This window comes from Burkholderia sp. WTPI3, from assembly GCF_021483755.1.
In the GTDB taxonomy this organism is placed as follows: domain Bacteria; phylum Pseudomonadota; class Gammaproteobacteria; order Burkholderiales; family Burkholderiaceae; genus Burkholderia.
This window is the reverse complement of the sequence record NZ_JAGIXF010000020.1, coordinates 1-54715: the sequence shown is the minus strand read 5'-3', so window position 1 is coordinate 54715 and position 54715 is coordinate 1. Positions and strand designations below refer to the sequence as shown.

The 54715-nt window shown below is 67.8% G+C and carries 57 protein-coding genes, 1 tRNA gene, 1 other RNA gene, 1 pseudogene and 1 riboswitch (1 of these 61 cut by a window edge); of the genes and pseudogenes, 32 read left to right on the top strand and 28 right to left on the bottom strand.

Features of this window, described 5'->3' with window-relative positions; all coding sequences use genetic code 11:
* The 4 genes from J7024_RS13695 to J7024_RS13680 form a co-directional block, all read left to right on the top strand.
* Nucleotides 1-1132, top strand: the 3' portion of a protein-coding gene (locus tag J7024_RS13695) for an ABC transporter permease subunit (protein WP_124827343.1). 38 nt of this gene lie to the left of the window's left edge; the window shows 1132 of its 1170 coding nt (coding positions 39-1170); the start codon falls outside the window, past its left edge; its stop codon occupies nucleotides 1130-1132.
* A gap of 23 nt (nucleotides 1133-1155) precedes the next feature.
* On the top strand, nucleotides 1156-1932 hold the full coding sequence (locus J7024_RS13690) for an ABC transporter ATP-binding protein (protein ID WP_059233415.1): 777 nt from the start codon (nucleotides 1156-1158) through the stop codon (nucleotides 1930-1932).
* Nucleotides 1932-2648 (top strand): ABC transporter ATP-binding protein, encoded by a 717-nt coding sequence (locus tag J7024_RS13685; RefSeq protein WP_124827341.1) that lies wholly within the window; start codon nucleotides 1932-1934, stop codon nucleotides 2646-2648. The genes J7024_RS13690 and J7024_RS13685 overlap by 1 nt, the downstream gene beginning before the upstream one ends.
* A 272-nt stretch (nucleotides 2649-2920) precedes the next feature.
* Complete coding sequence (locus tag J7024_RS13680; RefSeq protein ID WP_124827340.1) at nucleotides 2921-3592, top strand: DUF2278 family protein; 672 nt, start codon at nucleotides 2921-2923, stop codon at nucleotides 3590-3592.
* A 19-nt stretch (nucleotides 3593-3611) separates the two neighbouring features.
* On the opposite strand, the gene J7024_RS13675 is transcribed toward J7024_RS13680, so the two are convergent.
* The 3 genes from J7024_RS13675 to J7024_RS13665 form a co-directional block, all read right to left on the bottom strand.
* Nucleotides 3612-4067 (bottom strand): GNAT family acetyltransferase, encoded by a 456-nt coding sequence (locus tag J7024_RS13675; protein ID WP_124827338.1) that lies wholly within the window; start codon nucleotides 4065-4067, stop codon nucleotides 3612-3614.
* 13 nt (nucleotides 4068-4080) lie between these two features.
* A complete protein-coding gene (locus J7024_RS13670) occupies nucleotides 4081-5265 on the bottom strand; it encodes an acetylornithine transaminase (protein ID WP_124827336.1) in 1185 nt (394 codons plus the stop codon).
* A gap of 291 nt (nucleotides 5266-5556) precedes the next feature.
* Entirely contained in the window at nucleotides 5557-6588 is a 1032-nt protein-coding gene (locus J7024_RS13665) for a CDP-6-deoxy-delta-3,4-glucoseen reductase (protein ID WP_124827334.1), read from the bottom strand.
* Nucleotides 6589-6694: 106 nt separating this feature from the next.
* On the opposite strand from J7024_RS13665, the gene J7024_RS13660 reads away from it, so the two are divergent.
* Nucleotides 6695-7732 carry an SDR family NAD(P)-dependent oxidoreductase gene (locus J7024_RS13660; RefSeq protein ID WP_124827332.1) on the top strand — a complete coding sequence of 346 codons (1038 nt, stop codon included), beginning with the start codon at nucleotides 6695-6697 and terminating at the stop codon, nucleotides 7730-7732.
* Here the strand turns inward: J7024_RS13660 and J7024_RS13655 are convergent.
* Both J7024_RS13655 and J7024_RS13650 read right to left on the bottom strand, forming a co-directional pair.
* The gene (locus J7024_RS13655) at nucleotides 7715-7903 is read right to left on the bottom strand and encodes a hypothetical protein (RefSeq protein ID WP_059527680.1); all 189 of its coding nucleotides are present in this window, start codon (nucleotides 7901-7903) and stop codon (nucleotides 7715-7717) included. The two genes, J7024_RS13660 and J7024_RS13655, sit on opposite strands and share 18 nt — an antisense overlap.
* A 104-nt stretch (nucleotides 7904-8007) precedes the next feature.
* Nucleotides 8008-8724 (bottom strand): pseudouridine synthase, encoded by a 717-nt coding sequence (locus J7024_RS13650; RefSeq protein WP_124827331.1) that lies wholly within the window; start codon nucleotides 8722-8724, stop codon nucleotides 8008-8010.
* Nucleotides 8725-8838: 114 nt separating this feature from the next.
* Here J7024_RS13650 and copC point away from each other — a divergent pair, with 114 nt between their 5' ends.
* The 4 genes from copC (at nucleotide 8839) to J7024_RS13630 (ending at nucleotide 11857) form a co-directional block, all read left to right on the top strand.
* Entirely contained in the window at nucleotides 8839-9213 is a 375-nt protein-coding gene (gene copC, locus J7024_RS13645) for a copper homeostasis periplasmic binding protein CopC (RefSeq protein WP_124827329.1), read from the top strand.
* Between the two features lie 73 nt (nucleotides 9214-9286).
* On the top strand, nucleotides 9287-9787 hold the full coding sequence (locus J7024_RS13640) for a DinB family protein (RefSeq protein ID WP_124827327.1): 501 nt from the start codon (nucleotides 9287-9289) through the stop codon (nucleotides 9785-9787).
* 182 nt (nucleotides 9788-9969) lie between these two features.
* Nucleotides 9970-10743 carry an SDR family oxidoreductase gene (locus J7024_RS13635; protein WP_124827326.1) on the top strand — a complete coding sequence of 258 codons (774 nt, stop codon included), beginning with the start codon at nucleotides 9970-9972 and terminating at the stop codon, nucleotides 10741-10743.
* Nucleotides 10744-10927: 184 nt separating this feature from the next.
* Entirely contained in the window at nucleotides 10928-11857 is a 930-nt protein-coding gene (locus J7024_RS13630) for a LysR family transcriptional regulator (protein ID WP_124827324.1), read from the top strand.
* Nucleotides 11858-11908: 51 nt separating this feature from the next.
* On the opposite strand, the gene J7024_RS13625 is transcribed toward J7024_RS13630, so the two are convergent.
* Nucleotides 11909-12805, bottom strand: coding sequence for a LysR family transcriptional regulator (locus J7024_RS13625; protein ID WP_124827322.1), 897 nt, complete (start codon nucleotides 12803-12805; stop codon nucleotides 11909-11911).
* Between the two features lie 105 nt (nucleotides 12806-12910).
* Between J7024_RS13625 and J7024_RS13620 the strand changes: the two genes are divergently transcribed.
* Nucleotides 12911-13801, top strand: a complete 891-nt coding sequence (locus J7024_RS13620; protein WP_124827321.1) for an alpha/beta fold hydrolase — start codon at nucleotides 12911-12913, stop codon at nucleotides 13799-13801.
* Between the two features lie 152 nt (nucleotides 13802-13953).
* Here J7024_RS13620 and J7024_RS13615 read toward each other — a convergent pair whose 3' ends face one another.
* From J7024_RS13615 to J7024_RS13600, 4 genes are all read right to left on the bottom strand, one after another.
* Nucleotides 13954-14643 (bottom strand): SDR family oxidoreductase, encoded by a 690-nt coding sequence (locus J7024_RS13615; RefSeq protein ID WP_234745121.1) that lies wholly within the window; start codon nucleotides 14641-14643, stop codon nucleotides 13954-13956.
* A gap of 65 nt (nucleotides 14644-14708) precedes the next feature.
* Nucleotides 14709-14793, bottom strand: a tRNA-Leu gene (locus J7024_RS13610).
* Between the two features lie 92 nt (nucleotides 14794-14885).
* Nucleotides 14886-16043 carry an ABC transporter substrate-binding protein gene (locus J7024_RS13605; protein ID WP_124827317.1) on the bottom strand — a complete coding sequence of 386 codons (1158 nt, stop codon included), beginning with the start codon at nucleotides 16041-16043 and terminating at the stop codon, nucleotides 14886-14888.
* A gap of 64 nt (nucleotides 16044-16107) precedes the next feature.
* Complete coding sequence (locus J7024_RS13600; RefSeq protein ID WP_124827311.1) at nucleotides 16108-17049, bottom strand: CysB family HTH-type transcriptional regulator; 942 nt, start codon at nucleotides 17047-17049, stop codon at nucleotides 16108-16110.
* Between the two features lie 216 nt (nucleotides 17050-17265).
* On the opposite strand from J7024_RS13600, the gene J7024_RS13595 reads away from it, so the two are divergent.
* The 6 genes from J7024_RS13595 to cobA all read left to right on the top strand — a co-directional run bounded on the left by J7024_RS13595 (nucleotide 17266) and on the right by cobA (nucleotide 23463).
* Nucleotides 17266-18945, top strand: a complete 1680-nt coding sequence (locus J7024_RS13595) for a nitrite/sulfite reductase (protein WP_175751022.1) — start codon at nucleotides 17266-17268, stop codon at nucleotides 18943-18945.
* A gap of 25 nt (nucleotides 18946-18970) precedes the next feature.
* Nucleotides 18971-19513: a DUF934 domain-containing protein gene (locus J7024_RS13590; RefSeq protein ID WP_124827307.1), complete on the top strand. Its 543-nt coding sequence runs from the start codon at nucleotides 18971-18973 to the stop codon at nucleotides 19511-19513.
* Nucleotides 19510-20259 (top strand): phosphoadenylyl-sulfate reductase, encoded by a 750-nt coding sequence (locus tag J7024_RS13585; RefSeq protein WP_124827305.1) that lies wholly within the window; start codon nucleotides 19510-19512, stop codon nucleotides 20257-20259. The genes J7024_RS13590 and J7024_RS13585 overlap by 4 nt, the downstream gene beginning before the upstream one ends.
* Nucleotides 20260-20335: 76 nt before the next feature.
* Nucleotides 20336-21298, top strand: coding sequence for a sulfate adenylyltransferase subunit CysD (gene cysD, locus J7024_RS13580; protein ID WP_124827303.1), 963 nt, complete (start codon nucleotides 20336-20338; stop codon nucleotides 21296-21298).
* A gap of 22 nt (nucleotides 21299-21320) precedes the next feature.
* Nucleotides 21321-22637 carry a sulfate adenylyltransferase subunit 1 gene (locus J7024_RS13575; protein WP_124827301.1) on the top strand — a complete coding sequence of 439 codons (1317 nt, stop codon included), beginning with the start codon at nucleotides 21321-21323 and terminating at the stop codon, nucleotides 22635-22637.
* A gap of 76 nt (nucleotides 22638-22713) precedes the next feature.
* Nucleotides 22714-23463 carry a uroporphyrinogen-III C-methyltransferase gene (gene cobA, locus J7024_RS13570; protein WP_124827299.1) on the top strand — a complete coding sequence of 250 codons (750 nt, stop codon included), beginning with the start codon at nucleotides 22714-22716 and terminating at the stop codon, nucleotides 23461-23463.
* Between the two features lie 116 nt (nucleotides 23464-23579).
* Here cobA and J7024_RS13565 read toward each other — a convergent pair whose 3' ends face one another.
* The 3 genes from J7024_RS13565 to lptF are packed head-to-tail and all read right to left on the bottom strand — an operon-like array spanning nucleotide 23580 to nucleotide 26232.
* Entirely contained in the window at nucleotides 23580-23963 is a 384-nt protein-coding gene (locus tag J7024_RS13565) for a sirohydrochlorin chelatase (RefSeq protein WP_124827298.1), read from the bottom strand.
* A gap of 25 nt (nucleotides 23964-23988) precedes the next feature.
* Nucleotides 23989-25137, bottom strand: coding sequence for an LPS export ABC transporter permease LptG (lptG, locus tag J7024_RS13560; RefSeq protein WP_096502259.1), 1149 nt, complete (start codon nucleotides 25135-25137; stop codon nucleotides 23989-23991).
* 3 nt (nucleotides 25138-25140) lie between these two features.
* Nucleotides 25141-26232, bottom strand: a complete 1092-nt coding sequence (gene lptF, locus J7024_RS13555) for an LPS export ABC transporter permease LptF (protein WP_098550886.1) — start codon at nucleotides 26230-26232, stop codon at nucleotides 25141-25143.
* Between the two features lie 122 nt (nucleotides 26233-26354).
* Here lptF and J7024_RS13550 point away from each other — a divergent pair, with 122 nt between their 5' ends.
* Genes J7024_RS13550 through J7024_RS13540 form a run of 3 tightly spaced genes read left to right on the top strand, consistent with a single transcriptional unit; the run spans nucleotide 26355 to nucleotide 29095 of the window.
* Nucleotides 26355-27866 (top strand): leucyl aminopeptidase, encoded by a 1512-nt coding sequence (locus J7024_RS13550; protein WP_234745120.1) that lies wholly within the window; start codon nucleotides 26355-26357, stop codon nucleotides 27864-27866.
* Nucleotides 27867-27900: 34 nt separating this feature from the next.
* Nucleotides 27901-28317 carry a DNA polymerase III subunit chi gene (locus J7024_RS13545; RefSeq protein ID WP_059527631.1) on the top strand — a complete coding sequence of 139 codons (417 nt, stop codon included), beginning with the start codon at nucleotides 27901-27903 and terminating at the stop codon, nucleotides 28315-28317.
* Nucleotides 28318-28342: 25 nt separating this feature from the next.
* A complete protein-coding gene (locus J7024_RS13540) occupies nucleotides 28343-29095 on the top strand; it encodes a DUF2486 family protein (RefSeq protein ID WP_124827296.1) in 753 nt (250 codons plus the stop codon).
* Nucleotides 29096-29186: 91 nt separating this feature from the next.
* Here the strand turns inward: J7024_RS13540 and J7024_RS13535 are convergent, their stop codons facing one another.
* Both J7024_RS13535 and ilvD read right to left on the bottom strand, forming a co-directional pair.
* Nucleotides 29187-29516 (bottom strand): c-type cytochrome, encoded by a 330-nt coding sequence (locus J7024_RS13535; protein ID WP_124827295.1) that lies wholly within the window; start codon nucleotides 29514-29516, stop codon nucleotides 29187-29189.
* 127 nt (nucleotides 29517-29643) lie between these two features.
* Entirely contained in the window at nucleotides 29644-31317 is a 1674-nt protein-coding gene (ilvD, locus tag J7024_RS13530; protein ID WP_124827294.1) for a dihydroxy-acid dehydratase, read from the bottom strand.
* A 135-nt stretch (nucleotides 31318-31452) separates the two neighbouring features.
* On the opposite strand from ilvD, the gene J7024_RS13525 reads away from it, so the two are divergent.
* Complete coding sequence (locus J7024_RS13525) at nucleotides 31453-32370, top strand: LysR substrate-binding domain-containing protein (protein WP_124827293.1); 918 nt, start codon at nucleotides 31453-31455, stop codon at nucleotides 32368-32370.
* Nucleotides 32371-32450: 80 nt separating this feature from the next.
* A complete protein-coding gene (gene lgt / locus J7024_RS13520; protein WP_124827292.1) occupies nucleotides 32451-33341 on the top strand; it encodes a prolipoprotein diacylglyceryl transferase in 891 nt (296 codons plus the stop codon).
* Nucleotides 33342-33471: 130 nt separating this feature from the next.
* Here lgt and J7024_RS13515 read toward each other — a convergent pair whose 3' ends face one another.
* From J7024_RS13515 to J7024_RS13495, 5 genes are all read right to left on the bottom strand, one after another.
* Nucleotides 33472-34212 (bottom strand): SIMPL domain-containing protein, encoded by a 741-nt coding sequence (locus tag J7024_RS13515; RefSeq protein WP_124827291.1) that lies wholly within the window; start codon nucleotides 34210-34212, stop codon nucleotides 33472-33474.
* A gap of 180 nt (nucleotides 34213-34392) precedes the next feature.
* Complete coding sequence (locus tag J7024_RS13510) at nucleotides 34393-34854, bottom strand: EVE domain-containing protein (protein WP_124827290.1); 462 nt, start codon at nucleotides 34852-34854, stop codon at nucleotides 34393-34395.
* 69 nt (nucleotides 34855-34923) lie between these two features.
* A non-coding RNA gene (ssrS, locus tag J7024_RS13505) (6S RNA) lies at nucleotides 34924-35105 on the bottom strand.
* An 80-nt stretch (nucleotides 35106-35185) separates the two neighbouring features.
* On the bottom strand, nucleotides 35186-35500 hold the full coding sequence (locus tag J7024_RS13500; protein ID WP_011885730.1) for a cell division protein ZapA: 315 nt from the start codon (nucleotides 35498-35500) through the stop codon (nucleotides 35186-35188).
* Nucleotides 35497-35847: an ATPase gene (locus tag J7024_RS13495; protein ID WP_124827289.1), complete on the bottom strand. Its 351-nt coding sequence runs from the start codon at nucleotides 35845-35847 to the stop codon at nucleotides 35497-35499. The genes J7024_RS13500 and J7024_RS13495 overlap by 4 nt, the downstream gene beginning before the upstream one ends.
* Nucleotides 35848-36012: 165 nt before the next feature.
* Nucleotides 36013-36266: riboswitch (cobalamin riboswitch) on the top strand.
* Between the two features lie 634 nt (nucleotides 36267-36900).
* Here J7024_RS13495 and J7024_RS13490 point away from each other — a divergent pair.
* From J7024_RS13490 to cobC, 5 genes are read left to right on the top strand one after another with little or no spacing between them, the layout of a single operon-like run.
* Nucleotides 36901-37899 carry a FecCD family ABC transporter permease gene (locus tag J7024_RS13490; protein WP_124827540.1) on the top strand — a complete coding sequence of 333 codons (999 nt, stop codon included), beginning with the start codon at nucleotides 36901-36903 and terminating at the stop codon, nucleotides 37897-37899.
* Nucleotides 37896-38708 carry an ABC transporter ATP-binding protein gene (locus tag J7024_RS13485; RefSeq protein ID WP_124827288.1) on the top strand — a complete coding sequence of 271 codons (813 nt, stop codon included), beginning with the start codon at nucleotides 37896-37898 and terminating at the stop codon, nucleotides 38706-38708. The genes J7024_RS13490 and J7024_RS13485 overlap by 4 nt, the downstream gene beginning before the upstream one ends.
* Nucleotides 38709-38760: 52 nt before the next feature.
* Nucleotides 38761-39816, top strand: coding sequence for a nicotinate-nucleotide--dimethylbenzimidazole phosphoribosyltransferase (cobT, locus tag J7024_RS13480; RefSeq protein ID WP_124827287.1), 1056 nt, complete (start codon nucleotides 38761-38763; stop codon nucleotides 39814-39816).
* Complete coding sequence (locus J7024_RS13475; RefSeq protein WP_175858284.1) at nucleotides 39806-40582, top strand: adenosylcobinamide-GDP ribazoletransferase; 777 nt, start codon at nucleotides 39806-39808, stop codon at nucleotides 40580-40582. The genes cobT and J7024_RS13475 overlap by 11 nt, the downstream gene beginning before the upstream one ends.
* A complete protein-coding gene (gene cobC, locus J7024_RS13470) occupies nucleotides 40567-41151 on the top strand; it encodes an alpha-ribazole phosphatase (RefSeq protein ID WP_124827285.1) in 585 nt (194 codons plus the stop codon). The genes J7024_RS13475 and cobC overlap by 16 nt, the downstream gene beginning before the upstream one ends.
* Before the next feature lie 75 nt (nucleotides 41152-41226).
* Here cobC and J7024_RS13465 read toward each other — a convergent pair whose 3' ends face one another.
* From J7024_RS13465 to cobU, 4 genes are read right to left on the bottom strand one after another with little or no spacing between them, the layout of a single operon-like run.
* Nucleotides 41227-42144 carry a cobalamin-binding protein gene (locus J7024_RS13465; protein ID WP_234745119.1) on the bottom strand — a complete coding sequence of 306 codons (918 nt, stop codon included), beginning with the start codon at nucleotides 42142-42144 and terminating at the stop codon, nucleotides 41227-41229.
* Nucleotides 42141-43160 carry a threonine-phosphate decarboxylase CobD gene (gene cobD, locus J7024_RS13460; protein ID WP_234745118.1) on the bottom strand — a complete coding sequence of 340 codons (1020 nt, stop codon included), beginning with the start codon at nucleotides 43158-43160 and terminating at the stop codon, nucleotides 42141-42143. Before cobD ends, J7024_RS13465 begins: the two co-directional genes overlap by 4 nt.
* Nucleotides 43153-44097 (bottom strand): adenosylcobinamide-phosphate synthase CbiB, encoded by a 945-nt coding sequence (gene cbiB / locus J7024_RS13455; RefSeq protein WP_124827282.1) that lies wholly within the window; start codon nucleotides 44095-44097, stop codon nucleotides 43153-43155. The genes cobD and cbiB overlap by 8 nt, the downstream gene beginning before the upstream one ends.
* Complete coding sequence (gene cobU / locus J7024_RS13450; protein WP_124827281.1) at nucleotides 44091-44651, bottom strand: bifunctional adenosylcobinamide kinase/adenosylcobinamide-phosphate guanylyltransferase; 561 nt, start codon at nucleotides 44649-44651, stop codon at nucleotides 44091-44093. Before cobU ends, cbiB begins: the two co-directional genes overlap by 7 nt.
* Nucleotides 44652-44726: 75 nt before the next feature.
* Between cobU and J7024_RS13445 the strand changes: the two genes are divergently transcribed.
* The 4 genes from J7024_RS13445 (at nucleotide 44727) to J7024_RS13430 (ending at nucleotide 47815) form a co-directional block, all read left to right on the top strand.
* A complete protein-coding gene (locus tag J7024_RS13445; RefSeq protein WP_234745117.1) occupies nucleotides 44727-46229 on the top strand; it encodes a cobyric acid synthase in 1503 nt (500 codons plus the stop codon).
* Nucleotides 46230-46311: 82 nt separating this feature from the next.
* Nucleotides 46312-46452, top strand: coding sequence for a hypothetical protein (locus J7024_RS13440; RefSeq protein WP_175751026.1), 141 nt, complete (start codon nucleotides 46312-46314; stop codon nucleotides 46450-46452).
* Nucleotides 46453-46616: 164 nt separating this feature from the next.
* Complete coding sequence (locus tag J7024_RS13435) at nucleotides 46617-47030, top strand: DoxX family protein (RefSeq protein WP_124827279.1); 414 nt, start codon at nucleotides 46617-46619, stop codon at nucleotides 47028-47030.
* A 125-nt stretch (nucleotides 47031-47155) separates the two neighbouring features.
* Nucleotides 47156-47815, top strand: a complete 660-nt coding sequence (locus J7024_RS13430; protein ID WP_124827278.1) for a ParA family protein — start codon at nucleotides 47156-47158, stop codon at nucleotides 47813-47815.
* 120 nt (nucleotides 47816-47935) lie between these two features.
* Here the strand turns inward: J7024_RS13430 and panD are convergent, their stop codons facing one another.
* The 4 genes from panD to J7024_RS13410 all read right to left on the bottom strand — a co-directional run bounded on the left by panD (nucleotide 47936) and on the right by J7024_RS13410 (nucleotide 50508).
* Nucleotides 47936-48322, bottom strand: coding sequence for an aspartate 1-decarboxylase (gene panD / locus J7024_RS13425; protein WP_096502215.1), 387 nt, complete (start codon nucleotides 48320-48322; stop codon nucleotides 47936-47938).
* A 41-nt stretch (nucleotides 48323-48363) separates the two neighbouring features.
* Complete coding sequence (panC, locus tag J7024_RS13420) at nucleotides 48364-49203, bottom strand: pantoate--beta-alanine ligase (RefSeq protein ID WP_124827277.1); 840 nt, start codon at nucleotides 49201-49203, stop codon at nucleotides 48364-48366.
* Nucleotides 49204-49442: 239 nt separating this feature from the next.
* A complete protein-coding gene (locus tag J7024_RS13415; protein WP_096502211.1) occupies nucleotides 49443-50315 on the bottom strand; it encodes a segregation and condensation protein A in 873 nt (290 codons plus the stop codon).
* Nucleotides 50316-50319: 4 nt separating this feature from the next.
* Nucleotides 50320-50508 (bottom strand): DUF3460 family protein, encoded by a 189-nt coding sequence (locus J7024_RS13410; RefSeq protein WP_044849219.1) that lies wholly within the window; start codon nucleotides 50506-50508, stop codon nucleotides 50320-50322.
* 244 nt (nucleotides 50509-50752) lie between these two features.
* Here J7024_RS13410 and J7024_RS13405 point away from each other — a divergent pair, with 244 nt between their 5' ends.
* Together J7024_RS13405 and J7024_RS13400 are read left to right on the top strand one after the other, a co-directional pair.
* Nucleotides 50753-52570, top strand: a complete 1818-nt coding sequence (locus J7024_RS13405) for an autotransporter assembly complex protein TamA (protein WP_124827276.1) — start codon at nucleotides 50753-50755, stop codon at nucleotides 52568-52570.
* A 27-nt stretch (nucleotides 52571-52597) separates the two neighbouring features.
* A pseudogene (locus J7024_RS13400) lies at nucleotides 52598-54715 on the top strand (translocation/assembly module TamB domain-containing protein); the annotation flags it as partial.

The following is a 54715-nucleotide window of genomic DNA, read 5'->3' as shown; positions in this document are numbered from 1 at the left end:
CGTCGAACAGCGCAACACGGCCAAGACCGTCACCATCGGCATCCTGACCGCGGCCCTCGTGATCGCGGCACCGATCGTGATCGGCTCGGCCGGCGGCAACTACTGGGTCCGCGTGCTCGACTTCGCGATGCTGTACGTGATGCTTGCGCTGGGCCTGAACGTGGTGGTCGGCTTCGCCGGCCTGCTCGACCTGGGCTACATCGCGTTCTACGCGGTAGGCGCTTACACGGCGGCATTGCTGAGCTCGCCGCACCTGACCACGCAGTTCGAGTGGATCGCGGCGCTGGCGCCGAACGGATTGCACCTTCCGTTCTTCATCATCGTGCCGATCGCGATGGCGCTCGCGGCGACCTTCGGGATACTGCTCGGCGCGCCAACGTTGCGCCTGCGCGGCGACTACCTGGCGATCGTTACGCTCGGCTTCGGTGAAATCGTCCGGATCTTCATGAACAACCTCGACCGTCCGGTGAACATCACCAACGGCCCGAAGGGGATCACGGGCATCGATCCGGTGCACGTCGGCGGCTTCAGCCTCGCGCAGACGCATACGCTGTTCGGCTTCCAGCTGCCGTCGGTCTACCTGTACTACTACCTGTTCGTGCTGTGCTCGCTGCTGGTGATCTGGGTCTGTACGCGTCTGCAGCACTCGCGTATCGGCCGTGCCTGGGCGGCGATCCGCGAAGACGAAATCGCCGCGAAGGCGATGGGCATCAACACCCGTAACGTGAAGCTGCTCGCGTTCGCGATGGGCGCGTCGTTCGGCGGCCTGTCGGGCGCGATGTTCGGCGCGTTCCAGGGCTTCGTGTCGCCCGAGTCGTTCACGTTCTGGGAATCGATCGTCGTGCTGGCCTGCGTCGTGCTCGGCGGCATGGGGCACATCCCGGGCGTGATCCTCGGTGCGGTGCTGCTCGCGATCTTCCCGGAATTCCTGCGCTCGACGATGAGCCCGCTGCAGCACGCGCTGTTCGGTCACGACATCGTCGATACCGAAGTGATCCGTCAGGCGCTGTACGGCCTCGCGATGGTGGTCATCATGCTGTACCGCTCCGAAGGCCTGTGGCCCGCGCCTAAGCATGAGGACAAGATCGCGAAACTGGCGAAGCGCAACAGCAAGAAGCCGGTGCGCGCTTAACCAACGGACAAGGGGATATACACATGAGCGACAAGCAAATCCGACTGTCCGTGCAGGGCGTGAACAAGCGCTTCGGCGGGCTGCAGGCACTGTCCGACGTCGGCCTGCAGATCAAGGAAGGCGAGATCTACGGCCTGATCGGCCCGAACGGCGCCGGCAAGACCACGTTCTTCAACGTGATCACGGGTCTCTACACGCCGGACTCCGGCGACTTCAAGCTGGATGGCACGAACTACACGCCGACGGCCGTGCACCAGGTGGCCAAGGCGGGCATCGCGCGCACGTTCCAGAACATTCGCCTGTTCGGCGGGATGACGGCCCTCGAGAACGTGATGGTGGGCCGCCACGTACGCACCAAGCACGGGCTGCTCGGCGCGGTGTTCCAGACGCCGGCCGAACGCCAGGAAGAGCGCGAGATCAAGGAGCGTGCGATCGAACTGCTCGAGTACGTCGGCGTGCTGCAGTACGCCGACTATACGTCGCGCAACCTGTCGTACGGCCACCAGCGTCGTCTCGAAATCGCGCGGGCACTGGCCACCGACCCGAAGCTGCTCGCACTCGACGAACCGGCGGCCGGGATGAACGCGACCGAGAAGGTCGAACTCACGCGCCTGCTCGACAAGATCCGTTCGGACGGCCGCACGATTCTCCTGATCGAGCACGACGTGAAGCTCGTGATGGGGCTGTGCAACCGGATGACGGTGCTCGATTACGGCAAGGTGATCGCCGAGGGTCTGCCGCAGGACGTGCAGAAGAATCCGAAGGTGATTGAGGCATATCTCGGCGCAGGGGTGCACTGATGGCAGCGGCAATGTTGAAAATCAAGGGCTTGCAGGTCAACTACGGCGGCATCCAGGCCGTCAAGGGCGTTGACATGGAAGTCCGTCAGGGCGAGCTCGTGACGCTGATCGGCGCGAACGGTGCAGGCAAGACCACGACGATGAAGGCGATCACGGGTCTCAAGGCTTATTCGGCGGGCGACATCGAGTACGACGGCAAGTCGATCAAGGGCGTGCCGTCGCACGAGCTTCTGAAGCGCGGCCTCGCGATGGTGCCCGAAGGCCGCGGGATCTTCGCGCGGATGTCGATCATCGAGAACATGCAGATGGGTGCGTATCTGCGCAACGACAACGAGCAGATCAAGAAGGACGTCGACCGGATGTTCGGCTTCTTCCCGCGTCTGAAGGAGCGCGCGACGCAGCTCGCGGGCACGCTGTCGGGCGGCGAGCAGCAGATGCTGGCGATGTCGCGCGCGATCCTCTCCAAGCCGAAGCTGCTGCTGCTCGACGAGCCGTCGATGGGCCTGTCGCCGATCATGGTCGAGAAGATCTTCGAAGTGGTGCGCGAGATCTCGAAGGAGGGCATCACGGTGCTGCTGGTCGAGCAGAACGCACGCCTCGCGCTGCAGGCTGCCGACCGCGGCTACGTGATGGACTCTGGCACGGTCACGATGGAAGGCGACGCGAAGCAGATGCTCGACGATCCGAAGGTGCGGGCCGCGTATCTGGGTGAATGAGCGAGTGAACGAGCGGGCCCGGCGGCGCGCGACGGCGGATGCCGGGCGCGTCGCACAAGAGCTTTCGAAAAGCTGTCACGGGATGCCGTGACAGCTTTTTTTTCGTGCCGGGCGATTCGGGCCGAACTTGTGCGTGCGTGCGGGACTCCATTCGACTGTCGTGCCGCGCCCGCGGCGCGGGAACGATCGGGCGGCCGTCCGCGGCAGGTCGCCTGCAAACCGACACACGGGCCGTGTAGCATCGAGGTCCCACCGGGACACGGAGAGCACGCATGAGTCTGGACTACGGTTTCGTGAAGGCGAAGGTGACATCGGTGGCGAAGCTGAAGGGCTCGCCGCACGGCAGCGAGATCCAGTATCACATCCACCTGACGCTGGCGTTACCGGGCGGCAACTGGGACGTCGCGATCAACGTCGGCACCAGCGACGCGGACGACTTGCTGAACTACAAGCTCGTTTACGATTTCCATCATCCGGTCACCGCGACGCTCGCGGCCGCGCCCGAAGGCTATACGGATCTCACCGGGCAGGCCGCGCTGCCGGCGCTCGACTATCTGCGTAGCGACATCCTGAACGAGACGGGCGCGTGGCGCGCCAGCGCGGTGATGGACGGCACCGAGAATCCGGAGCCGATCCCGTCGCTGCTGCGGCTCGTCAATGCCGCGCAGTCGCAGGGGCTCGATGTCGTCGTGTTCGGCCGCACGTATTCGGAAGGCAACGGCATTCACGACACGCACATGAACCAGGGTTCGACGGGCTCGAACTACCTGCATCGCGCGGGTGACGACCACAACGATCACAACGACGTGTGGCAGGACGGCGCACTGATCGTGCGCGTGAGCGATACGCAGTGGGCCGCGTATTTCGCGGCGTTCGAGCAGCAGGCCGTGCCGACCGACGCGCTCGGCAATCCGTTGCCGGGCGCGGGGCCGATCACGCGCTGACGAGGGTGGCTGCCGGCCGTCAGGCGGCCGGCAGCGTCTTGCCGAACGAGATGCGTTCCTCGACGCGATAGCCGAGCGCCGCATAGAAACGGCACGCATCGTCGTTGCCGGGCAGTACCTGCAGATTGATCTTCAGGCAGCCGCGCGCGGCGAGCGCACTTTCCGCATGCGCGATCAGCGCGCGGCCGATGCCGAGCCGACGTGCATCGTTCGATACGCCGAACGAGTAGAGCCAGCCGCGATGTCCGTCAAAACCCGCCATCAGCGTGCCGACGACCCGCGCGCCGCAGGTCGCGACGAAGAACAGCTCCGGCTGTGTCGCGAGCTTCAGCTCGATCGATCGCAGCGGATCGCGGTGCGGCGGCGCGCCGGTTTCATCGTACTGCGGGAACGCGTCACGCCAGACCGTGAGCACGGCATCGGTGTCGGCACGTTCGAACGGGCGGATAGCGACAGCATCGGCGGCGGCATCCATCGCGGCGGTCTCCTTACAGCGTGTCGAGGATCGACCGCAGCATCGCCATCATCTGGTCGATCTCTTCGGTCGTGACGTTCAGTGCAGGCATGAAGCGCAGCAGGTTCGGGCGCGCCGCGTTGAGCAGCAGGCCGTCGGGCTGCATCTCGCGAGCCTTCTCGACGATCTGCGGGCCGATGTCCTTGCCGAGCAGCAGCGCGCGCAGCAGGCCTTCACCGCGTTCGCCTTCGAAGCCGCGCTCTTCCGACAGTTCGAGCAGCTTGCGCTTGAGATACTCGCCGCGGGCGCGCACGCCTTCGAGGAAGCCGGGTGCGACGAGCTGCGAGATCACCGAGTAGCCGGCCGCCGTCATCAGCGGGTTGCCGTTGTACGTGCCGCCCTGGTCGCCGGCCTCGAACACCGCGACGTCGGCCTTCGACAACAGCGCCGCGAGCGGCACGCCGCTGCCGATGCCCTTGCCGAGCGTCATGATGTCCGGCTCGATGTCGGACAGCTCGTACGCGAACAGCGTGCCCGCGCGGCCGCAGCCGCTTTGCACTTCGTCGACGATCAGCAGCAGGTTGTGCTGCTTCGTCAGCGCGCGCAACTCGCGCATGAATTCGCGCGTCGCCGGAATCACGCCGCCTTCGCCCTGGATCGGCTCGAGCATCACGGCGACGGTCTTGTCGGTGATCAGCTTCTCGACCGAATTGATGTTGTTCAGTTCGGCCTTCGGGAAGCCCGGCACCTGCGGTGCGTAGATCGTGTCCCAGCCCGGCTTGCCGCTGGCCGACATGGTCGCGAGCGTGCGGCCGTGGAAGCTGTGGTCGAAGGTGATGATTTCGTACGCACCGTTGCGGAACTTGCGGCCCCACTTGCGCGCGAGCTTGATAGCGCCTTCGTTCGCTTCGGCGCCGCTGTTCGTGAAGAACACCTTGTCGAACACGCTGTGCTGCGTGAGCAGCCCCGCGAGCTTCGCCATCGGCTCGTTGTAGAACGCCGGCGACGGGTTCAGCAGCGTTTCCGCCTGCTTCTTCAGCGCTTCGACCACGCCGTCGTTGCAGTGGCCGAGACTGTTGACGGCCCAGCCCTGAATGAAGTCCAGATATCGCTTGCCCGTTTGATCGTAGAGCCACGAACCCTTGCCGTGCGTAAACACGATGTCGGGGCGGTTCGTGATGTACATCAGCGAGTCGATCGGGTAATCGTTCAGGGGCATGGCAGCAGACTCCAGCGGACGTTGAAAGGGAAACGGGCAATAAAAAAGCCACGGAATGCCGTGGCTGGTGGATCGAACAGCTGGTGCGTAACCGGTGAAGCGGGGAAAGGTTACGCGCGAGTCCGTGACGAGCCGGCGGCATCCGGGCGGAGCGGCGAGCGGCGACGTCGGAGAGCGGACAGGAAGCGGTTCATGTGCGCAAGCATAAGGCATCCCGCGCCCCACTGTAAACCGCCGCGATGCCACGGATGTGACACGGCGGCGCGCAGCGGGGGCGCGGGCGCCCGGTACTCAGACCGGATGTGCGAGATCGGCGGCGCTCGTGAACGAGTCCGCGTAGAACTCGTCGGCCGGCAGCGCGTGGTGCTGCGTGAAGTCGCGCTGCGCGGATTCGACCATCACCGGCGCGCCGCATGCGTACACCTGGTGGCCCGACAGATCGGGCAGGTCCTCGATCACCGCGCGATGGACGAAGCCGGTGCGGCCGGTCCACTGGTCGGCGTCTTCCGGTTCGGACAGCACCGGCACGTACTTGAAGTTCGGGATCTCGCGCGCCCACTGCTCGGCGAGCTCGCCGAGGTAGATGTCCTTCTTGCGGCGTGCGCCCCAGTAGAGTGTCATCGGGCGCGTGATGCCCGAATGCCTGACGTGCTCGATGATCGCCTTGATCGGCGCGAAGCCCGTGCCCGAAGCAAGCAGCACGATCGGCTTGTCGGAATCCTCGCGCAGGAAGAACGTGCCGAGCGGGCCTTCGAAGCGCAGGATGTCGCGTTCCTTCATCGCGCCGAACACGTGATCGGTGAACTTGCCGCCCGGCATGTGGCGGATGTGCAGCTCGATCGGGCCTTCCTCGTGCGGCGCGTTCGCCATCGAGTAGCTGCGGCGCGAACCGTCCTTCAGGATGAACTCGACGTACTGGCCCGCGAGGTACTGCAGGCGTTCGTTGGCGGGCAGTTGCAGCTTCACGATCATCACGTCGTCGGCGCGGCGCTCGAGCGCCGCGATCCGGCACGGCAGCTTCTTCACTTGCACGCCGTCGACGCCGGCGATTTCACGTACGTCGATCTCGAGGTCGCACTGCGCCTTCGAGCAGCACAGCAGTGCAAGACCGCGCGTGCGTTCGTCGTTGGACAGTGCCGACGCGGCGTGCGGACCCTGTTCGATCTGGCCCGACACGATCTGGCCCTTGCAGGAGCCGCACGCGCCGTTCTTGCACCCGTACGGCAGATGGACGTTCTGGCGCAGCGCTGCCGCCAGCACGGTTTCGTCCGACTCGACCTGGAACTGCCGGCCGCTTTGCTTGAGAGTAACGTTGAATGCCATAGAACCAAATAGAACAAAATGTGGGGACCGTGCATATCGCGCACGGCAGCTACAATGCAAGCCCGTTGCGCGCCGCGCAACGGTGGCTACTGATTTCGCAACCAACATGATCGCGACTCGAATCCTGCGCCGGCCGCGTGTACTGATCGTCGGCTGCGGCGACGTCGGGCTGCGCTGCGTCGCGCAATGGCGCGACGCGCACCGCAACCTGCGCATCGTCGCGCTGACGAGCCATCCGGGCCGCTGCGACACATTGCGCGCGGCGGGCGCGACGCCGATCGTCGGCAACCTCGATCGCCGGGAGACGCTCGGTCGTCTCGCCGGGCTCGCCCGGACGATCCTGCATCTTGCGCCGCCGCAAGCCGACGGTCGCGACGACCTGCGCACGCGTGCGCTGATCGCCGCATTGTCCGTGCCCGCGCGGCGGCCGTCCGTACCGGCGGTATCGTCGGTCGGCCGGCTCCGCACGCTGCGCGCCGCTGCCCGACAGGCTGGCGCGCCGGTTCGGGCAGCGCGTATTGTACCCGACGCCCTTCGTGCGCCGACGCTCGTCTACGCCAGTACGACGGGCGTATACGGTGACTGTGGCGGCGCGCGAATCGACGAAACCCGGCCGCTGCGCCCTGCAAATTCGCGTGCGTTCCGGCGCGTGTCGGCCGAGCGTCAATTGCGGGCGGCGACGGTGCGCGGCGTGCTGTCCGCGCGCATCGTACGCATTCCCGGCATCTATGCGGCGAACCGGCTGCCGCTCGCGCGGCTCGAGCGCGGCACGCCGGCGCTCGACGCGGCCGACGACGTGTACACGAACCACATCCATGCGGACGACCTCGCGACGATCCTGCGCCGGGCAGCCGTGCGCGGCAGGCCGGCGCGCGCGGTGCATGCGTCGGACGACAGCGAACTGCGAATGGGAGAGTATTTCGACCGGGTCGCGCAGGCGTTCGGCCTGCCGCCGCCGCCGCGCATCAGCCGCGCGGACGCCGAGCGTCAACTCGAGCCGACGCTCCTGTCGTTCATGCGTGAATCGCGGCGCTTGTCCAATGCCCGGCTCAAGGCCGAATTGTGCGTGACGTTGCGCTATCCGACCGTAGACGAATTCCTTCAAACGGTCGCGCCGAGCGGTGCATCAGGTGAGCGCGGGTAACGCTTCGATCAGCAGGAAGCACAGCAGCGCACCGATCAGCGCGCCAATCAGGTTCGGATGATATTTGTGCTTCATGTGCATCGTGGCCAGCAGCCCGCCGATCACGATGGCGCCCACGACCGCGAACGCGATCGTCACGTACGAAAGTTCGAACGAATGGTTGATGTTCATGATGTCCCCCTGCGTCGCTGCTCGTACAGCTTGTGATTTCAGTATAGCGGGGGATGGCACGGCCGCGATGCGGCCGGACGTCGAACGATCGTGCGGATTTTCCCTTACAGGGTTTTGACGGAATTGCGCAGTGCTGAAAGGTCCGCTTCGCCGAGCCAGCGCCATGCGCCCGGTGCGAGGTCGTCCGGCAGCGTGAAGCCGCCGATGCTTTCGCGGTGCAGCGCCTCGACGCGATTGCTGGCCGCGGCGACCATTCGTTTCACCTGATGATATTTGCCTTCGAGCACCGTCAGCGCGAGCGCGTGCGTGTCACGCGCGTCGGCGGCGACCGCCGCGATCGGCTTCGGCTCGCCGTGCAGTTGCACCCCGGCGCGCAGCGCCGCGAGCTGCGCGTCGTCGAGCGGGTGGCGCACGGTGGCGACGTAGGTCTTCGGCACCTTGCGTTTGGGGGACGTGTACGCATGCACGAACTGGCCGTCGTCGGACAGCAGCAGCAGGCCCGTCGTGTCCTGGTCGAGGCGCCCGACGCACTGCACGCCGCGCGCGACGAGCGGCGCCGGCAGCAGGCTGAACACGCTCGCGTGGTGCTGCGGGTCGCGCGAACACTCGTAGCCGGCCGGCTTGTTGAGCGCGAGATACGCGTGCGCGTGAAACGGCCATGCCGCGTCGTCGACCGAGAACACCAGGCCGTCGGTGTCGAACGATGCGTCGGGGTCGGTCGCGCTCGCGCCCGCGACGGCGACGCGGCCCGATTCGATCAGGCCGCGGCACTGGCGGCGCGAGCCGAAGCCCTGTGTGTAGAGAATGCTTTCGAGATCCATAGCGCGCGCATTCTATCAAGCGGCGCGCAGGCATCGGCGCGAATCGGTGCGCGCTGGTAAGCTGCCGGGACGTCGCGCCGCGCGCGGCGTTCGTTCATTCTTCACGGAAAGTCCATGCAATTCGATCCGCTGCAGTTCGGCCGCAAGGCCGCCGTCGTCGTGCTGGCCGCAATGGTCTCTTCGGCGGCATTCGCGCACGCGCACATCGCGAACAGCAATCCGGCCGCGAGCGCTGCGCTGGCCGCCGCACCGGCCGCCGTCACGATCGATTTCACCGAGCCGCTGGAGCCGGCGTTCAGCTCGATCGTCGTCGTCGACGGCGAAGGCAAGACCGTTTCCAACGGCCGCGCGAACATCGATGCCGCGACCGCCAGGCGGATGACGGTGCCGCTCGCCGCGATCGGCACGGGCGCCTATACGGTGAAATGGGTGGCGGTTGCGACCGACGGGCATCGCACGCAAGGGGCATACGGCTTCAGCGTGAAGTAGCGCCATGACGGCGGCTGGCTCGTGCCGGGGTTGCCGCCGTCTTTCCGTCTTCATCCGGCACGGAGCCTGCCGCATGAATCAGACGACGCTCGACGCACTCGCCGATTTTCCCCGCCTGCTCGAAGCCCATTTCGCCGCCGTGCCGGACGGCTATGCGCGCTGGATGCCCGACGACTGGAGCGGGATCCCGAGCGAGCGCTTCTCGCCGCTCGGGCAGCTCTGCCATGTGCGCGACATCGAGATCGACGGCTATCACGTGCGGCTGCGGCGCATGCTCGGCGAGGATCGTCCGCTGCTGATGTCGATCGACGGCGATGCGCTCGCGACCGAGCGCCGCTACGACGCCGCCTACGCGTCCGACGTGCTCGCGGCGATTCGCGATGCGCGGCGCGACACGCTCGACGTGCTCGCACGCCTCACCCCGGAACAGTTCGCGCGCACCGGCGAGTTCGAAGGCTACGGCCCGCTGACCGTGCGTGGTCTCGTTCATTACCTCTGCAGCCACGACCAGCAGCATCTGGCCGGCATGCAATGGCTGCTCGGCAAGATCGATGCAACGCTGCATGCGCGCTGAATTGCGCGGCCGCCCGCAATCGTCTCGAGCGGATTTCGGGTCGGTTGTCGGTGGGGCATGACACCGTTCCCGTATTCCGATTGGGTCATTTTTCTGGATAATCCATCCAGCCGCGCCCGGCTGACCGGTGCGTCGCGCGTGCCTACACTCCTAGTTTCATTCAACGCAAAAAGGAGTCAACCGTGGCCACTCACACGCTCGCAGACAAGGTCGTCCTGATCGCAGGCGGCGCCAAGAATCTCGGCGGCCTGATCGCCCGGGACCTGGCGAGCCACGGCGCGAAGGCGGTGGCGATTCACTACAACAGCGCGGCGTCGCAGGCGCAGGCCGAGGAAACGGCTGCGGCCGTGCGCGCGGCCGGTGCGCAAGCCGCGACGTTCCAGGCCGACCTGACGACGGCTGCCGCGGTCGAGAAGCTGTTCGACGACGCGAAGCAGCGCTTCGGCAAGATCGACATCGCGATCAATACCGTCGGCAAGGTGCTGAAGAAGCCGTTCACCGAAATCACCGAGGCCGAATACGACGAGATGTTCGCGGTCAACAGCAAGTCGGCATTCTTCTTCATCAAGGAAGCGGGGCGGCACCTCGAGGATCACGGCAAGCTCGTCACGCTCGTGACGTCGTTGCTCGGTGCATTCACGCCGTTCTACGCGGCCTACGAGGGGTCGAAGGCGCCGGTCGAGCACTTCACGCGCGCGGCTTCGAAGGAGTACGGCGCGCGCGGGATCTCGGTGACGGCGGTCGGGCCGGGCCCGATGGACACGCCGTTCTTCTACCCGGCAGAAGGCGCCGACGCGGTCGCGTATCACAAGACCGCGGCCGCGCTGTCGCCGTTCAGCAAGACGGGCCTGACCGACATCGAGGACGTCGTGCCGTTCATCCGCCATCTGGTGACCGACGGCTGGTGGATCACCGGGCAGACGATCCTGATCAACGGCGGCTATACGACGAAGTAACCGGCGAAGTCACGCCCGGCTGCGGTCGTTGCGGGCGCGTGGCGTACCGCAATGGCGCGTTTGCATGGACAATGGACGGGCGCGCGGGCACGAGGCCGCGCGCCCGTTCCTTCTGTGCCGCCGGAGCCGGCCGCTGCGCGCGACGGCGGTCGGTGACGGTTGCCCGAACCCACGTTTTCCGCCGATGGACAAGCTGGACCAGGTCAGGATCTTCCTTCAGGTTGCCGAGATGGGCAGCTTCATCAAGGCCGCGCATGCGCTCGACGTGCCGCGCGCGACCGTGTCGGCGGCCGTCCAGCAGCTCGAGACGGCGCTCGGCACGCGCCTGCTGCATCGCACGACGCGGCAAGTCCAGCTGACCGCCGACGGTGTGCTGCTACTCGAGCGCGGCCGGCGTCTGCTCGCGGAAGCCGACGAGCTCGACCGGCTGTTCCGGCGGCGCGATCGCGACGTGGTCGGGCGGCTGAACGTCGATGCGCCGAGCCGGATCGCGCGCCGCGTGATCGCGCCCGCGCTGCCGTCGCTGTTTCGCCGCCACCCGAAGCTGCAACTGTCGCTCGGCTCGACGGACCGCTCGATCGATCTGGTACAGGAAGGCGTCGACTGCGCGATTCGGGTCGGGCGGCTCGCGGACAGCAGCCTCGTCGTGCGGCCGCTCGGGCAGTTCGCGCTGATCAACTGCGCGAGCCCAGACTACCTGCGCGAATGCGGCGTGCCCGAGCATCCGGACGCGCTTGCGCACGGGCACTGGGCGATCGGCTATGCGTCGCCGACGACCGGGCGCGAACTCGACTGGGAATACTGCGCGGACAGCGGGCGGCACACGCTGGCGCTGCCGAGCCGCGTGATCGTCAACAACGCCGAAACCTATATCGCGAGCTGCATCGCCGGGATGGGGCTGATCCAGATTCCGCGCTTCGACGTCGCCCATCTGCTCGACAGCGGCGCGCTCGTCGAGGTGATGCCCGGTCACCGGGCCGCGCCGATGGATGTGTCGGCGGTCTATCCGCATCGTCGCCACCGGTCGCGGCGGCTCAACGCGTTCATCGAGTGGTTCGGGGCGCTGATGGCGGATGCGTTGAACGAAACCGGCGCGGCTACGGGCGCCCACTGAAGGGTGTCGGGCGCGAGCCGCGCGGGATTTGCAGGGCAGGGTAGCGAGGGATCAGCCCGTCTGCACGGCGAACCGCCGGGTGCGCCCCGTGGCGCGTACCGCATCGATCAGCGCGGCACAGGTCCCGTCGGGCTTCGACGCGAATGCGTAAAAGCGCGCGGCCGGCAGTGCCGGCAGCCCGTCATCCGGCCCGCACGCGCGCAGGCCGTCGCGCAACTGGCTGCGCGCGAGCGCCGTGACCGCGAAGCCCGCGAGTGCGGCCGACACGCAGCCGGCCATGCTGCCGCTTTCGAACTGCACGCGAAACGGCCGCAGCGCGGCGGCGAGCGCGGATACCGCCGCTTCACGGTACACGCAGGGCTCCGGAAACAGCGCGAGCGGCACGTCGCCTTTGGCCTCGAGTGCGGTGTCCGACGCGAATGCCCACACTAGAGGCTCTTCCCACAGCAGTTCCCCGGCCGAGTCGACCTGCCGGCATTGCTTGCCGAACACGACGTCGAGCCGGCCCAGCGTCTGCTCGCGCAGCAGCGATGCGGTGACGCCGACCTTCAGCTCGATCGACGAGCGTGGATGGCTGTCGCGGAACGTGCGCAATACCTGCGGCAGCCACGTGCCCGCGAAATCCTCCGACGCGCCGACCCGCAGCGGGCCATGTGCCGGAGCGCCGCGCAGCCGGGCCCGCACTTCGCGCTCCATATCGACGATGTTGCGTGCGTACGCGTAGAGGGTGTCGCCGGCCGGCGTCAGAGCGACGCGGCGCGTCGTGCGTGCGAGCAGCACCGTGCCTGCTGCCTGCTCGAGCCGCTTGATGTGGCCGCTGACCGCGGACGGCGTCAGCGCGAGGCGCTCGGCGGCCGGCGCGAAACCGCGGTTGTCGACGACTTCGAGGAAGGTGCGCAGCAGCGCGATGTCGAGTGCGGTCGACGCGGGGTCGGTGAGCGGTTCCATCGATCGATTCAACGCAATATTCGAAGAATGAATCATGATACTCCGCGAATCGTGATGAGATACGGATCTACCATCGACCTTCGGGTTCACTTGCCGGAGTACACGATGACCGCTTATCGATTTGCGACGACCGCGTCGCTCGAAGTCGCCTATCTCGAATGGAACCCGCGCGGCCAACGCGTGGCCGTGCTGCTGCACGGCTGGCCGGACAGCCCGGCTGGCTGGGCTGCGGTCGCGCAAGCGCTCGCCACACGCGGCTATCGCGTGCTCGCGCCCGCGCTGCGCGGCTTCGCGCCGACCCGATTTCGCGATCCGGCGGTGCCGCGCAGCGGCCAACTGGCGGCGCTTGGTCGCGACCTGCTCGACTTCGTCGACGTGCTCGGCATCGAGCAGCCCGTGCTGGTCGGGCACGACTGGGGCGCCCGTGCGGTCGCGAACGCGTGCGGCTTGCGCGACGGAGCGGCGTCGCATCTCGTGATGCTGTCGGTCGGCTATGGCACCAACGATCCGCTCCAGCCGCTGTCACTGCAGCAGGCGCGCAACTACTGGTATCACTGGTTCATGGCGACGCCGCGCGGCGAGCAGGCATTGCGCGACGACCGTCGCGCGTTCGCGCGCCTGATGTGGGACACGTGGTCGCCGCCGGGCTGGTATGGCGATGCGGAATTCGACGCGGCAGCCGACGCGTTCGACGGACCGGACTGGATCGACGTTGTGCTGCATTCGTACCGGCAGCGATGGGGTTTCGCGCCCTGCACGCCGGCCTATGCGGACGACGACGCGCGGCTGAACCCGGCGCCGGTCCTGTCGGTGCCGACGCTCGTGCTGCATGGCGGCGCCGATACCTGCAATCATCCGGACAGCTCGGCCGGGCGCGAGCGCTTCTTCGCCGGGCGCTACGCGCGGCAGGTGCTGGACGGGGTGGGGCATTTCCCGCAGCGCGAGGCACCGTCGGCGGTCGCGGAGGCAATCCTCGGGTTCTGCGAACGGAGCTGAGACGCACCGACCGGCCCGGCGCGTTGCGGCCGGCGCTTTCGCACGTCGACGAGCAGACTACATGGCGCGGCGCGCGACAATGACTTCCTTCGTGATCGATCTCCCGCAGGCGGCCGGCCCCCGTATGCGTTGTGCGCGATTCCCGGCGTCGGTCAGCACATGCCGCCGTTTGCGCGCAGGATCTGGCCGTTGAGCCACGCGCCGTCGGGGCCCGCGAGGCAGGCGACGACGCGGGCGATGTCCTCGGGTTGGCCCAGCCGCTCGAGCGGGTTCGTCTTCGCCATCCGCTCGACGAGTTCGGGGCTCTTGCCCTGCAGGAACGGCTCGGGCTCGACGGCGTTCACGCTGATGCCGCGGCCGCGCAGCTCCTGCGCGAGTACCTGCGCGAGTACCTGCGTCATCCCTTCGACGGCCCCCTTGTTCGCGATGTACACGCCGTAGGTCGGCAGGCGCATGCCGATCACGCTCGACCTCAGGTTCACTATGCGGCCGCCGTCGCGCACACGTTTCGCTGCCTCGCGGCTGACGTTGAACGTGCCCTTCAGGTTGATCGCGACGGTCTGGTCGAAGGCCGCGTCGTCGAACTCGGCGAGCTTCATGACGCCCGCGCTGTTGACGACCACGTCGATGCGTCCGGACGCGTGCTCGGCCGCATCGAACAGCGCACCAACCGCTGCCGGGGCGGCGACGTTCGACTGTACCGCGATGGCTTCGCCGCCGTCGGCGACGATCGCATCGACCACGTGCCGGGCCGGCCACGCGACGCGATGCGGGATATCGTCCGGAAACGGACGGGCGCCGAGGGGCGCGCGTGTTGCGACTTGTGCGGAGAGATGGGGCAACAAAAAACCCGCGAAGCGATGTGCTTGCGCGGGTTTCGAGTGCAGCGCGTGACGCTGCGAAATGCTGGTGCCCAGGGCCGGAATCGAACCGGCACGCCTTGCGGCGGGGGATTTTGAGTCCCCTGCGTCTACCAATTTCACCACCTGGGCCTTGATCCTGGCCGCGCATGCGATTGTGCGCGGCGAAACGAGGATTATGGCGGAAAACGGGGCACCGGGCAAGCTGCCCGATACCGGCCGCGTTACTGGCTCAGATAGACGAATTGGCCGTGCCTCACGATCCCCATCACGCTCGCGCGCTGATCGAGCCCCACATGGTCCTTCTCGCTCGTATTGACCACGCCGTTCGGCACGACGAGTTCGTGCGCGCGTTCGAGCTCGCGCCGCAGCGCCGTGCGAAATGCCGGCGTGCCGGGCTGCGCGGTCTTCAGCGCGCGGCCGACCGCGTCCGCGAGACGCGGGTACACGCCCGCCGCGTCGCCCGCGAACTGCGTAACCGTGCCGGCGCCGTATTTCGCTTCATACGCGTCGACGAATGCCAGCGCGGCCTTGCGGGCCGGATGGTCGGCGGGCAGCGTGCGCGCGACGACCACCGGCTGGGTCGGGAACAGCGTCCCCTCGACATCCTTGCCGCCGAGCTTGATGAATTCCGGCGTCGCGATCCCGTGCGTCTGGTAGATCGCGCCCTTGTAGCCGCGCTCGATCAGCGTGCGCTGCGGCAGCACGGCCGGCGTGCCCGAGCCCGCGATCAGGATCGCGTCGGGCTTCGCAGCCATCAGCTTCAGCGCCTGGCCCGTGACGCTCGCGTCGGTACGGTTGAAGCGCTCCGTCGCGACGACGCGGATCTTGCGCACTTCGGCGAAGCGCGTGAATTCGTTGAGCCAGCTGTCGCCGTAGCTGTCCGCGAAGCCGATGAACCCGACCGTCTTCACGCCGTGGTTGGCCATGTAGCGTGTCATCACGTCGGCCATCGCGCTGTCGCTCTGCGCCATCTTGAACGCCCAGGTCCGCGCGCCTTCCTGCGGCTCGACGATCGCGCCGGAGCCGACCAGCGTGATCATCGGCGTCTGGGCGGCCGCCACCGCGTCGAGCGCCGCGAGCGCGGCGGGCGTGATGTTCGGCCCGACGACGACGTCGACATGATCCTCGTCCACCAGCTTGCGGATGTTGCGCACCGCGGCGCCCGGGTCGGACGCGTCGTCGAGCACCGTCACCTGCAGCGGCTGTCCGGCGATCGTCTTCGGCCACATCAGGATCGCGTTCTTGCTGGTGATGCCGATCGCGGCGGCCGGGCCGGTCGACGACAGGTCGACGCCGACCTTCAGGTCGGCATGCGCGGCCGCGCACGCGAGCACGAGGGTGGCACCGGCAGCGCGGCGCAACAGGGCGGGAAGCGTCATGCGGGAATCTCCGTCGGACAACGAAAAAGGGGCGCGATATGCGCCTCTCGTTTATACACGTCGGTCAAAGCTCGTACGATTCGGATTCGCCCTTGAGCGCCTGCTCGATCAGCTTGCGGTTCAGCGTCGGCGACAGCAGCTCGACGAGCGTATACACATAGCTGCGCAGGTAGGCGCCCTGCTTGAGCGCGACGCGCGTCACGTTGCTGCCGAACAGGTGGCCGACCGGGATCAGCCGCAGGCTGCGGTCGCGCTCGGGGTTGAACGCGATGTCGGCCATGATCCCGACGCCGAGGCCGAGCTCGACATAGGTCTTGATCACGTCGGCGTCGATCGCTTCGAGCACGATGTCCGGCGACAGCCCGCGCAGCGCGAATGCGTGGTTGATCTTCTTGCGGCCCGCGAACGCGTCGTCATACGTGATCAGCGGGTACTGGGCGAGATCGTCGAGCGTGACCGGCTTGCGTTCGAGCAACGGGTGGTCGGCCGGCACCACGGCCGCGTGGTGCCACTGGAAGCAGGGCAGCGACACGAGCTCCTTGTAGTCGGCGATCGCCTCGGTCGCGATCGCGAGATCGGCCTGGTCGTGGATCACCATCTCGGCGACCTGCGTCGGGCTGCCTTGCAGGATCGACAGATGCACTTTCGGGAAGCGCTTCTTGAACTCCGCGATCGCGGCCGGCAGCGAGTAGCGCGCCTGCGTGTGCGTCGCGGCGATCGTCAGGTTGCCCTGGTCCTGCGCTGCGTAATCTTTTCCGACCCTTTTAAGGCTTTCGACCTCCTGCAGGATCCGCTCGACCGACGCGAGGATGATCCGGCCCGGCTCGGTGAGCGAGCGCACACGCTTGCCGTGCCGCGTGAAGATCTCCACGCCGAGCTCGTCCTCGAGCTCGATGATCGCCTTCGATACCCCCGGTTGCGACGTATACAGTGCCTTGGCGGCCTCGGTGAGGTTGAAATTCTGCCGGACGGCCTCGCGCACGAAGCGAAATTGGTGCAGGTTCATTTATAACCCTTCCGCATATCAACAGAATTTTTTAGTCGTTTGAAATATAAGGCGAGTTTATTACGATTCACCGGAGTTTTTCAAATATGGATATCTGTTTTCGTCATTAGCAATCCAGCCGGGCAGCGGAAGGCCGGCGATGGCGGCGGAACGGAGATTCGGGCGCGACGTGGCTAGGACGTCGCGCGGTCACCACGAAAACCCTGGGGTCCCCGAATGTATCAGTACGACCAATACGACCAGACGATCGTCGACGAGCGAGTCGCACAGTACCGCGATCAGGTGCGCCGCCGCCTGTCGGGCGAGTTGAGCGAAGACGAGTTTCGTCCGCTGCGCCTGCAGAACGGCCTGTACATGCAGCGCCACGCGTACATGCACCGCATCGCGATTCCGTACGGCAACCTGCGCAGCGAGCAGCTCCGCATGCTGGCGCGCATCGCCCGCGAGCACGACCGCGGCTACGGCCACTTCTCGACCCGTTCGAACATCCAGTTCAACTGGGTCGAGCTGGAAGAAACACCCGAGATCCTCGCGAAGCTCGCATCGGTGCAGATGCACGCGATCCAGACGTCGGGCAACTGCATCCGCAACATCACGGCCGATCAGTTCGCCGGCGTGGCGCAAGACGAAGAGATCGATCCGCGTCCGTGGGCCGAGATCCTGCGCCAGTGGTCGACGTTCCATCCCGAATTCGCATGGCTGCCGCGCAAGTTCAAGATCGCGGTGTCCGGCTCGAAGGACGACCGTGCGGCCGTGCAGATCCACGATCTCGGCGTGTACCTGAAGAAGAACGCGCAGGGCGAAGTGGTCGCGAGCATCCTCGCGGGCGGCGGCCTCGGCCGTACGCCGATCATCGGCGCGGTGATCAAGGAAGACCTGCCGTGGCAGCACCTGATCACGTACTGCGAAGCCGTGCTGCGTGTATACAACCGCTACGGCCGCCGCGACAACCTGTACAAGGCGCGTATCAAGATCCTCGTGAAGGCGCTGTCGCCGGCGAAGTTCGCGCAGCAGGTCGAGGAAGAGTGGCAGCACCTGAAGGACGGTCCGTCGACGCTCACGCAGGCGGAAATCGACCGCGTGTCGCAGTACTTCAAGCCGCCCGTCTACGAGAAGCTGGCCGACACCGACGCGTCGTTCGAACAGCACCTGCTCGAGAACAAGGCATTCGCGCGCTGGGTCGAGCGCAACGTCGCGCCGCACAAGGTGCCGGGTTATGCGGCCGTCACGCTGTCGCTGAAGGATCACCGCGTGGCGCCGGGCGACGCGACGGCCGAGCAGATGGAGCAGGTGGCCGACTGGGCCGACGCGTACTCGCTCGGCGAACTGCGCGTGTCGCACGAGCAGAACCTGATTCTCGCGAACGTGAAGAAGCGCGACCTGTTCGCGCTGTGGGAAAAGGCCAAGGCGGCCGGCTTCGCGACGCCGAACGTCGGCCTCCTGACCGACATCATCGCGTGCCCGGGCGGCGACTTCTGCTCGCTCGCGAACGCGAAGTCGATCCCGATCGCGCTGGCGATCCAGCAGCGTTTCGACGATCTGGACTACGTGTACGACCTCGGCGACCTGTCGCTGAACATCTCCGGCTGCATGAACTCGTGCGGTCACCATCACGTCGGCAACATCGGCATCCTCGGCGTCGACAAGGACGGGGCCGAGTGGTACCAGGTGTCGCTCGGCGGCGAGCAGGGCACGGGCCGCAACGGCGCGCGCCTCGGCCGCGTGATCGGGCCGTCGTTCTCCGCTGAAGAGGTGCCGGACGTGATCGCGAAGCTGATCGAGACGTTCGTCGAAGCGCGCATCGACGGCGAGCGCTTCATCGACACGTACGACCGCATCGGCATCGCGCCGTTCAAGGAGCGCGTGTATGCGGCGCGCCAGGCAGTGAACGCGTAACCAACCGGGTAGAAGGAATTTGCAGATGGCTTCGATTATCAAGAACCGCGCAGTGATCGACGATGCATGGCAGGTCGTGCGCGCGGCACAAGACGGCGCGCTGCCCGCGGTCGACACGTTGCCGGCCGGCAAGGTGCTGGTGCCGTTCGCGCTGTGGCAGGCCGAGCGCGCGGCGCTCGTCGCCGCGAAGACGAAGGACGAACTCGGCGTATGGCTCGCGCCGGACAGCGAGCCGGCCGATCTCGTGGCCGACTTCGGCGCGATCTCGCTGATCGCCGTCGATTTCCCGCGCTTCGCGGACGGCCGCGGCTACAGCATCGCGCGCCTGTTGCGCGAGCGTCACGGCTGGACGGGCGAGCTGCGCGCGATCGGCGACGTGCTGCGCGACCAGCTGCTGTACATGTCGCGCTGCGGCTTCGACGCGTTCGCGGTGCGTGCCGACAAGGACATCCACGACGCGCTGAACGCGTTCGGCGAATTCACGCAGCGTTACCAGGGCGCATTCGACGAGCCGGCTCCGCTGTTCCGCCGTCGCGAGGCTGCGGCCGACACCGAGGTGAGCGCATGAGCACCGCGACCGCCATCGCGCTGACGCCGGAACTCGCCGCGAAGGTCGAGCGTCTCGATGCGCTGCTCGCGCAGATCGGCGCGCGCCACGACAAGGTGAAGTTCGCGAGCAGCCTTGCCGCGGAAGACATGCTGCTCACGCACGCGATCCTGTCGAAGGGCGCGTCGATCGGCATCTTCTCGCTGAACACGGGCCGCCTGCACGCGGAAACGCTCGGCATGATCGACCGCGTGCGCGAGCGCTACGGCTACGAGATCGAGCAGTTTCACCCGCAGCAGGACGCGGTCGACCGGTACGTCGCCGAGCACGGCCTGAACGCGTTCTACGAAAGCGTCGAGCTGCGCAAGTCGTGCTGCCACATCCGCAAGGTCGAGCCGCTGAATCGCGCGCTGGCCGACGTCGGCGCGTGGGTCACGGGCCAGCGCCGCGAGCAGTCGGTCACGCGCGCGGAGCTGCACGAGGAAGAGCAGGACGAAGCGCGCGGGATCGCGAAGTACAACCCGCTCGCCGACTGGACGGAAGCCGACGTGTGGGCGTACCTTAAAGCGTTTGACGTGCCGGTCAACCCGCTGCACGCCCGCGGCTACCCGAGCATCGGCTGCGAGCCCTGTACGCGTGCGATCCGCCCCGGCGAGGACAGCCGTGCGGGCCGCTGGTGGTGGGAGTCGCGCGACACGAAGGAATGCGGGCTGCACATCACGATCACGCCGATTCCCGCGGCAGCCGTTGCCGGCGCCGCGCACTGAAAGCCCGATAAGAAACTGAATATTGCGCCGCCTGCGACAGCGGGCGGCACGAACCCAGAAGAGAAGGACTGAAATCATGAGCACGACGCTCGAGCAATCCGCCTTTGCCCGGCCCACCGGTGCCGACAACCGCATGGGCCACCTCGACTGGCTCGAAGCCGAGTCGATCCACATCCTGCGCGAACTGGTCGCCGAGTGCAGCAAGCCGGCGCTGTTGTTCTCGGGCGGCAAGGATTCGGTCGTCGTGCTGCATCTTGCGCTGAAGGCATTCGGCCTCGGCGCGAACCGCAAGACGACGCTGCCGTTTCCGCTCGTGCACATTGACACGGGTCACAACTACGAGGAAGTGATCGACTTCCGCGATCGCCGCGCGAAAGAGCTCGGTGCCGAGCTGGTGGTCGGCCACGTCGAGGATTCGATCAAGCGCGGCACGGTCGTGCTGCGCCGCGAAACAGATTCGCGCAACGCCGCGCAGGCCGTCACGCTGCTCGAGACGATCGAGCAGCACGGCTACACCGCGCTGATCGGCGGCGCGCGCCGCGACGAAGAGAAGGCGCGTGCGAAGGAGCGGATCTTCTCGTTCCGCGACGAATTCGGCCAGTGGGATCCGAAGGCGCAGCGCCCGGAACTGTGGAGCCTGTACAACGCGCGCCTGCACAAGGGCGAGCACCTGCGCGTGTTCCCGATCTCGAACTGGACCGAACTCGACGTGTGGCAGTACATCGCACGCGAAAACCTCGAACTGCCGTCGATCTATTACGCGCACCAGCGCGAGATCGTGCGCCGCAACGGGCTGCTCGTGCCCGTCACGCCGCTCACGCCGATGCGTGACGGCGAGACGAGCGAGGTCGCGCAGGTGCGCTTCCGCACGGTCGGTGACATCAGCTGCACGTGCCCGGTCGAGAGCGACGCGGACGACGTCGAGAAGATCATCGCCGAGACGGCGGTGACCGAGATCACCGAACGCGGCGCGACCCGGATGGACGATCAGGCATCCGAAGCCGCGATGGAACAGCGCAAGAAGCAAGGTTATTTCTGAAGCACACGAGGACATTCACATCATGAGCATCATCGAGAACAACGAAGACCTCGGCGTGCTGCGCTTCATCACCGCAGGCAGCGTCGACGACGGCAAGAGCACGCTGATCGGCCGCCTTCTGTACGACAGCAAGGCCGTGCTGTCCGATCAGCTGTCCGCGCTGTCGCGCGCGAAGAACAAGCGCACGGTCGGCGACGAGCTCGACCTCGCGCTGCTGACCGACGGCCTCGAAGCCGAGCGCGAGCAGGGCATCACGATCGACGTCGCCTACCGCTATTTCGCGACCGCGAAGCGCAAGTTCATCATCGCCGACACGCCGGGTCACGAGCAGTACACGCGCAACATGGTGACGGGCGCATCGACCGCACATGCGGCGATCATCCTGGTCGACGCCACGCGCGTGACGGTCGAGAACGGCGTCGCAGAACTGCTGCCGCAAACCAAGCGCCACAGCGCGATCGTGAAGCTGCTCGCGCTGCAGCACGTGATCGTCGCGATCAACAAGATGGACCTCGTCGACTACAGCGAAGCGCGCTTCAACGAGATCCGCGATGCGTACGTCGCACTCGCGAAGCAGCTCGGCCTGACCGACGTGCGCTTCGTGCCGGTGTCGGCGCTCAAGGGCGACAACATCGTCGGCGCGAGCGAGCGCATGCCGTGGTACGCGGGCGAGCCGCTGCTCGACGTGCTCGAATCGCTGCCGGTCGAGACGCAGGCGCATGACGCGCTGCGCTTCCCGGTGCAGTGGGTCGCGCGCCAGGACGGCAGCTCGGCCGACGACTTCCGCGGCTACATGGGCCGGATCGAATCGGGCGAAGTGAAGGTCGGCGACGAAATCGTCGTGCTTCCGTCGAACCGCACCGCCACGGTCGCCGAGATCGTGGCACCGGTGCCGGGCGGCACGGCTTCCGTCGCACATGCGTTCGCGGGCCAGACGGTTACGATTCGCCTCGAAGAGGACGTCGACGTGTCGCGCGGCGACATGTTCGTCACGACCGCCGAGCCGGTCGCGCCGGCGAAGAAGCTCGAGGCCGACCTGTGCTGGTTCGACGAGACGCCGCTCTCGCCGCAGCGCAAGTATCTGCTGAAGCAGACCACGAGCACGGTGTTCGCGAAGATCGGCGCGGTCAAGGAAGTGCTGGACGTGCATACGCTGTCGCATGCCACCGACCGTCAGGAACTGAAGATGAACGACATCGGCCGCGTGGCGCTGACGCTGCAAAAGCCGATCGTCTGCGATACGTACGACGCACATCCGGGTACGGGCGCTTTTGTGCTGATCGACGAGGCGACGCACCACACGGTCGCCGCCGGCATGATCCGGGCGTTCTCGGCGTAACCGGCGTTGCGCGCCGCCCTCGCGGCGGCGCGCGCCGGTCGCCTTCCGCAGGGGCAGGACAAGCGAAGCGACAAACATGGGCAAGGTGTATCTGATCGGAGCAGGGCCGGGCGCTGCGGACCTCATCACGGTGCGCGGCGCACGGTTGCTCGCGCAGGCCGACGTCGTGCTGCACGACGCGCTGGTCGAGCCGGGGATGCTGGACTACGCGCCGAACGCGCGGAAGATCGCGGTCGGCAAACGCTGCGGGCAGCGCTCGACCGCGCAGCACTTCATCAACAAGCAGATCGTCGATGCGGCGCACGAGCATGTGTGCGTCGTGCGGCTGAAGGGCGGCGATCCGATGCTGTTCGGCCGCGCGGAAGAGGAAATGCGCGCGCTCGAGGCGGCGGGCATCGACTACGAGGTCGTGCCGGGCATTACCGCGGCGCTCGCGGGTGCTGCGACGCTGAAGCGCTCGCTGACGTTGCGCGGCGTGTCGCGCAGCGTCGCGTTCGCGACGCACAGTCGCGCGCCGGGCAGCGACGAGATTCGCGAAGCGGCACGCGCCGATTCGATCGTCTACTACATGGGCCGCGACAGCGCGCCCGGCATCGCGCAGGAACTGATCGACGCAGGCCGTGCGCCCGCGACGCCGGTGGCGATCGTCGAGGCATGCAGCACCGCGCGCGAACGCACGCTGACGCTGACGCTCGCGCAGATGGCGGCGGGCGATGCGCAGGCGTGGCTCGATCCGGCGGAGCCGAGCCTGCTGATGATCGGCGATGCGTTCGCCGAGCGTGCGCGGCTCGTGAAAGCGGGCGATGCATTGCGGGACGCTGCGTGAGTCGACGCGGCGGTGCGCACATGTGGCGCTCGTCTGTTGTTGCCCGGTAGCGGGCGAACCGCATAAAAAAGCGCTGGCAGAAGCCAGCGCTTTTTTCTTTGGAGCCGCGGAAGCCGCTACGCGTCGCCGCCGAGCTGATCGACGCAGTAGCGCGCGATCGCATCGAGCACGCCGTCGTCTTCTCCGACCGCGGTTGCGCAGCGGATCTCGACACCCGGATGCGCGGCGCGGCATGCATCGACGAGTTGCGGCAGGTCGCGGCGGACATGGCCGCCCTGACCGAAGAATACCGGCACCACGGTGATGCGTGTGCAGCCGGCCGCGACCTGGGCGGCGACGGCCGCATCGAGCGACGGCGTCATCAATTCGAGGAACGCGAGCGACACGTGCGGCGCAGACTCGCCCGCGCCGCGCAGCCGCGCGGCCAGCCGCTCGAACGGCTCGGCCCAGCGCGGATCGCGTGCGCCGTGGCCGAACAGGACGATGCCTTGCGAACTCATGTCGAAGCCTCCGCCGTCATGGCGCTCAGTGCCGGTCGACCCACTTCAGCGCGAACAGGCCGAGCGCGAGATAGATGAGTCCCGGCGTCGCCGCGGTCAGCGGCGCGGGCCAAGTATTCAGCGTGCCGATGTGCGAGAACAGCGTGTTGAGCAACTGGAAGCTCATGCCGAGCATGATGCCGCCGAACACCTTCACGCCGACCACGCCCGCACGCGTATGCAGGTACGCGAACGGCAGCGACAGCACGAGCATCACGAACACCGCGAACGGGTACAGCAGCTTGCGCCACAGCGCGATGTCGTAGCGCTGCGTGTCCTGCTGGTTCTCGCGCAAGTGCTGGATGTAGCGGAACAGGTTGATGATCGACATGCGTTCCGGCGACACGAGCAGCACCGACAGGATCTGAGGCGTCAGGTCCGAGCGCAGCCGGTATTCGGGCAGCGTGACCTGCTGCGACCGGTACACGGGGTTCAGCGCGTCGGCCGGCTGGCCGCTGATCGGCTTGATCGGGGTCAGCACCGTTTCCGTGACACCCTTGAGCAGCCAGTGGCCGGGCGGCTCGTAGCGGCCCGTCTGCGCGATCCGCACGTTCTGCAGCTGGAATTTCGAGTCGAACTCGTAGATGCGCACGTTGCTGATCGTCGAGTCCGGGGACAGGCTGCCGACGTTGACGAAGCGCGTGACCTGCTCGCCGTTCTCGCGCGCCGCGAGTGTGTCCTTCACCCACACGCCCGACTGGAAGTTCGACGACACCGATGCGCCGAGCGCCTGCAGCCGCACGCGTTCGGACAGCTGGTCGGCGTACGGGCCGACGAATTCGCCGATCAGGTAGGTGACGATCACGAGCGGAATGCCGATCTTCAGCAGCGAGCGCAGCGCCTGGTTGGTCGCGAGGCCCGACACGCGGAAGATCGTGAATTCCGAGTTCGCGGCCATCTGCGCGAACACGTAGATCGCGCTGATCAGCGCGGCGACCGGGATGATTTCGTAAAAGCGCGACGGCGTCTGCAGCGCGACGCGCAGCACCGCATAGCCGAACTTGTAGTTGCCGTGTCCGACCGAGTTCAGTTCGCTGATCAGGTCGAAGAAGAAGAACAGACCCGAGAACGCGAACAGAATGAAGACGAACGTGACGTAGATCTGCCGTGCGAAGTATTTTTCATAGAGCCGCATCGATCATGCTCCCGAGCGGCCAAACAGCGCGCGTGTAAACAGCGGACGATTGCGCACACGCAACCAGAAGATGAACGCGACGATCACCGCGACGATCGCATGCAGGCCGACGAGGCCGACGCCGAACGACATCTTGCCCTGTTCGATCTGCGACTGGACGACGTTCAGCAGGTTCGAGTACGTGAGGTAGATCAGCACGGCCATCACGAGGTTGATCGTGCGGCTGCGGCGCGGGTTCTGGTACGAAAGCGGGATGCCGAGCACCAGCAGGTTGATCGCGATCAGCGGCAGCCCCGCGCGCCATGCGAATTCCGCGAGGTTGTCGCGCGTCGGGTTGCGCAGCAGGTCCAGCGTCGGCGTGCTGTTGGTGGTCGGCACGTTGGTGACCGGGGTGCTCGTGATCTTCACGCCGTAGCGCTGGAACTCCATGATCTTGAAGTTCGGCTGGCCCGGCGTGCCGTCGTAGCGGCGGCCGTCTTCCAGCACGACGAAGCGATCGCCGTCCTTCGTTTCCGTATGGCCGGTGTGCGACACGACGACGTTGACCTTGCCGTTCTCCGTCGACGTGACGAATACGTTCTGCACCTTGCTCTGGTCCGGCGACATCTTCTCGATGAAGAACACGCGATGGTTCGTCGCCGATTCGCGGAACTGGCCCGGCGCGAGCAGCGAGATTTCGTCGCGCTGCTGGAAGCGTGCCTTGATCATCTTGCTCTGCTGGTTCGACCACGGCCAGCCGACGAATGCGAAGAACGCGATCAGCACGATGATCGGCGTCGCGAATACGCCGATCGGCTTGATCAGGCGCGTGAGGCTCACGCCGGACGCGAGCCACACCACCATTTCGGAGTCCCGGTACCACCGGGTCAGCACGAACAGGATCGACACGAACAGCGTGACGACGAGCATCACGGCGAGATAGCCGATCACGGTCAGGCCGATCAGCACGAGCACGTCTCGCGGATCGATTTCGCCGGACGCGGCGTAGCCGACGATGCGGATCATCATCGTCGTGAGCATGATCGTGAGCAGCACCATGAACACGGCGCCAGCCGTATACGCAAGCTCGCGCTGGAGGGAGCGTTCGAAGATCATTCTTGATGAGAAGAGGGCGGGAGGCTGCGCACGCGTGGTGGAGCGCTCGCGCCGCCACGGGAAAAATAGCGGATAATTGCGGCTTTCATCCTTAGCCCAGATTTTATCCGAGGACAAGCGCGATGGACTTTAGCATAAAAGGCTGTGATTGGAGCAAAGGCGAGGCCAAGGGGTTCCTGACCGGGAAGTCCGACTGCATCGTGCTCGGCATCTTCGAGGCGCAGACCCTATCTGGCGCGGCACTCGACATCGACACGGCCACCAACGGACTGATCTCGCGCATGGTGAAGGCCGGCGACATGGACGGCAAGCGCGGCCGGACGCTGTTCCTGCACGAAGTATCGGGCATCGGCGCGTCGCGCGTGCTGCTCGTCGGCCTCGGCAAGCAGGATGCTTTCAATCAGAAAGCCTACAACGACGCGGTGACGGCCGCATGGCGCGCGCTGCTTGCGACGAAGGTCGTGCAGGTCACGTTCTCGCTCGCGCAACTGCCGGTCGACGAGCGCGGCTCCGATTGGGGCGTGCGCGCGGCGATTCTCGCGCTGCGCAACGAGACGTACCGCTTCACGCAGATGAAGAGCAAGCCGGAGCCGGCATCGCACACGCTCAAGCGCGTCGTGTTCAGCGTCGATCCGTCCGACGAAAAGGCGGCGAAGCTGGCGATCAAGCAGGCCGTCGCGCTCGCCAACGGGATGGATCTGACCCGCGATCTGGGCAACCTGCCCGGCAACGTGTGCACGCCGACCTATCTCGGCAACACCGCGAAGAAGTTCGCGAAGGATTGGGGCCTGAAGGCCGAGGTGCTCGGCCTGAAGCAGATCCAGGCGCTCAAGATGGGTTCGTTCCTGTCGGTCGCGCGCGCCTCGGTCGAACCGCCGCAGTTCATCGTGCTGCACTACCAGGGCGCCGCCGCGAAGGCCGCGCCGGTCGTGCTGGTCGGCAAGGGCATCACGTTCGACACCGGCGGCATCTCGCTGAAGCCGGGCGAGGGCATGGACGAGATGAAGTACGACATGTGCGGCGCGGGCTCCGTGCTCGGCACGATGCGTGCGGTCGCCGAGATGGGCCTGAAGATCAACGTCGTCGCGATCGTGCCGACCTGCGAGAACATGCCGGGCGGCAACGCGACGAAGCCGGGCGACGTCGTCACCAGCATGAAGGGGCTGACGATCGAAGTGCTGAACACCGACGCCGAGGGTCGCCTGATCCTGTGCGACGCGCTGACCTACGCGGAGCGCTTCAAGCCGGCCGCGGTGATCGACGTGGCGACCCTGACGGGCGCATGCGTGATCGCGCTCGGCGGCCACAACAGCGGCCTGTTCTCGAAGGACGATGCGCTCGCGGGCGAACTGCTCGACGCGTCGCGCGAGGCGAACGACCCGGCATGGCGCATGCCGCTCGACGACGAGTACCAGGATCAACTGAAGTCGAATTTCGCGGACATCGCGAACATCGGCGGACGTCCGGCCGGTGCCGTGACGGCTGCGTGCTTCCTGTCGCGCTTCACCGAAAGCTACCCGTGGGCGCACCTCGACATCGCGGGTACCGCATGGAAGGGCGGCGCGGCGAAGGGGGCGACCGGTCGTCCGGTGCCGCTGCTCGCGCAGTTCCTGATCGACCGCGCCGGCCAGTAATGGCGGTGCACACGACGATGCAGGTACGCGGGCAATGACGCGAATCGATTTCCATTCGAACGTCGGCGATTCGCTCGCGTACGCGTGCCGGCTGCTGCGCAAGGCCTATCTGGCCGGGCAGCCGGTCGTCGTGCTCGCCGAGCCCGCGCGCCTGCGCGCGCTCGACGAGCGGCTCTGGACCTTCTCGCCGCTCGATTTCATCCCGCATTGCGGCGTCGACAGCGCGCACGCAGCCGGCACGCCGATCGTGCTGACCGCCGACCTCGACCAGGCGCCGCATCATCACGTGCTGCTGAACCTCGGTGCCGCCGTGCCCGCGCAGTTCGCCCGCTTCGAGCGTCTGCTCGAAGTGGTCGGCAATGCGCCGGACGAACTCGCCGCGGGCCGCGACCGCTACCGCTTTTACCGCGATCGCGGATACGCGCTGAACAACTACAAGCAGGGCAGCTAGCCGAACCCGTCGACGGAGCGTTCCCGTGACACAAGCCGACTCATCCTCAATCCCGACGCTGACCGACGTGCTGGTGCCGGGCAAGCCGGTGCCGGCGCGTGCGTCCGCGGCAGATGCATCGTCGCCGCACGACGATGCCGCCATTCCGGTGCTGACCGACGTGGTTGCGCCGGCCCGTGCCGCCGAAGTTCCCGGCGCGCCGCAACACGTGGACACCGACCCCGAATCCGTGGTGGTCGAGCCGGTGCCGACGCCGTACGTACCGGCCGTCGAACTGCCCGGCGACAGCGATGCGCCGGCCGAACCCGGTGCCGCGGAGCGCGTCGTCGCAGAGGAATCCGCGGCGATGCAGGCGCCGCTTCGTTCGGCGCTCGCCGCCGACGATTCGCAGCCTCACGATCTCGCCGCGGTGCCGCACGAGACAGCCGGGCACTCCGAGGCAGCAGGGCTGCCCGAGGCGCTTGCACCGGCCGTTGACGCACCGGTTCCCGATCACCTCGCCGGCGTGCGGCAGCCGGATGCGGCTGCCGCGCTGACGGCGGAGGACGCACAGTGCATCGCCGAGCGTCTGCGCAACCGTCTGACGAATTATCTGACCGGGGAAGGGCGCGAGGCGATCGAGGCGCGTTGCCGCGACGCGCTGCACGACCATACAGCCTGGCTGGTTGGCCAGATCACGCGCGAAGTGGCGCTGGCGCTCGAAACGGAAGTGATGGATTGGGTTCGCGATGCGGTCGATGACGAGATCGCCCGCCGCCGGAGCGGTCATTCGGGCTGACCACGCGTTCGTTTCGGTGCAGGAACCGCGGGCGCGGTTCCGGTCGCCACCGGCGAACCTGCCGGCACGTGCGCGCGCCGGATCATTCCCTTCAGTGCAGCGATAGCACCCACTGCGCAAGCGTGTGCGCCTCGGCACTCGTCAGCTGCGTATTGGCGGGCATCGGCACGTTGCCCCACACACCCACGCTGCCGTTTACGATCGACTGCGCGAGGTAATCGGCGGCGTCCGTGCGGGCTGCGTACCGGCCGGCGATGTCGCGGAACGACGGACCCATCAACGGCTTGCCGACCGCGTGGCAGGCCAGGCAGTTCTTGCGCTGCGCGAGTGCGAGCCCGTCGGCGCCCGGGTCGGCGTGTGCGGCTGCCGCGCTGCCGGTCAGCAGCATCACGAGCAGCGCGCGCAATATCGTCTGTTTCATGCGGTTCTCCGCCGGCGGGGACGGCCGGCTTCACGGTCCGCGTGCATTATAAGAGTAAAGGGAACGCGCGTTTTGCGCGTTTCCCCGACGGCTGTCTGCAATGGGGTCGCATGACGCCAGACGCGCGTCAGCCGGTGACGGCCCCCTTGTTCGCCGGGCGGGCGAGGGCCGCGTACTTGGCCAGCACGCCGCGCGTGTAGCGCGGCGCCGGCTGCGTCCAGGCGGCGCGCCGGCGCGCGAGTTCCGCGTCGTCGACGTTCAGTTGCAGCACCAGCCGGTGCGCATCGATCGTGATCGAGTCGCCTTCCTGTACGAGCGCGATCGTACCGCCGACGAACGCCTCCGGTGCGACGTGGCCGACCACCATGCCCCAGGTGCCGCCGGAGAAGCGGCCGTCCGTGATGAAACCGACCGACTCGCCGAGCCCCTTGCCGATGATCGCCGACGTCGGCGCGAGCATTTCCGGCATGCCCGGGCCGCCTTGCGGGCCGAGATAGCGCAGCACGAGCACGTCGCCCGCGCGGATCCGGTCGCCGAGGATGGCATCCATCGCGCTTTGCTCGTCGTCGAACACGCGCGCCGGGCCGGTGATCACCGGGTTCTTCAGGCCGGTGATCTTCGCGACCGCGCCGTCCTCCGCAAGATTGCCCTTCAGGATCGCGAGATGGCCTTCCTTGTACAGTGCGCGATCGATCGGGAAGATCACGTTCTGGTCCGCGCGCGGCACGCCCGGCACGTCCTTCAGTTCCTCGGCGATCGTGCGGCCGGTGATCGTGATGCAGTCACCGTGCAGCAGCCCCGCATCGAGCAGGATTCGCAGCACCTGCGGGATGCCGCCCGCCTTGTGCAGGTCGGTCGCGACGTACTGGCCCGACGGCTTCAGGTCGCAGATCACCGGCACGCGTTTGCGGATGCGCTCGAAGTCGTCGATCGTCCAGTCGATCTCGGCCGCGTGCGCGATCGCGAGATAGTGCAGCACCGCGTTGGTCGAGCCGCCGGTCGCCATGATCAGCGACACGGCATTCTCGATCGACGCCTTCGTGATGATGTCGCGCGGCTTCAGGTCGCGCTTCACGGCCTCGACCAGCACGCGCGCCGATTCGGCGGCCGAATCGACTTTTTCCTGGTCGGGGTTGGCCATCGTCGACGAGTACATCAGCGACATGCCGAGCGCCTCGAACGACGAGCTCATCGTGTTCGCGGTGTACATGCCGCCGCACGAGCCCGACGTCGGGCACGCGTTCTGCTCGACCCCTTCGAAATCCTCCTGCGACATCCGGCCCGCGGTGAATTCGCCGACCGCCTCGAACGACGACACGATCGTCAGGTCGCGGCCCTTCCAGTGGCCGGGGCGGATCGTGCCGCCGTACACGTAGATGCCCGGCACGTTCAGGCGCGCGAGCGCGATCATGCCGCCCGGCATGTTCTTGTCGCAGCCGCCGACCACTACCACGCCGTCCATCCACTGACCCTGCACGCAGGTTTCGATGCAGTCGGCGATTACTTCGCGCGACACGAGCGAGTACTTCATCCCCTCCGTACCCATCGACATGCCGTCCGAGATCGTCGGCGTGCCGAAGATCTGCGGGTTCGCGTCGGCGGCCTTCACCGCGGCAACAGCGGCGTCCGACAGGCGCTGCAGGCCCGAGTTGCACGGCGTGATCGTCGAGTGACCGTTCGCGATGCCGATCATCGGTTTGTCGAAATCGTCCTTCTGGTAGCCGAGGGCGTAATACATCGAGCGATTCGGCGAACGGGCCACGCCTTGCGTGATGTGCTGCGAGCGGCGGTTGTACGACATGGGGGACTCCATCGTTGTGTTGGCGACGCCCGCGAACGGCGTGCCGGTTCGGATGAAACAAGAATGGAGTTTCCGGTTTGGGATGTCCAATATATTATTTGTCGCTTACTAAGTCGTTTTACGAATGAGTGAAGCATGGCAGATCCGACGCCCGACCTGCGCCAGTGGCGCTATTTCGCAACCGTTGCCGACGAGCGCCATTTCGGCCGCGCGGCCGAACGGCTGTCGATGACGCAGCCGCCGCTGTCGCAGGCGATCCGCTCGCTGGAGGATGCGCTCGGCGTCGCGCTGTTCGTGCGCACCAAGCGTTCGGTTGCGTTGACGGCGGTCGGCGCCGCGCTGCTGCCCGACGTGCGCCGGCTGCTCGCGTCGGCCGACGCGCTGCCGCCGCTCGCGCGGCGTCTCGCGCGCGGCGAGGCCGGCTCGTTGTCGCTCGCGTTCGTATCGACCGCCGATTACGGGCTGCTGCCGGCGCTGCTACGTGCGTTCGGCGCGCGCTATCCGCAGGTGCGGCTGCAACTCGCGGAAGCGACGAGCGACGTGCAGATCGACGAACTCGTCGCGGGCCGCATCGACGCCGGGCTCGTGATTCCGCCGGTGCCGCCGCGCCACGCGGCCGGGCTGTCGTACCTGCCGGTCGTGCGCGAGCCGCTGGTGGTTGCGATGCCGGCGTCCGCCGCGCCGGATGCAGGGGAGGACGAACCGGTGCACCTGGCCGAGGTGGCCGCGCTGCCGCTGGTGATCTTCCCGCGTCGTTTGGCGCCCGGCTTTTATGACATCATTACGGGCTGCTACGGCGCGGCGGGGGAAACCCCGCGCATCGGCCAGGAGGCGATCCAGATGCAGACGATCGTCAGCCTCGTGTCGGCCGGCATGGGCGTCGCACTGGTGCCGCAGTCTCTGCGTAACCTGCGGCGCACCGGCGTGGTCTACCGGCCGCTCGCCGGCGACGCCCCCGTCGTCGAGACGGGCCTCGTGTGGCGCACGGGCGACGTGAGTCCGGTGCTCGCCGGCTTCATCGACGTCGTGCGTGCGCACGGTCTCACCGCGTGACGCGAACGTTGGCGCGCCGGCGCCGTCCAATGCGCGGTGCGGGAGCACCGTACCGCATTCGAAAACTTCATCGCTAACCCATGATCATTCACCCGAATTTCGACCCCGTAGCGATCCATCTCGGGCCGCTCGCCGTGCGCTGGTACGGTCTCATGTATCTCGTCGGCTTCATCGCGGCGATCGTCGTCGGCCGGATCCGCCTGAAGCTGCCGCACGTCGCGGCGCAGGGCTGGACCGCGAAGGACATCGACGACATGATGTTCTACGGCGTGCTCGGCACCGTGCTCGGCGGCCGGCTCGGCTACGTGCTGTTCTACAAGGCCGACTTCTACTTCGCGCATCCGCTCGACGTCTTCAAGGTGTGGGAAGGCGGGATGTCGTTTCACGGCGGCTTCCTCGGCGTGACGCTCGCGATGGTGCTGTTCGCGTGGCAGCGCAAGCGCCACTGGCTGCAGGTCACCGATTTCGTCGCGCCGATGGTGCCGACGGGGCTCGCGGCCGGGCGGCTCGGCAACTTCATCAACGGCGAGCTGTGGGGCCGCGTGACGGATCCGCATGCGCCGTGGGCGATGATGTTCCCGGGCGCGATGCGCGACGATGCGGCATGGCTGCCGAAGCATCCGGCGCTCGTCGAGAAGTGGCATCTCGCCGACGTGTTCATGCAGTACCAGATGCTGCCGCGTCATCCTTCGCAGCTCTATGAAATCGCGCTCGAGGGCATTACGCTGTTCTTCGTACTGTTCTTCTTCTCGCGCAAGTCGCGGCCGATGGGCGCCGTATCCGCGCTGTTCCTGATCGGTTACGGCCTCGCGCGCTTCACCGTCGAATTCGCACGCGAACCGGACGATTTCCTCGGCCTGCTCGCACTCGGCCTGTCGATGGGGCAGTGGCTGTCGCTGCCGATGATCATCGTGGGTATCGCGCTGATGATGTGGGCGTATCGCCGCCACGCAAAGCATGCGGCTGCGTAACCGTCGATGCAGGTGATGCATCCGGTGCGATGCCGATGGGTACGATCGGCATCGCACGCAAGGTCACCAATGAAAAACGCCGGCCCTCGGGCCGGCGTTTTTGCATCTGCCTGCGGCGGCGCGATGCGCGTTACTTCATCTGCACGGAGCCGTTGACCGTCACCGAGACGGTCGCCTTGCCGCCTTCGACCGCGATCGGCGCGCTCATCTTCGCGCTGTCCATCGGTGCCGCGGCCATCGCCATCATGCGCGGATAGGGCTGAACGTTGCGGCCGCCGCCGACGTTCACATCGCGGATCGAGTAGCTGCTGTAGCCAAAGGCCTTCGCGGCTTCGTCCGCGCGCGCGCGGAACGACTTGATCGCCTCGGTGGTGAGCTTCTGCTCGGCTGCGCGCTGCGCTTCGGGCGACAGCGAGAATTCGACGTTCGCGACCTGCATCTGGTTCGACAACTGGCCCGCGAGCTTCGAGGCCGCCGCGAAATCGCGCGATTCGAGCACGACTTCGGTGCGTCCGCGCCACGCGGAAATCTTCCCGTCGCGATCGGTGCTCGGATACACGGAGAACGCGCCGGTGTGCGCGGTAACGCCCGACACGCCCTTCGCCTGCGCAAGCGCCGCGTCGGCGCGCTGGTTCAGCGCGGACGTGAGGCTGCCCGGATCCTTCGCTTGCTGCTCGTAGAACAGCGTGATGTGGATGATGTCCTGCGGCACGTCGGCGCTGGCCTGCGACGACAGCGACAACACGCCCGCCGGCTCGGGAAAGTGCGGGTTCGCGGTTTGCGCATGCGCGGCCGGCGACGTGAGCGTCAGCGCGACGGGCACAGCGGCGGCGAGGGCGAGGGACAGCGCGAGTGCGGATTTCTTGGTCATTGTTGGACTCCTTGTGCGAGGGCGCGCACGCGGATCACGCGTGCGCGACGCGGGCGTACCGCGCGACGGAAAAACCGCCGTCGGCCAGATCGGCGGACGGCGGTTGCTTAGGTTGCGCGAATGCGCCGCGAGTTCCGTGGCGGTGGCGCGTGTTGACCGGATTTGACCTTTCGCGCATGCCTACTTCATCAGCTTTTCGGTAATGAAGCGCCATTCCGCACGCGTGACGGGCGTGATCGACAACCGGTTGCCGCGCGCGAGCACGCGCATGTCCGCGAGCTCGTCGTGTTCGCGCAGCGCCGCGAGCGGCACGAGCGGCGACTTCTTCACGAAGCGCACGTCGACGAGCAGCCAGCGCGGCGTTTCCTGCGTCGACTTCGGGTCGTAATACGGACTCTTCGGATCGAACTGGGTGGGATCGGGGTAGGGCGTCGACGACACTTCGGCAAGGCCCGCGATGCCGGGCTCGGGGCAGCTCGAGTGATAGAACAGCACACCGTCGCCGATCTTCATCGTGTCGCGCATGAAATTGCGCGCCTGATAGTTGCGCACGCCAGTCCATGGCAGCGAACGCTGCGGTGCGTTTGCGAGATCGTCGATGCTTGCTTCGTCCGGTTCGGACTTCATCAGCCAGTATTGCATGGATCGTAATCGACGCAGAAAGGGCTGCTACAAAAGGAAACGGCATCGGGAGTTCCCGATGCCGTTGGATAGGCCCCCGCCTTGGCCGCTAGGCCGGCATCCTGAACCTGGGGTTCAGAATTGGTCGCAGTTAGCAGCACTTCGGGTACATCAGACAGAGTGACGCGCGCGCCCGTGCTACAAATTTCCGCAACCGTGCACATGGCATTGGTTCAAGGAATATATGACCTTGGCGAACCAGGCAGGGAAGCTGACTGAACTGTGTTTCGTTGCGCCAATTTGACCACCGTTGATCGCCGAGATCAAGGGGAATCGACGCATCGATCAAACGTTACTGCGTCTCGTGCTGTGCGAGCACCGCGCCGAGCTGTTCGTTCATTTGATGCATTGTACGACGGATTTCCTCCGCCGGAAATGCTTCACCGTGCCGCACGCTGGTTTGCAGTCGCAGCAATTCGGATGCGAGCGACAATGCGGCCATCACCGCGATACGATCGGTGCCGCGCACCGAACTGTTCGCGCGGATCTTCGACATTTCGGCGTCGACGCGCGCGACGGCCTCGAGCAGCGCCGCTTCGGTCTCGGCCGAACAGGCGAGCCGATAGGGCTGACCGAGAATCGAGACTTCGATCTGCTTGGTGCTCATGCATGTTCTCCGTGGCTGGCCGCGTCATCGCTATCCGTACGCGCCTGCGCGTCCAGCAGATCGAGCTGGTTGTCGGCCTGCTCCGCGCTCTTCGAGCGCGGCAGTTTTTCGAGAATCGCGTTCAGTTTGACCTGGGCGTCGTCGATCTTTGCCGACAGGTTGTCGCGCTCGGCCGCGAGCGCATTGCGTTCCTCGCGCAGTTGCGCGAGTTCCGCGCGGACCGCGTCCGCTTCCGCGCGCAATTGCGCGACTTGCTCCTCGAGCGCGAGCCGTTCCGTGTGATAGCGCTTGTTCAGCGAAATCAGACGGCCAATATTTTGAGATAAGGTTTCGAGTTCGTTGAGCATCTGCTGCGTCCTCTAAAGACCCAGCATTTTAGCGCGGAATAACGCGCATTCCGACATCTGTAACGTTTCCAGTCGTAACACCCTCGCTTCTTGCCTCGAATATGCGTGTCGCGCGTGCTCCGAAACGCGCGCGGACCGCTTTCTTGACGCTCGCGCGGCCGGCTCCTAAACTGGCGCCGCCTCGGTGCTCGCGCGTGCGTCGCGCGGTTAAACGGGAAGCAGGGCGCGTACTCCGCCAGGAAAGCGCCAACCTGCGCTGCCCCCGCAACGGTAAGCGGCCGCGTCGTACGACGCAGGCCGGCTCGGGCGTGTCCGACGTGCAGGTTTCGCACGCGGGCACGGGCCACTGCGCGCGACACGCGCGGGAAGGCGAGCCGGTACGCTGCAGCCCGGATACCGGCCGAGGCGAGGGGCCCGCACGGGCTTCGTGACGCGCGGCCTGCGGGGAAGCGGGGCGCGCAGTGCTTCACGGGACTTGTCTTCGATGCTGACCCCAATCGTCCGTACTGAGTTCGGCGCGCCGCGCGGATTGTCGCTCGCCGCCGTCACGCGGACTGCCGTGCGCGCCGATTCGGTGAGATTCGCGGCGACGCGTGCCGCCGCAGTCGCCAATGTGCCGTGGCCGGCGACGATCGTATCGCGCACGCTCGCGGATGCAGCCGCGCGGCGCACCGGATTCGAGACGCCGGATCTCGCCGCGCGCGCGGACACCGACCCGATACGGCGGCTTCCACTATATTGCGCAGAACCTCGGCCGCACGCAGGTGCCGCGGCTCGCCGGATCGTCGCGACATCGAGCCGGTACGGCCGATGCACGGCTGGCTGCGATGTCGCGGGGTGCGGCTCGGCGGCCACGGGATCGTCGACGTCGCGGTGCGCGATGACATTGCCGCGTCGCGATACGTGCGTAGACGCTTCAACAACGCCCTGTTCCACAAGGATGACGAGCTTGCGTATCCCCACAACATGCCGCAGCGCTGCGACCGTGCCGCGTTCGGCCGGCGACGGCGGTCAGCCGATGCGTCGCGCGTCGCGCGCGATGCCGCGCAGCGCATGAGCGCCGCTCGGGCCGCCACGATCTGGGCCGTGCTCGTGGCCGTGGTCGCGTTGCTGTTCGTCGCGTCGCTGTCGATCGGCAGCGTGCCGATGTCGCCGTGGCAAGCGCTCGCGTCGCTCGTCCCGCATGGCGGCGATGCGCTGTTCGCCGACATCGTGCGCACGCTGCGGCTGCCGCGCGCACTCGCCGGCTTCGCATGCGGCGCGCTGCTCGCGCTCGCCGGTGCGCTGCTGCAGGTGCTGCTGCGCAATCCGCTCGCGGAGCCGTACGTGCTTGGCGTGTCGGGCGGCGCGGCCGGCTTCGCGCTCGTCGCGATGATCGCGGGTGCCGCATGGTGGCTCGTCGATGCGTCTGCGTTCGCCGGCGCGCTCGTGTCGGTCGCGCTGGTGCTCGGACTCGCGCGTCGCGAGCTGTGGCGCGGCGAATCGCGCGATGCATCGCCGCGACTGCTGCTCACCGGGGTCGTGATCGCGGCGGGATGGGGCGCGCTCGTCACGCTGCTGCTGTCGCTCGCGCCCGACGGCCGGCTGCGCGGCATCCTCTTCTGGCTGACCGGTGACCTGAACGGCGTGACGGCGCCGTGGTTCGCATGGGGCGCGCTGCTGCTGGCCGCGTGCATCGCGCTGCCCACCGCACCGCAACTGAACGTGCTGCTGCGCGGCGACGCGACCGCGCTCGCGCTCGGCGTGCCGGTCGCGCGACTGCGGGTGCGGATCTACCTCGTCGCGTCGCTGGCCGCCGCAGCGGCGGTGACGACGGCCGGCACGATCGGCTTCGTCGGCCTCGTCGTCCCGCACGCGCTGCGACTTGCGTTCGGCAACGACCAGCGCATGCTGCTGCCTGCAGCGATGCTCGCGGGCGGTGGCGGCGTGATGGCGGCCGATCTGCTCGCGCGCACCGCGATTGCACCCGCGCAATTGCCCGTCGGCGTGATGACCGCGTTGATCGGCGTGCCGGTGTTCCTGTGGATGTTGCTGAGGAGGCCGATGCGATGACGCTCACCGCAACGCGCACCGCGGGCGACATGACCTACGCTGCGGCTGGCGTGACGCTGAAGGCCGGCGACCGGACGTTGCTTGGCGGCTTCACGCAGACGTTCCGGCCGGGCGAGATCTGGTGTGTCGCCGGGCCGAACGGCGCCGGCAAGACGACGCTGCTCGCGACGCTTGCGGGGCTGCAGCCGCCGGCCGGCGGCCAGGTCGAGATCGACGGCCGGCCGCTTGCCGCATGGCCGCCCGAACAACTGGCGCAGCGCCGTGCGCTGATGCCGCAGCAACAGCACGACGCGTTCAGCGCGACGGTATTCGATACGGTGCTGCTGAACCGCTTTCCGTATCTCGGCGGCTGGGGCTGGGAGCGTGACGGCGATCGCGCGGCGGCGCGCGATGCGCTCGCGACGTTCGGGCTGGCCGCGCTCGCATCGCGCGACGTGCTGTCGCTGTCCGGCGGCGAGCGCCAGCGCGTCGCGCTGGCCGCGACGCTGTGCCAGGATGCGCCGCTGATGCTGCTCGACGAGCCGCTCGCGCATCTCGACCTGCATCACCAGATCGATTGCCTGAGCGCGCTGACCGCATGGCTCGACGCTGGCCCGCGCACGGTGCTGTTCTCGTGCCACGACCTGAATCTCGCGCGGCGTTTCGCGACGCACGCGCTGTTGCTCGACGGCCGCGGCCGTGCGTGGGCCGGCCCCGTGCACGACGTGCTGACGCCGGCGCGTGCCAGCGAGGCCTTCGGCTATCCGCTCGTGCTGATCCGCGAGAACGGCCGTGACGCGCTGCTGCCCGCGTGGCCCGAGCGGCGATGATCTTCCTTTTTTCGATGCGCGGCACCGGCCGCGCCAACGAGGCAACCTTCCGATGACGAACCCGACCGACTTCCCGCCCGCGATTGCAGCGCTCGACGACACGCTGCGCAAGCGCCTGCAGCATGTGATCGATCACAAGACCAAGCCGCCCGGCAGCCTTGGCCAGCTCGAGGCGATCGCGTTGCAGATCGGGCTGATCCAGCGTACCGAGCGGCCGCACGTGCAGCGTCCCGTGACGATCGTGTTCGCAGGCGACCACGGGATCGCGGCCGAAGGCGTGAGCCCGTATCCGCAGTCGGTCACCGCGCAGATGGTGGCGAACTTCCTGGCGGGCGGCGCGGCGATCAACGCGTTCTCCGGCGTCGCGCAGAGTGCGCTCGAGATCGTCGATGCCGGCGTCGCGTCGCCGCTGCCGGTGTCCGACCGGCTGGTGTCGCTGCCGATCGCGCGGGGCACGCGCAACTTCGCGGTCGAGCCCGCGATGACGCGCGACGAGGCGAACACCGCGCTCGCGGCCGGCGCCGCACGCGTACGCCTGCATGCATCGCTCGGCACGAACGTGATCGGCTTCGGAGAAATGGGGATCGCGAACACGTCGTCGGCCGCGTGCCTGATGAGCCGGCTGCTCGACGTGCCGATCGACGCGTGCGTCGGGCGCGGCACGGGGCTCGACGACCAGGGGCTCGCGCACAAGCGCGCGGTGCTCGGTCGAGCGCTCGTCAGGCATTCGCACGCGATCGCGCCGATCGACGTGCTCGCGACGTTCGGCGGCTTCGAGATCGCGATGATGACGGGGGCGTATCTCGCGGCCGCGAGCGAACGGATGACGATCCTCGTCGACGGTTTCATCGCGACGTCTGCGTTGCTCGTCGCGGAACGCATCGCGCCCGGCGTGCGCGACTATTGCGTGTTCTCGCATGCATCGCACGAAGCCGGACACCGGCGCATGCTCGAGCATTTCGGCGCGAAGCCGCTGCTCGCGCTCGACCTGCGGCTCGGGGAAGGCACGGGCGCGGCACTCGCGCTGCCGCTCGTGCGCGCGGCGGCCGCGTTCCTCGCCGAGATGGCGAGCTTCGAGTCCGCCGGCGTCGACAACCGTGACGCCTGAGCGCGCGCGCGGCGTGCGCGCCGAACTGCGGTACTTCCTCGTCGCGCTCGGCTATTTCACGCGCGTGCCGGTGCCGCGCGCGATCGGCTACGAGGCGGGCGATCTCGACCAGGCAGCGCGTTATTTCCCGCTGATCGGCGCCTGCGTCGGCGCGTGGGGCGCGCTCGTCTATCTCGCCGCGCTGCGCGTGCTGCCGGCGTCGATCGCGGTCGGACTGTCGATGGCCGCGACGCTGCTCGTGACCGGCGCGTTTCACGAGGACGGTCTTGCCGACAGCTGCGATGCATTCGGTGGGGGGTACGCGCGCGACGACGTGCTGCGGATCATGCACGATTCGCGGATCGGCACGTTCGGCGCGGTTGCGCTCGTGATCGCGCTTGGACTGAAATGGCAGGCGCTTGCTGCGATGCCGCCGCTGCGCGCCGCCTGGACGATGATCGCCGCGCATGCGGCGAGCCGCGCGGCGGCGGTGAGCCTGCTGATGTCGCTCGACTACGTTCGTCCGGAAGGCAAGGCGAAGCCGGTTGCGCAGCGCATGGGCGCGCGTGCGGCATGGGTCGCGGCCGTGTTCGGGCTGCCGTGGCTGTTCTGGCCGGACTGGCGCGCGGGCCTCGCCGCGTTCGTCGCGCTCGTGCTCGTGCGTGCATGGGCCGCCCGCTATTTCGTGAAGCGGATCGGCGGGTACACGGGCGACTGTCTCGGCTTCGCCCAGCAACTGGGCGAGCTTGCAATCTACCTGGCGATGCTCGGATGGATGTCGTCCTGATTCGCCATCCGGCCGTCGCCGTCGAGCCTGGCGTCTGTTACGGACGCAGCGACGTGCCGCTCGCCACACCGGCCGAGCCTGGTGCGCTTGCCGTGCGTGATCATCTGCTGGCGCTTGGGGCGCCGGCGCCCGCACAGGTCTGGACGAGTCCGCTGATGCGGTGTTCATCGGTTGCCGATCGGCTTGCGCAGGCGCTCGACGTGCCGTTGCGTTGCGATGCGGGCTGGCAGGAAATGGACTTCGGCACGTGGGAAATGCAGCGCTGGGACGATATCGACCGCGCTGCGCTCGATGCGTGGGCGGCCGACCTGATGCATGCGTGCGCGCACGGTGGCGAGAGCGTCGCGCGGTTCGCCGCGCGCGTCGCACGAGTGGCCGACGCGCTCACGCAGGCCGACGCGCCGTACTGGGCGCTCACGCATGCGGGCGTGATTCGCGCGTTCGCCTCGCACGTGTTGCGCGTGCCGCTCGATACGTTGCTGTCGCGACCGGTGCCGACGGGCGGCGTCGTCTGGTTGCGTGCGGACGATGCGGCGCGAACCTGGGAAATCCTGCACTGGGACGAGTAGGCGATCGCGCACCGGTGTGCCGCCGGCTTGCGATCGTGCGTGCTTCGGCAGCGCAAAGGCATGCCGTCACCCGGATCAGGGTGCCGGCCGCCGTGCTCGCGCGGTGTCGAGATCCTCGCACAGCGCAGCCGCGCCCTGTACGATCCGCGGCGACGGTCGCGTCAGCAGATCGCCGTCGATCGCGAACAGGTTGTTGCGCGCCACGGCCGTCATCGCGGGCCATGCGCGCCAGCGCGCGAGGCTCGGCAGCGGCGCGTCCGAGCGTGTCGCCCCGGCGCTCGTCGTCACGATCGCTTCCGGATTCGCGGCCAGCACGGCTTCGTCGGTGACGGTCGGCACGAGCGGCTTCAGCGCGGCGAATACGTTACGGCCGCCGCACAGCGTGATCACGTCGTTGATCAGATGATCGCCGTTGAGCGTCATCAGCGGCCGGTCCCATACCTGGAAGAACATCGTGACGGGCGGACGTGTCGCGTAACGCGCGCGCAGCGCCGCGATGTCGCGCGAGAACGATGCGGCGGCGGCATCGGCCGCCGGTTCCGTGCCGAGCAGCGTACCGAGCCGGCGCAGCGACGACGCCACGTCGTCGAGATGCTTCGGTTCGCTGAAGAACAGCGGGATGTGCAGCGCACGCAGCGCGTCGATCTGCCGTTCGGCGTTGCCGTGCCGCCAGACGACGATCAGGTCCGGCTTCAGCACGGCGATCCGCTCGAGGTCGAGCGCCTTGTTGTCGCCGACGCGCGGCACGGCCTGCGCGGCGGGCGGATAGTCGCTGTACGTGACGGTGCCGACGAGCTTCGCGCCGCCGCCGGCCGCGTAGACCAGCTCGGTCGCGTGCGGGGCGAGACTGATCACGCGCTGCGCGGGCGCCGGAAGCGTGACGGTATTGCCGGCATCGTCGCGGGTCGTGACGTTGGCGTGAGCGAAGGGCGCGTGCGCGAGCGCGACCACCATTGCGAGCGGCGGCAGCCGGCGGAGCGTGCGGGCGTTCATGCGGATTCCTGTTGTAACGTCGGGACGCACTGCGCGAGCGCCTCGATCACGCGCTGCCATTCGGCTTCGCTGCCCGGCAGGCCGATGCGCACGCTCGACGGTTGCGGGAAGTGCCGCGTCCAGATCCCGTGCGCGGCGAGCGCCGCATGCAGCGCGGCCGCGCGCGGGTCGCCGGTCCAGCTGAAGAGCGGTGTCGCGCGCACCGCGAAGCCGTGCGCGCGCAACAGCGCGGCGAGCCGCCCGCCGTCCGCGGTGAGCCGTTCGCGCGCGGCGGCCTGCCAGGCACGATCGCCGAACGCGGCGCCGACCGCATGACGTGCGGGGCCGCTCACGGTCCATGCGCCGAGCGTGTCGCGCAATGCGGCGATGTGCGCCTCGCACGCGAGCACGAAGCCCGCGCGGATGCCGGCGAGACCGAAGAACTTGCCGACCGAGCGCAGCACGACGAGGCCCGCGCGATCCGCGTATTGCGCGAGCGACGGCGTGGCGCCGGTATCCGCGAACGCTTCGTCGACGATCAGCGTGCCGCCGCGTGCCGACAACTGCGCATGCCAGCCGAGCAGGCGTTCGGCCGGAACGAGATCGGCCGTCGGATTATTCGGATTCCCGACGATGACGTGACGCAGCGTCGCGGGCAGCACGTCCATGTCGATGTCGAGCGGCACGACGCGATGACCGTGACGCGCGAATGCCGGCGCGTATTCGCCATACGCGAGCGCCGCGACGCCGGCGTCGCCGGCCGGCAGCAGCGCTGGCAATGCGCGGATCGCGGCCTGGCTGCCGGCAACCGGCAGCACGTGCGCGGCATCGGGTGCGCCGTAGTAGCGGGCCGCGCATGCGGCGAGCGCGTCGCCGTCGTCGGGGAGCCGGCGCCATGCGTCGGCCGGCACGGGCGGCACCGGATAGCCGACCGGATTGATGCCGGTCGACAGGTCGAGCCACGCGTTGTACGGAATGCCGTGGCGGCGTGCGGCTTCGTGCAGGTTGCCGCCGTGCGGGATGCGTGCGTCAGACATGATGGGTAGCGAGGATGAGGGCGCCGCTCGCGACGAGCAGCGCGAGCCACAGCGCGAGCGTGCGCGTGACGAGCGACAGCGCGGCGGCGACGTGCGCGGCCGTCGCGGGCGCGCCGGTGCCGAGCGAGGGACGGTCCTCGATTTCGCCGTGATAGACGGCCGGGCCGCCGAGCTGCACGTTCAGGCTGCCGGCGCCCGCGGCCATCACGGGGCCTGCATTCGGGCTGTCCCAGTGACGTGCCTGCGTGCGCCAGCAGCGCCACGCGGCGGCGGTGTCGCCGAGCAGCGCATAGCTCGCGGCAGTGAGGCGCGCGGGAATCCAGTTCAGTGCGTCGTCCAGGCGTGCGGCGGCCCAGCCGAAGGTCAGGAAGCGCGGCGTGCGATAGCCCCACATCGCATCGAGCGTGTTCGCGAGCCGGAACAGCAGCGCACCGGGGCCGCCCGCGACGACGAACCAGAAGAGCGCGCCGAAGATCGCATCGTTGCCGTTCTCCAGCGCCGATTCGACGGCCGCGCGCGACAGTGCACCTTCGTCGGCTTCGCTCGTGTCGCGCGATACGATGCGCGCGGTCAGCGCGCGCGCGGCGTCGAGGTCGTGCCGCAGCAGCGCGGCGGCGATCGGCGCGACGTGGTCGGCGAGGCTCTTCGCGCCGAGCGCGAACCACAGCAGCGCGACGTGTAGCGCCGCTGCTAGCGGCCAGGGCAGCACGGCCGCGAGCCACGCCGCGACGGCCACCGGCGGCAGCACGGCCGCGCTCCACGCGGCGACGCCGATTGCGCGGCCGCGCCGGCCCGTGTTCATGGCGTCCTCGATGCGCGCGGCAAGCCGGCCGAACGCGACGAGCGGATGCCAGCCAGCCGGTTCGCCGAACAGGCGATCGACGATCGCGGCCGCGACTGCAAGCATCGCGACGATCGGCAGCGACAGCATCAGCATGACGGCGCTCCGGCCTTGATCTCGAGCGGCAGTCCGGCAACCAGCAGCGTCACGCGCGTCGCGAGTGCGGCGATGCGCTGGTTCAGGCGTCCGAGCTCGTCGACGTAGCGGCGCGTGACCGAGCCGAGCGGCACCACGCCGAGCCCGATTTCGTTGCTGACGACGATCACCTTCGCACGGGCGCTGCGCAACGTGTGTTCGAGTTGCGCGACCTGCGCTGCGTATTGCGCGTCGTCGAGCGGTTCGCCGTCGAGCGGGCACAGCAGGTTCGTGAGCCACAGCGTGAGGCAGTCGACGAGCAGGCACGCGCGCGGATCGTCGAGCCGCGCGAGCGTGCCCGCCAGATTGACGGGCGCGTCGGCGAAGCCCCAGTCGGCCGGCCGGCGCGCGCGATGATGCGCGATGCGCTGTTCGAATTCGGCATCGGCGGCCGTCGCGGCCGCGGTCGCAATATAGGTGACGGGGCGGCCGCTGTCGGCGGCAAGCCGCTCGGCATGCGCGCTCTTGCCCGAGCGTGCGCCGCCGAGGACGAAGGTGAGGTCGTGCTGAATCATCGCGTGATTGTAACGGCGCGCGCGTGCCGGCGCGGGCGATAATGCGGCCTTCGCTTCGCCACGACTTTGCATACGATGAACGCACCCGAACCGCAGCCGCGCGGCACGTTGATGATCCAGGGCACGACGTCCGACGCGGGCAAGAGCACGCTCGTCGCCGGCCTGTGCCGCCTCGCGCGCCGCGCGGGCGCGCGCGTCGCGCCGTTCAAGCCGCAGAACATGGCGCTCAACAGCGCGGTGACGGCCGACGGCGGCGAGATCGGCCGCGCGCAGGCGCTGCAGGCGCTTGCCGCGGGCGTCGCGCCACATACCGATTTCAACCCGGTGCTGCTGAAGCCGACGAGCGATCGCGGCGCGCAGGTGATCATTCACGGCAAGGCGCGCGCGAACCTCGATGCGCGGGCGTATCACGACTACAAGCCGGTCGCGTTCGACGCGGTGCTGGAGTCGTACGCGCGGCTGCGCGCCGGCTACGACATAGTGCTCGTCGAAGGCGCGGGCAGCCCGGCCGAGATCAACCTGCGTGAAGGCGACATCGCGAACATGGGCTTCGCCGAACGCGTGGATTGCCCGGTCGTGCTCGTGGCCGACATCGATCGCGGCGGCGTGTTCGCGCATCTGGTCGGCACGCTCGCATGCCTGTCGGACAGCGAGCGCGCGCGCGTGCGCGGTTTCGTGATCAATCGCTTTCGCGGCGATTTCAAGCTGCTCGAACCGGGCCTCGACTGGTTGCGTGCGCAGACGGGCAAGCCGGTGTTCGGCGTGCTGCCGTACCTGCACGGGCTGCTGCTCGATGCCGAGGATATGCTGCCGTCGCAGGCGCGCAGCGCCGCCGCGCGCGGCGACGCCGGCGTGCTGCGCGTGGTGGTGCCCGCACTGCCGCGGATCAGCAATCACACCGATTTCGATCCGCTGCGCGCTCATCCGCAGGTCGAATTCACGTACTGGAAGAGCGGGCCGGTGCCGGATGCCGACCTGCTGATCCTGCCCGGCTCGAAGAGCGTGCAGCGCGATCTCGCGTGGCTGCGCGAGGCGGGCTGGGACCCGGTGATCCGCCGGCACCTGCGCTATGGCGGCAAGGTGATCGGCATCTGCGGCGGGATGCAGATGCTCGGCCGCACGCTGGACGATCCGCTCGGCCTCGAAGGCGTGCCCGGCAGCGTGCCGGGGCTCGGGCTGCTCGACTTCGGCACGACGCTGCTGCCGGACAAGACGCTGAAGAACGTGACCGGGCGTCTCGCACTGCCGGGCGCGGCCGCCGTGCACGGCTACGAGATCCACATGGGCGACACGCGCGGGCCCGCGCTGGCGGCGCCTGCGCTGGAGTTGGCGGACGGCGGCGCGCCGGACGGCGTGCGCACGGACGGCGCGGTGTCGGCCGACGGGCAGATTCTCGCGACCTACGTGCATGGCCTGTTCGACGCGCCCGACGCGTGCGCGGCATTGCTCGCGTGGGCCGGGCTCGGCGGCGCGGAGCGCATCGACTACCCGGCACTGCGCGAGGCGTCGCTGGAGCGTCTGGCCGATTCGTTCGCCGAGCATCTCGACCTGGGCGCGCTGTATGCGGAATTCCGCTGACGCACGGACGCTGCGGCCTGGCTTTTTCCGCCGGATCGCATACAACTCAGGTGGGCGGAGGTCCGCCCGCAGGAGCGTGACGATGAAGGCTCGATGGTGGTTGAGCATGCTGCTCGCGGCGCTGCTGGGCGCGTCGGCGATTGCGCACGCTTGCGACGGCTACGGCCCGGGCAGTGGCCCGGCCGGCTCGGGCGACGCGACACAAGGTAGAAGCGGCGGCTGAGGTTCGCTTCAGGTATCGGCTGGCGGGGCATGATCTGTCATGCCCTTTTTTATTGCCAGATTAATTCCTGTATGGAATCAGTTAAAGCCAAATTGCTTGTTTATTGGTTTAATCAGTTCGAATAAAGTGCGATCCATCCTCATCCACTCACGAAGGAATTCGCCATGAACCCCAATCGCCTGAACGATCTTGGCGCGACACTGCTGCGCGTTGCCCTCGGCGTGCTGTACCTCGCGCACGTCGCGCAGAAGGTGTTCGTCTTCACGTTGCCCGGCACCGCGCAGTTCTTCGCGTCGATCGGTCTGCCGGGCTGGCTTGCGTACGTGACGACCTTCGTCGAGCTGGCCGGCGGCCTCGCGCTGCTCGCGGGCTTCCGCGTGCGCATCGCGGCGCTCGTGCTGTTGCCGTTCATGCTCGGCGCGGTGTCCGCGCATCTGCCGAACGGCTGGAGCTTCGCGTCGCCGAACGGCGGCTGGGAATACCCGGCGTTCTGGGCTGTCACGCTGGCCGTGCAGGCGCTGCTGGGCGGCGGCGCGTTCGCGCTCGGCGCACCGCGGGCCGCGACACGTACCGCATAAGCGGAGCGACATCGGCGCAACCCGTTCCGGTGACCCCCCGTTTGCCGATATCATCGCTCCCTGTATCCGCATTCGAGCGGCGCGTGTCACACGGCACGCGCCGCACGGCTTTTTCGGGGGAATTCATGACGGTTATCGTGGTGGCGAATCCGAAGGGCGGCGTGGGCAAGAGCACGCTGTCCACCAATCTTGCCGGCTATTTTGCGGCGCAGGGCGCATGGGTCGCGCTCGCCGATCTCGACCGGCAGCAGTCCGCGCATGCGTGGCTCGACCTGCGTCCGGCCGGGCTTCCGGCGATCGAGGCGTGGGATCTCGATCCGGATGCGCCGTCGAAGCCGCCGCGCGGCCTCGAATATGCGGTCATCGACACGCCGGCCGGGCTGCACGGCAACCGGCTGAACGTCGCGCTGCAGCTTGCCGACAAGGTGATCGTGCCGCTGCAGCCGTCGATGTTCGATATTCTCGCGACCCAGCAGTTTCTGGAGCGTCTCGCCGGCGAGAAGGCGGTGCGCAAGGGCAGCGTCGAGGTCGGGATCGTCGGGATGCGCGTCGATGCGCGCACGCGTTCGTCCGACCAGTTACACCGGTTCGTCGAAGGGCTCGGCCTGCCGGTGCTCGGCTACGTGCGCGACACGCAGAACTACGTGCAGATCGCTGCGCACGGCCTGACGCTGTGGGACGTCGCGAAGAGCCGCGTCGACAAGGATCTCGAGCAATGGCGGCCGATCGTCGAGTGGGCCGAGCGGCGCGCGCCGAAAGCGGAGAAGGCCGCCAAGGCGTCCTGAGCGCTGCGCGACTGGGGCAGTATGAAAAGGGCCTGATCGGGCATCGTGCCGGACCAGGCCCTTCGTTCGTCTGCGGCGGGGGCTACCCGGTGCGCCGCGGCACGCCGGTGGCCATGCGGATTACGTCCAGTTCTGCGTCGGCACGTGATCGCGGTGGCCCTTGATCCTGTTGCCTTCGTCGATGAACACGAGCTTCGGCTTCCAGCCGGCCTGCAGCTCGGCTTCGTCGACCATCGCGAACGCCGCGATGATCACGAGGTCGCCGAGTTGCGCACGGCGCGCAGCCGAGCCGTTCAGCGAGATCATCCCGCTGCCGCGCTCGCCCTTGATCGCATATGTCGAGAAGCGCTCGCCGTTGTTGATGTTCCAGATGTCGATCCGTTCGTTTTCGATGAGGCCCGCCGCTTCGAGCAGGTCTTCGTCGATCGCGCACGAGCCTTCGTAATGCAGCTCGCAGTGCGTGACGGCCGCGCGGTGGATCTTCGATTTGAGCATGTGGCGCTGCATGGGTGTCTCCGTGATGCGTGAGAGGCGAGGCCGGGCGGCCGTCAGATTTCCAGGTTGTCGATGAGGCGCGTCGCGCCGAGCCTGGCCGCGGCGAGCACGACGAGCGGCTCGCCGGCTTCGAGTTCGGCAGCGCTCGGCGCAATCAGGTTCGCGCGGCGGCGGATCGCGATGTAATCGGGCACCCAGCCGCGCTCGGCCAGGTGCGCGCGCGCGTTCTGCTCGAGCTTGCCGAGGTCGCGTTCGCCGCCGAGCACGCTGTCGCGCATGCGTTGCAGCGTCCTCGCGAGTTCGGGCGCTTCCCGGCGCTCGTCGGTCGTCAGGTAGCGGTTGCGCGACGACAGCGCGAGGCCGTCCTCGTCGCGCACCGTCTCGGCCGCGATGATTTCGACCGGCAGCGCGAGCTGCTGGCACATGCGGCGCACGATCATCAGCTGCTGGTAATCCTTCTTGCCGAACACGGCGACGCGCGGCTGCACGCACGACATCAGCTTCGTGACGACCGTGCACACGCCGGTGAAGAAACCGGGTCGGAACTCGCCCTCGAGAATCCCGCCGAGGTCATCCGGCGGCAGCACGCGGTACTCCTGCGGCTCCGGATACATGTCGCGCTCGGTCGGCGCGAACAGCACGTAGACATTGTCCTTCTGCAACTTCTCGATATCGTCCTGCAGCGTGCGCGGATATTTGTCGAAATCCTCGTTCGGGCCGAACTGCAGCCGGTTGACGAAGATGCTCGCCACGACCGGATCGCCGTGCTGGCGCGCGAGACGCATCAGCGACAGGTGTCCTTCGTGGAGGTTGCCCATCGTCGGCACGAACGCCGTGCGGTTCTGTCCGCGCAGTTGGTCGCGCAGTTCCTGGATCGAGCTGATGACTTTCATGATCGGGTAGCGGGTTCCTCGCGCGTGCGCGCGTTGGCGCCGCAACTGCGGCGTCGGGGTCGAAGCGGAGAACGCCGGCGCGCAGGCGGCGCATCGGGCGTCGGCGGATTGTAGAGGATTTGGCCGCCGGATGCATCGAAAAAAGAACGATCGTTCACTTTTTAATCGGGCGCACCGCTGGCGGCGCGCGCAGCAGCGGCACGCGCCCGCACGGCGGAATCACGTAGAGTGGCGGGGTTTTAGGCGGGCAGGTACGCGAGGCGCACGTAGATCGGCGCGAACGGCTCGGGCTGCGTGATCTCGACGAGCGATTCGCGCGCGAGTTCGAGCATCGCGATGAAGTTCACGACGACGACCGGCACGCCGCGCGACGTGTCGAACAGGTCGGCGAACTCCATGAAGCGCGCGTTCTGCAGCTTGCGCAGGATCAAGCTCATGTGCTCGCGTACCGACAGCTCCTCGCGGGAGATCTTGTGGTGCTGAACAAGCTTCGCGCGCTTGAGCACGTCGGCCCACGCGGCGCGCAGGTCGTCCGAGTCGACGTCGGGAAAGCGGGGCGTGATGCTCTGCTCGATGTACACCTCGGCGCGCAGGAAGTCGCGGCCGAGCTGCGGCAACTGGTCGAGGCGCTGCGCGGCGAGCTTCATCTGCTCGTATTCGAGCAGGCGACGCACGAGTTCCGCGCGCGGATCCTCGGCTTCCTCGCCGGTGTCGGCCTTCTTGACCGGCAGCAGCATCCGCGACTTGATTTCGATGAGCATCGCGGCCATCAGCAGGTATTCGGCTGCCAGTTCGAGGTTCGACGTGCGGATCTGGTCGACATAGCCGAGATACTGCGCGGTGACCTGCGCCATCGGGATGTCGAGCACGTTGAAGTTCTGCTTGCGGATCAGGTACAGCAGCAGGTCGAGCGGGCCTTCGAACGTCTCGAGGAACACCTCGAGCGCATCGGGCGGGATGTACAGATCCTGCGGCAGCTTGAAGAGCGGCTCGCCGTACAGGCGAGCGAACGCCGCGACACCGTCGACCGTGTCGGGCGTCGAATCGGCGCCCGCGGGCGCGGCGATCGCGTCGTCCTGCCGGGCGGCGCTGGCCTCGTCGGCGGCGCTCACGTCGTCAGAAATTCTGGTAGTAGACGTAGGACGTTTGCTTCACGCGCGATTCCTGCTGCTCGGCGCGCTCGTCGAGGTCGATCGGCTGCTTGTCCCACAGCAGGGAACGGCCCTTGCGCTGCTCTTCTTCGAGCGTCGGCTTCTGTTGCTTGAGCTGGTTCAGGAATTGCGTGACGTCGGACTGATACGGCATGGCTTGGCTTTCCGTTTCGGGCGGCGCAGGAGGCGCCGGATTCTGCGAATGCAGGATTTTACCGCATCGCGGGGAACAGCCGGCGCCAATCGCGCGTCGAATCCGCTGGCCGGCGCCCGACGGGCGCCCGGGCGCGGTGCGTTGCGCGCACGCGTCAAAGCGGCGCCCGCGCTGGCGCGGCGGCCGCCCTGTGGTCAAATACAGGGTTTTCCAAAAAACACGACAACCGAGGGCGAGGTCATATTTGGCGGGTCAGGCGAACCAGCAAGCACATACGGCGCATGACGCAGGGCGGCGCACGGCCCGCCGGCGCGCACGACGTCGCGCCGCGGCCGTGGCCAGGGCAGCGCTCGTCGGTTGTCTTGCCGCGTTCGTCGCACTGCCGGCCTGCGCGAAGTACGACGTCGACATCGACGCGCCGCGCTCGATCCGCAAGCTGCTGAAGGCCCATCTCGATATTGCCCGCTTCGCGAAGCGCGACGACATCAGCGACGACCAGTTCGACTTCCTCGTGACCGCCACGCCTCAGCAGGTTCGCGACCTGACCGCGACGGCCGGCTATTTCTCGCCGATCGTGCGCACCGACGTGCGCACGCACGACGGCAAGCGCGACGTGCGCGTCGCCGTCGATCCGGGGCCGCAGACCGTGGTGTCGACGGTCGACCTGACGTTCAAGGGGCCGGTGGCTGCCGAGGATCCGAAGCAGGAGGCCGCGACCCGGTTTGCGTTCTCGCTGAAGCCCGGCGACCCGTTTACGCAGTCCGACTGGGACGGCGCGAAGGGCGCGGCGCTCAAGCAGCTGCAGTCGCGCCGCTATCTGGGCGCGAAGATCACGTCGTCGGAGGCGCGCATCGATCCGCGCACGCAGCGCGCGACACTGGCCGTCACGTTCGACAGCGGCCCGACGTTTACGATCGGCAAGGTCGACGTCGACGGCGTGCGCCGCTATCCCGAGAAGATCGTCACGAACGTCAATCCGCTGTCGGAAGGCGAGATCTACGACGTGCAGCGGATCGCCGAACTGCAGCGGCAACTGCAGAACACGCCGTACTACGCGAGCGTCGCGATCGACGTCGGCGACGACACGTCGAAGCCCGAGCGCACGCCCGTGCACGTGAAGGTCAGCGAGTTCCCGTACAACAGCATTCGCGGCGGCGTGGGTTACGCGACCGATACGGGCCCGCACGTGCAGGGCTCGTACACGTACCTCGACACGTTCGGCGCCGCGTGGCCGCTCACCGTGTCGGGCCGGCTCGACCAGATCCAGCAGTACGGTCAGGTCCAGCTGTCGATGCCGCCGGGCGAGAAAGGCTGGACCAACAGCGTGCTCGCGTCGTACACGAACACCAATGTGTCGGACACGCGTATCTACAGCGCGCGGGTCGGCGTGCAGCGCACGCGCACCGGGCAGTTCATCGACTACGCGTACTCGCTGATGTTCTACCAGGACCGGCTCGACCAGAACAGCGCCGGCCCCACCACGAGCCGCGCGCTCGTGCCGCAATGGGCGTGGACGCGCCGCAACGTCGACGATCCGCTGTTCCCGCGCTCGGGCAACCTGATCCACGCGGAGGCCGGCTTCGCGATCAAGGGCGTGCTGACCGACCAGACCTTCGTTCGCGGATACGCGCGCGGCCAGCAATACGTGCCGATCGGGCGACGCGACCTGTTCGTGTTCCGCGCGGAGCTCGGCGGCGTATTCACGAGCGGCAGCTCGACCGGCGTGCCGGCGTCGCTGCTGTTCCGCGCGGGCGGCTCGAACTCGGTGCGCGGCTACGGTTACCAGAGCATCGGCAACAACGTGGACGGCTCCGTGCTGCCGACCAAGTATCTGATGACGGGTACCGCCGAATACCAGCACTGGTTCAACCGCGACTGGGGCGCCGCGACGTTCTTCGACATCGGCACCGCGACCGATGCGTGGGGCGAGCGGGTGTTCTACCCGGGCGTCGGCATCGGCGCGCGCTGGCGCAGCCCCGTCGGCCCGATCAACGTCGATGTCGCATACGGGCTGCGTAACCGCAGCGTGCGCCCGTACCTGACACTTGGCATCGCTTTCTGACCTGTTGCCCGACCCACGACGAACCGCATGACGAAGGACCCGAACGACACGCCGCCGCCCCACGATCCGGACTCGCCCGAGCGCGCGCCCGATGCGCCGCCGCGTCGCGTGCGTGCGGGCCGCGCCGTCGCGTGGACGCTCGCGACGATCGTGCTGCTCGTCGTGCTGGCGGCCGGGCTCGTGCTGGCCGCGGCGACGACCGAGCGCGGCACGCGGCCCGCATGGCAGACGGCCGTGCGGGTGCTGGGCGGGCGGCTGACGGGGACGCTCGACGGCGGTTCGCTCGCGACCGGCGTGCGGCTGCACGGGTTCGCATGGACGAGCCCCGGCGGCGCCGGCACCGAGGTGCGGATCGACTGGCTCGACGGACGCTGGGCGCTGACCCGCGCGCCGTGGCGGCTGTCGGTCGCGTACCTGCGCGCGGGCACCGTCGACGTGCGGATCGTGCCGGGGCAGCCGGCACCGGCCACGACGCCGCAGGACCTGAGCCTGCCGCTGCAGGTGCGGATCGACGACCTGCGCATCGATCACCTGGCGATCCATGAAGGCGGCTCGACGACGCAGCTCGATCATCTGGCGCTGAACGGCCGCAGCGACGGCCGTCACCACGAACTTCTGCTCGATGGCGTCGACACGCCGTACGGCGCGCTGACCGCGCGCGTGAAGCTCGACGGCGTGAAGCCGTTCGCGCTGACGGGCGATGTGACCTATGCGGGCAAGTTCTCCAACGAACCGGTCAACGCGAGCGCGAACGTGTCGGGTTCGCTCGAAGCGCTCGTCGCGGACGTCACCGCGAGCGGGATGAAGCTGAACGGGCGCGCGCACGTCGAGGCCGCGCCGTTCGGCGCGGTGCCGCTTACGCGTGCCTCGCTCGCGTTCGATCACGTGAATCCGCAGGCGATTTCGCCAGGGGCGCCGGCCGCCGATCTCGCGGTGCGCGCCGAACTCGCGCCCGTGACCGCGCCGGCCGGCTCCGCGGCGGCGAAGGGCTTCGCGGTGACGGGCCCGGTGTCGATCGTCAACGCGAAGGCCGGCACGCTCGGCGACCATCTGCTGCCGGTCGTCGACGCGCACGCGACCGTGCATCTCGACGCGCACGCGCAGCGGATCGACGCCCTCGCGCTGAAGCTGATCCGCGACGGCAGCGTGACCGGCAGCGGTACGCTGACGGGCGGCAAGGGCCGCTTCGACCTGAAGGTCGCCAATCTCGACCTCAATGCCTTCGTCGCCGAATTGCGGCCGATGCGTCTGGGCGGCCCGCTCGGCGTGACGCTCGCGGGCGACGTGACGACCGTCGATTTCAACCTGAACGACCCGAAGCTCGCGCTCGGCGCCCGCGCGAAGGTCGCGCTGACGTCGCAACAGACGGTGCTGACCGACGCGCGCGTGACGGCAGGCAAGGGCCGGATCGACCTGACCGGCGTGTTCCGCCACGACGCGCACGCGAGCTACGACGCGAAGGCGACGCTGACCGCGTTCGATCCGCTGCTGCTCGCCGCGATGAATGCGCCGAAGGCGCCCGGCGGCAAGCCGGCCGCGAAAAGCGCCAAGGCGCCGGCAAAGCGCGGCGAGACGCGCGTGTCGGGCACGTTGACGGCCTCCGGCGCGTTCGCGCCGCAGGTGTCGACGAAGGCGACGTTCAAACTCGGCGACAGCCTGTACGACGGCGTGCCGTTGACCGGCGCGGGCGTGCTGCAGCTGGCCGGCACGCGGATCCTGCCGAGCAACGCGAACCTGTCGATCGCCGGCAACCACGTCGACCTGCGCGGCAGCTTCGGCGCGCCCGGCGACCGGTTGCGCTTCGTCGTCGATGCGCCGCAGCTCGACCGGCTCGGTTTCGGCTTCCAGGGGCTCGTGCAGGCGCAGGGCGACCTGACCGGCAGCTTCGCGCATCCAAACGTGACGGCTACCTACAAGGCCGAGCACGTCGTGATCGGAGCGAACCGGATCGGCGCCGCGCAGGGCCACGCCGACATCCGCGACGGCGCGAACGGCGCGCTCGTGTTTACGGCCGACGCGACCGACATCGCGCTCGGCTCGCTGCAGCTGAAATCGCTGCGTGCGAACCTCGGCGGCACGCGCGCGAAGCACACGCTCGACGCGTCGGCGATCGGGGTGGCTGGCGGCCGCGTGATCGACCTGACG

Bases quoted from the DNA above. Each gene is read 5' to 3' on its own strand.
- J7024_RS13690 (WP_059233415.1), top strand. From the start codon at position 1,156: ATGAGCGACAAGCAAATCCGACTGTCCGTGCAGGGCGTGAACAAGCGC.
- J7024_RS13685 (WP_124827341.1), top strand. From the start codon at position 1,932: ATGGCAGCGGCAATGTTGAAAATCAAGGGCTTGCAGGTCAACTACGGC.
- J7024_RS13680 (WP_124827340.1), top strand. From the start codon at position 2,921: ATGAGTCTGGACTACGGTTTCGTGAAGGCGAAGGTGACATCGGTGGCG.
- J7024_RS13675 (WP_124827338.1), bottom strand. From the start codon at position 4,067: ATGGATGCCGCCGCCGATGCTGTCGCTATCCGCCCGTTCGAACGTGCC.
- J7024_RS13670 (WP_124827336.1), bottom strand. From the start codon at position 5,265: ATGCCCCTGAACGATTACCCGATCGACTCGCTGATGTACATCACGAAC.
- J7024_RS13665 (WP_124827334.1), bottom strand. From the start codon at position 6,588: ATGGCATTCAACGTTACTCTCAAGCAAAGCGGCCGGCAGTTCCAGGTC.
- J7024_RS13660 (WP_124827332.1), top strand. From the start codon at position 6,695: ATGATCGCGACTCGAATCCTGCGCCGGCCGCGTGTACTGATCGTCGGC.
- J7024_RS13655 (WP_059527680.1), bottom strand. From the start codon at position 7,903: ATGAACATCAACCATTCGTTCGAACTTTCGTACGTGACGATCGCGTTC.
- J7024_RS13650 (WP_124827331.1), bottom strand. From the start codon at position 8,724: ATGGATCTCGAAAGCATTCTCTACACACAGGGCTTCGGCTCGCGCCGC.
- copC (WP_124827329.1), top strand. From the start codon at position 8,839: ATGCAATTCGATCCGCTGCAGTTCGGCCGCAAGGCCGCCGTCGTCGTG.
- J7024_RS13640 (WP_124827327.1), top strand. From the start codon at position 9,287: ATGAATCAGACGACGCTCGACGCACTCGCCGATTTTCCCCGCCTGCTC.
- J7024_RS13630 (WP_124827324.1), top strand. From the start codon at position 10,928: ATGGACAAGCTGGACCAGGTCAGGATCTTCCTTCAGGTTGCCGAGATG.
- J7024_RS13625 (WP_124827322.1), bottom strand. From the start codon at position 12,805: ATGGAACCGCTCACCGACCCCGCGTCGACCGCACTCGACATCGCGCTG.
- J7024_RS13620 (WP_124827321.1), top strand. From the start codon at position 12,911: ATGACCGCTTATCGATTTGCGACGACCGCGTCGCTCGAAGTCGCCTAT.
- J7024_RS13605 (WP_124827317.1), bottom strand. From the start codon at position 16,043: ATGACGCTTCCCGCCCTGTTGCGCCGCGCTGCCGGTGCCACCCTCGTG.
- J7024_RS13600 (WP_124827311.1), bottom strand. From the start codon at position 17,049: ATGAACCTGCACCAATTTCGCTTCGTGCGCGAGGCCGTCCGGCAGAAT.
- J7024_RS13595 (WP_175751022.1), top strand. From the start codon at position 17,266: ATGTATCAGTACGACCAATACGACCAGACGATCGTCGACGAGCGAGTC.
- J7024_RS13590 (WP_124827307.1), top strand. From the start codon at position 18,971: ATGGCTTCGATTATCAAGAACCGCGCAGTGATCGACGATGCATGGCAG.
- J7024_RS13585 (WP_124827305.1), top strand. From the start codon at position 19,510: ATGAGCACCGCGACCGCCATCGCGCTGACGCCGGAACTCGCCGCGAAG.
- cysD (WP_124827303.1), top strand. From the start codon at position 20,336: ATGAGCACGACGCTCGAGCAATCCGCCTTTGCCCGGCCCACCGGTGCC.
- J7024_RS13575 (WP_124827301.1), top strand. From the start codon at position 21,321: ATGAGCATCATCGAGAACAACGAAGACCTCGGCGTGCTGCGCTTCATC.
- cobA (WP_124827299.1), top strand. From the start codon at position 22,714: ATGGGCAAGGTGTATCTGATCGGAGCAGGGCCGGGCGCTGCGGACCTC.
- J7024_RS13565 (WP_124827298.1), bottom strand. From the start codon at position 23,963: ATGAGTTCGCAAGGCATCGTCCTGTTCGGCCACGGCGCACGCGATCCG.
- lptG (WP_096502259.1), bottom strand. From the start codon at position 25,137: ATGCGGCTCTATGAAAAATACTTCGCACGGCAGATCTACGTCACGTTC.
- lptF (WP_098550886.1), bottom strand. From the start codon at position 26,232: ATGATCTTCGAACGCTCCCTCCAGCGCGAGCTTGCGTATACGGCTGGC.
- J7024_RS13550 (WP_234745120.1), top strand. From the start codon at position 26,355: ATGGACTTTAGCATAAAAGGCTGTGATTGGAGCAAAGGCGAGGCCAAG.
- J7024_RS13545 (WP_059527631.1), top strand. From the start codon at position 27,901: ATGACGCGAATCGATTTCCATTCGAACGTCGGCGATTCGCTCGCGTAC.
- J7024_RS13535 (WP_124827295.1), bottom strand. From the start codon at position 29,516: ATGAAACAGACGATATTGCGCGCGCTGCTCGTGATGCTGCTGACCGGC.
- ilvD (WP_124827294.1), bottom strand. From the start codon at position 31,317: ATGTCGTACAACCGCCGCTCGCAGCACATCACGCAAGGCGTGGCCCGT.
- J7024_RS13525 (WP_124827293.1), top strand. From the start codon at position 31,453: ATGGCAGATCCGACGCCCGACCTGCGCCAGTGGCGCTATTTCGCAACC.
- lgt (WP_124827292.1), top strand. From the start codon at position 32,451: ATGATCATTCACCCGAATTTCGACCCCGTAGCGATCCATCTCGGGCCG.
- J7024_RS13515 (WP_124827291.1), bottom strand. From the start codon at position 34,212: ATGACCAAGAAATCCGCACTCGCGCTGTCCCTCGCCCTCGCCGCCGCT.
- J7024_RS13510 (WP_124827290.1), bottom strand. From the start codon at position 34,854: ATGCAATACTGGCTGATGAAGTCCGAACCGGACGAAGCAAGCATCGAC.
- J7024_RS13500 (WP_011885730.1), bottom strand. From the start codon at position 35,500: ATGAGCACCAAGCAGATCGAAGTCTCGATTCTCGGTCAGCCCTATCGG.
- J7024_RS13495 (WP_124827289.1), bottom strand. From the start codon at position 35,847: ATGCTCAACGAACTCGAAACCTTATCTCAAAATATTGGCCGTCTGATT.
- J7024_RS13490 (WP_124827540.1), top strand. From the start codon at position 36,901: ATGAGCGCCGCTCGGGCCGCCACGATCTGGGCCGTGCTCGTGGCCGTG.
- J7024_RS13485 (WP_124827288.1), top strand. From the start codon at position 37,896: ATGACGCTCACCGCAACGCGCACCGCGGGCGACATGACCTACGCTGCG.
- cobT (WP_124827287.1), top strand. From the start codon at position 38,761: ATGACGAACCCGACCGACTTCCCGCCCGCGATTGCAGCGCTCGACGAC.
- cobC (WP_124827285.1), top strand. From the start codon at position 40,567: ATGGATGTCGTCCTGATTCGCCATCCGGCCGTCGCCGTCGAGCCTGGC.
- J7024_RS13465 (WP_234745119.1), bottom strand. From the start codon at position 42,144: ATGAACGCCCGCACGCTCCGCCGGCTGCCGCCGCTCGCAATGGTGGTC.
- cobD (WP_234745118.1), bottom strand. From the start codon at position 43,160: ATGTCTGACGCACGCATCCCGCACGGCGGCAACCTGCACGAAGCCGCA.
- cbiB (WP_124827282.1), bottom strand. From the start codon at position 44,097: ATGCTGATGCTGTCGCTGCCGATCGTCGCGATGCTTGCAGTCGCGGCC.
- cobU (WP_124827281.1), bottom strand. From the start codon at position 44,651: ATGATTCAGCACGACCTCACCTTCGTCCTCGGCGGCGCACGCTCGGGC.
- J7024_RS13445 (WP_234745117.1), top strand. From the start codon at position 44,727: ATGAACGCACCCGAACCGCAGCCGCGCGGCACGTTGATGATCCAGGGC.
- J7024_RS13440 (WP_175751026.1), top strand. From the start codon at position 46,312: ATGAAGGCTCGATGGTGGTTGAGCATGCTGCTCGCGGCGCTGCTGGGC.
- J7024_RS13435 (WP_124827279.1), top strand. From the start codon at position 46,617: ATGAACCCCAATCGCCTGAACGATCTTGGCGCGACACTGCTGCGCGTT.
- J7024_RS13430 (WP_124827278.1), top strand. From the start codon at position 47,156: ATGACGGTTATCGTGGTGGCGAATCCGAAGGGCGGCGTGGGCAAGAGC.
- panD (WP_096502215.1), bottom strand. From the start codon at position 48,322: ATGCAGCGCCACATGCTCAAATCGAAGATCCACCGCGCGGCCGTCACG.
- panC (WP_124827277.1), bottom strand. From the start codon at position 49,203: ATGAAAGTCATCAGCTCGATCCAGGAACTGCGCGACCAACTGCGCGGA.
- J7024_RS13410 (WP_044849219.1), bottom strand. From the start codon at position 50,508: ATGCCGTATCAGTCCGACGTCACGCAATTCCTGAACCAGCTCAAGCAA.